Origin of the sequence: Arthrobacter sp. YD2, from assembly GCF_030410475.1 — a bacterium.
GTDB lineage: Bacteria > Actinomycetota > Actinomycetes > Actinomycetales > Micrococcaceae > Arthrobacter_B > Arthrobacter_B zhangbolii.
Window position 1 is genome coordinate 222,359 of sequence record NZ_JAUHHB010000001.1, and the last position, 57,671, is coordinate 280,029.

The 57,671-nt window shown below is 65.9% G+C and carries 53 protein-coding genes (2 of these 53 running past the window's edge); 43 read left to right on the forward strand and 10 right to left on the reverse strand.

Annotated features, from left to right (window positions below; translation table 11 throughout):
• From trxA to QWJ37_RS01175, 5 genes are all read right to left on the reverse strand, one after another.
• Positions 1 to 156, reverse strand: the start of a protein-coding gene (gene trxA / locus QWJ37_RS01155; protein WP_227903108.1) for a thioredoxin. It extends 171 nt beyond the left edge of the window; the window shows 156 of its 327 coding nt (coding positions 1–156); the start codon lies at positions 154 to 156; its stop codon lies off the left edge, out of view.
• Between the two features lie 25 nt (positions 157 to 181).
• Complete coding sequence (gene trxB / locus QWJ37_RS01160) at positions 182 to 1,222, reverse strand: thioredoxin-disulfide reductase (RefSeq protein ID WP_227903107.1); 1,041 nt, start codon at positions 1,220 to 1,222, stop codon at positions 182 to 184.
• 173 nt (positions 1,223 to 1,395) lie between these two features.
• Positions 1,396 to 2,898 carry an ABC transporter substrate-binding protein gene (locus QWJ37_RS01165; protein WP_227903106.1) on the reverse strand — a complete coding sequence of 501 codons (1,503 nt, stop codon included), beginning with the start codon at positions 2,896 to 2,898 and terminating at the stop codon, positions 1,396 to 1,398.
• Positions 2,899 to 3,063: 165 nt separating this feature from the next.
• Positions 3,064 to 4,725: a lipid II flippase MurJ gene (locus QWJ37_RS01170; protein WP_227903105.1), complete on the reverse strand. Its 1,662-nt coding sequence runs from the start codon at positions 4,723 to 4,725 to the stop codon at positions 3,064 to 3,066.
• 64 nt (positions 4,726 to 4,789) lie between these two features.
• Positions 4,790 to 5,269 carry an NUDIX hydrolase gene (locus QWJ37_RS01175; RefSeq protein WP_227903254.1) on the reverse strand — a complete coding sequence of 160 codons (480 nt, stop codon included), beginning with the start codon at positions 5,267 to 5,269 and terminating at the stop codon, positions 4,790 to 4,792.
• Between the two features lie 194 nt (positions 5,270 to 5,463).
• Here QWJ37_RS01175 and QWJ37_RS01180 point away from each other — a divergent pair, with 194 nt between their 5' ends.
• The 5 genes from QWJ37_RS01180 (at position 5,464) to QWJ37_RS01200 (ending at position 11,733) form a co-directional block, all read left to right on the forward strand.
• The gene (locus QWJ37_RS01180) at positions 5,464 to 6,984 is read left to right on the forward strand and encodes a CCA tRNA nucleotidyltransferase (RefSeq protein WP_227903104.1); all 1,521 of its coding nucleotides are present in this window, start codon (positions 5,464 to 5,466) and stop codon (positions 6,982 to 6,984) included.
• Complete coding sequence (locus tag QWJ37_RS01185) at positions 6,985 to 7,641, forward strand: histidine phosphatase family protein (RefSeq protein ID WP_227903103.1); 657 nt, start codon at positions 6,985 to 6,987, stop codon at positions 7,639 to 7,641. It abuts the gene before it with no gap.
• Positions 7,642 to 8,279: 638 nt separating this feature from the next.
• Positions 8,280 to 8,552, forward strand: a complete 273-nt coding sequence (locus QWJ37_RS01190; RefSeq protein ID WP_227928140.1) for a hypothetical protein — start codon at positions 8,280 to 8,282, stop codon at positions 8,550 to 8,552.
• Positions 8,553 to 8,704: 152 nt separating this feature from the next.
• Complete coding sequence (gene mshA / locus QWJ37_RS01195; RefSeq protein WP_290244816.1) at positions 8,705 to 9,949, forward strand: D-inositol-3-phosphate glycosyltransferase; 1,245 nt, start codon at positions 8,705 to 8,707, stop codon at positions 9,947 to 9,949.
• Positions 9,950 to 10,053: 104 nt separating this feature from the next.
• Entirely contained in the window at positions 10,054 to 11,733 is a 1,680-nt protein-coding gene (locus QWJ37_RS01200) for a formate--tetrahydrofolate ligase (RefSeq protein WP_290243462.1), read from the forward strand.
• A 75-nt stretch (positions 11,734 to 11,808) separates the two neighbouring features.
• On the opposite strand, the gene QWJ37_RS01205 is transcribed toward QWJ37_RS01200, so the two are convergent.
• The gene (locus tag QWJ37_RS01205; RefSeq protein ID WP_227903100.1) at positions 11,809 to 12,894 is read right to left on the reverse strand and encodes an inositol-3-phosphate synthase; all 1,086 of its coding nucleotides are present in this window, start codon (positions 12,892 to 12,894) and stop codon (positions 11,809 to 11,811) included.
• A gap of 210 nt (positions 12,895 to 13,104) precedes the next feature.
• Between QWJ37_RS01205 and QWJ37_RS01210 the strand changes: the two genes are divergently transcribed.
• The 6 genes from QWJ37_RS01210 to QWJ37_RS01235 all read left to right on the forward strand — a co-directional run bounded on the left by QWJ37_RS01210 (position 13,105) and on the right by QWJ37_RS01235 (position 20,254).
• Complete coding sequence (locus QWJ37_RS01210) at positions 13,105 to 14,472, forward strand: hypothetical protein (RefSeq protein WP_290243465.1); 1,368 nt, start codon at positions 13,105 to 13,107, stop codon at positions 14,470 to 14,472.
• An 87-nt stretch (positions 14,473 to 14,559) separates the two neighbouring features.
• Entirely contained in the window at positions 14,560 to 16,032 is a 1,473-nt protein-coding gene (locus QWJ37_RS01215) for a glycosyltransferase 87 family protein (RefSeq protein WP_290243467.1), read from the forward strand.
• Positions 16,029 to 17,123 (forward strand): peptidoglycan bridge formation glycyltransferase FemA/FemB family protein, encoded by a 1,095-nt coding sequence (locus tag QWJ37_RS01220; protein ID WP_290243469.1) that lies wholly within the window; start codon positions 16,029 to 16,031, stop codon positions 17,121 to 17,123. The genes QWJ37_RS01215 and QWJ37_RS01220 overlap by 4 nt, the downstream gene beginning before the upstream one ends.
• Positions 17,120 to 18,574 (forward strand): NAD(P)/FAD-dependent oxidoreductase, encoded by a 1,455-nt coding sequence (locus QWJ37_RS01225; RefSeq protein WP_290243471.1) that lies wholly within the window; start codon positions 17,120 to 17,122, stop codon positions 18,572 to 18,574. The genes QWJ37_RS01220 and QWJ37_RS01225 overlap by 4 nt, the downstream gene beginning before the upstream one ends.
• 89 nt (positions 18,575 to 18,663) lie before the next feature.
• Positions 18,664 to 19,923 carry a hypothetical protein gene (locus tag QWJ37_RS01230; protein ID WP_290243472.1) on the forward strand — a complete coding sequence of 420 codons (1,260 nt, stop codon included), beginning with the start codon at positions 18,664 to 18,666 and terminating at the stop codon, positions 19,921 to 19,923.
• Positions 19,924 to 19,984: 61 nt separating this feature from the next.
• Positions 19,985 to 20,254, forward strand: a complete 270-nt coding sequence (locus QWJ37_RS01235; protein WP_227903094.1) for a hypothetical protein — start codon at positions 19,985 to 19,987, stop codon at positions 20,252 to 20,254.
• Positions 20,255 to 20,256: 2 nt separating this feature from the next.
• Here the strand turns inward: QWJ37_RS01235 and QWJ37_RS01240 are convergent, their stop codons facing one another.
• The gene (locus tag QWJ37_RS01240) at positions 20,257 to 20,577 is read right to left on the reverse strand and encodes a putative quinol monooxygenase (RefSeq protein ID WP_290243474.1); all 321 of its coding nucleotides are present in this window, start codon (positions 20,575 to 20,577) and stop codon (positions 20,257 to 20,259) included.
• Between the two features lie 85 nt (positions 20,578 to 20,662).
• Here QWJ37_RS01240 and QWJ37_RS01245 point away from each other — a divergent pair, with 85 nt between their 5' ends.
• From QWJ37_RS01245 to QWJ37_RS01310, 14 genes are all read left to right on the forward strand, one after another.
• On the forward strand, positions 20,663 to 22,345 hold the full coding sequence (locus QWJ37_RS01245) for an ATP-binding cassette domain-containing protein (RefSeq protein ID WP_227903092.1): 1,683 nt from the start codon (positions 20,663 to 20,665) through the stop codon (positions 22,343 to 22,345).
• 29 nt (positions 22,346 to 22,374) lie between these two features.
• The gene (locus QWJ37_RS01250; RefSeq protein WP_290243477.1) at positions 22,375 to 23,577 is read left to right on the forward strand and encodes an MFS transporter; all 1,203 of its coding nucleotides are present in this window, start codon (positions 22,375 to 22,377) and stop codon (positions 23,575 to 23,577) included.
• 67 nt (positions 23,578 to 23,644) lie between these two features.
• Positions 23,645 to 24,712, forward strand: a complete 1,068-nt coding sequence (locus tag QWJ37_RS01255; protein ID WP_290243479.1) for an ATP-binding cassette domain-containing protein — start codon at positions 23,645 to 23,647, stop codon at positions 24,710 to 24,712.
• Positions 24,709 to 25,554 (forward strand): ABC transporter permease, encoded by an 846-nt coding sequence (locus QWJ37_RS01260; protein ID WP_227903089.1) that lies wholly within the window; start codon positions 24,709 to 24,711, stop codon positions 25,552 to 25,554. The genes QWJ37_RS01255 and QWJ37_RS01260 overlap by 4 nt, the downstream gene beginning before the upstream one ends.
• Before the next feature lie 15 nt (positions 25,555 to 25,569).
• Positions 25,570 to 26,559, forward strand: coding sequence for an ATP-binding cassette domain-containing protein (locus tag QWJ37_RS01265; protein WP_227903088.1), 990 nt, complete (start codon positions 25,570 to 25,572; stop codon positions 26,557 to 26,559).
• Between the two features lie 115 nt (positions 26,560 to 26,674).
• Positions 26,675 to 27,628: an ATP-binding cassette domain-containing protein gene (locus QWJ37_RS01270; RefSeq protein WP_227903087.1), complete on the forward strand. Its 954-nt coding sequence runs from the start codon at positions 26,675 to 26,677 to the stop codon at positions 27,626 to 27,628.
• A gap of 4 nt (positions 27,629 to 27,632) precedes the next feature.
• On the forward strand, positions 27,633 to 28,508 hold the full coding sequence (locus QWJ37_RS01275) for an ABC transporter permease subunit (RefSeq protein ID WP_290243483.1): 876 nt from the start codon (positions 27,633 to 27,635) through the stop codon (positions 28,506 to 28,508).
• Between the two features lie 157 nt (positions 28,509 to 28,665).
• Positions 28,666 to 29,946 (forward strand): M18 family aminopeptidase, encoded by a 1,281-nt coding sequence (locus QWJ37_RS01280; protein WP_290243484.1) that lies wholly within the window; start codon positions 28,666 to 28,668, stop codon positions 29,944 to 29,946.
• A gap of 201 nt (positions 29,947 to 30,147) precedes the next feature.
• On the forward strand, positions 30,148 to 30,498 hold the full coding sequence (gene rpsF / locus QWJ37_RS01285) for a 30S ribosomal protein S6 (protein ID WP_227903084.1): 351 nt from the start codon (positions 30,148 to 30,150) through the stop codon (positions 30,496 to 30,498).
• Between the two features lie 36 nt (positions 30,499 to 30,534).
• Positions 30,535 to 31,095, forward strand: coding sequence for a single-stranded DNA-binding protein (locus QWJ37_RS01290; protein ID WP_227903083.1), 561 nt, complete (start codon positions 30,535 to 30,537; stop codon positions 31,093 to 31,095).
• A 149-nt stretch (positions 31,096 to 31,244) separates the two neighbouring features.
• A complete protein-coding gene (rpsR, locus tag QWJ37_RS01295; protein WP_007269381.1) occupies positions 31,245 to 31,484 on the forward strand; it encodes a 30S ribosomal protein S18 in 240 nt (79 codons plus the stop codon).
• An 18-nt stretch (positions 31,485 to 31,502) separates the two neighbouring features.
• Positions 31,503 to 31,952, forward strand: coding sequence for a 50S ribosomal protein L9 (gene rplI / locus QWJ37_RS01300; RefSeq protein ID WP_227903082.1), 450 nt, complete (start codon positions 31,503 to 31,505; stop codon positions 31,950 to 31,952).
• Positions 31,953 to 32,560: 608 nt separating this feature from the next.
• On the forward strand, positions 32,561 to 33,943 hold the full coding sequence (gene dnaB, locus QWJ37_RS01305) for a replicative DNA helicase (protein WP_227903081.1): 1,383 nt from the start codon (positions 32,561 to 32,563) through the stop codon (positions 33,941 to 33,943).
• Between the two features lie 52 nt (positions 33,944 to 33,995).
• Positions 33,996 to 34,637 (forward strand): hypothetical protein, encoded by a 642-nt coding sequence (locus QWJ37_RS01310; protein ID WP_290243489.1) that lies wholly within the window; start codon positions 33,996 to 33,998, stop codon positions 34,635 to 34,637.
• 114 nt (positions 34,638 to 34,751) lie between these two features.
• Here the strand turns inward: QWJ37_RS01310 and QWJ37_RS01315 are convergent, their stop codons facing one another.
• On the reverse strand, positions 34,752 to 36,755 hold the full coding sequence (locus QWJ37_RS01315; RefSeq protein WP_227903079.1) for an APC family permease: 2,004 nt from the start codon (positions 36,753 to 36,755) through the stop codon (positions 34,752 to 34,754).
• A 201-nt stretch (positions 36,756 to 36,956) separates the two neighbouring features.
• On the opposite strand from QWJ37_RS01315, the gene QWJ37_RS01320 reads away from it, so the two are divergent.
• The 8 genes from QWJ37_RS01320 to QWJ37_RS01355 all read left to right on the forward strand — a co-directional run bounded on the left by QWJ37_RS01320 (position 36,957) and on the right by QWJ37_RS01355 (position 47,313).
• The gene (locus QWJ37_RS01320; protein WP_227903078.1) at positions 36,957 to 37,997 is read left to right on the forward strand and encodes a LacI family DNA-binding transcriptional regulator; all 1,041 of its coding nucleotides are present in this window, start codon (positions 36,957 to 36,959) and stop codon (positions 37,995 to 37,997) included.
• 157 nt (positions 37,998 to 38,154) lie between these two features.
• Positions 38,155 to 39,840 carry a ribulokinase gene (gene araB / locus QWJ37_RS01325; RefSeq protein ID WP_290243494.1) on the forward strand — a complete coding sequence of 562 codons (1,686 nt, stop codon included), beginning with the start codon at positions 38,155 to 38,157 and terminating at the stop codon, positions 39,838 to 39,840.
• Positions 39,837 to 40,562 (forward strand): L-ribulose-5-phosphate 4-epimerase, encoded by a 726-nt coding sequence (locus tag QWJ37_RS01330; RefSeq protein WP_290243496.1) that lies wholly within the window; start codon positions 39,837 to 39,839, stop codon positions 40,560 to 40,562. Before araB ends, QWJ37_RS01330 begins: the two co-directional genes overlap by 4 nt.
• 1 nt (position 40,563) lies before the next feature.
• A complete protein-coding gene (araA, locus tag QWJ37_RS01335; RefSeq protein WP_290243498.1) occupies positions 40,564 to 42,078 on the forward strand; it encodes an L-arabinose isomerase in 1,515 nt (504 codons plus the stop codon).
• A 41-nt stretch (positions 42,079 to 42,119) separates the two neighbouring features.
• Positions 42,120 to 43,241 carry a multiple monosaccharide ABC transporter substrate-binding protein gene (chvE, locus tag QWJ37_RS01340; protein WP_227903074.1) on the forward strand — a complete coding sequence of 374 codons (1,122 nt, stop codon included), beginning with the start codon at positions 42,120 to 42,122 and terminating at the stop codon, positions 43,239 to 43,241.
• Between the two features lie 73 nt (positions 43,242 to 43,314).
• The gene (mmsA, locus tag QWJ37_RS01345; protein WP_227903073.1) at positions 43,315 to 44,844 is read left to right on the forward strand and encodes a multiple monosaccharide ABC transporter ATP-binding protein; all 1,530 of its coding nucleotides are present in this window, start codon (positions 43,315 to 43,317) and stop codon (positions 44,842 to 44,844) included.
• Positions 44,845 to 44,846: 2 nt separating this feature from the next.
• Entirely contained in the window at positions 44,847 to 46,097 is a 1,251-nt protein-coding gene (gene mmsB / locus QWJ37_RS01350; RefSeq protein WP_227903072.1) for a multiple monosaccharide ABC transporter permease, read from the forward strand.
• A gap of 487 nt (positions 46,098 to 46,584) precedes the next feature.
• A complete protein-coding gene (locus QWJ37_RS01355; protein WP_227903071.1) occupies positions 46,585 to 47,313 on the forward strand; it encodes a transglycosylase family protein in 729 nt (242 codons plus the stop codon).
• A gap of 102 nt (positions 47,314 to 47,415) precedes the next feature.
• Here QWJ37_RS01355 and QWJ37_RS01360 read toward each other — a convergent pair whose 3' ends face one another.
• Together QWJ37_RS01360 and QWJ37_RS01365 are read right to left on the reverse strand one after the other, a co-directional pair.
• On the reverse strand, positions 47,416 to 47,823 hold the full coding sequence (locus QWJ37_RS01360) for a MoaD/ThiS family protein (RefSeq protein WP_290243501.1): 408 nt from the start codon (positions 47,821 to 47,823) through the stop codon (positions 47,416 to 47,418).
• Entirely contained in the window at positions 47,813 to 48,916 is a 1,104-nt protein-coding gene (locus QWJ37_RS01365) for a sialidase family protein (protein WP_227928170.1), read from the reverse strand. Before QWJ37_RS01365 ends, QWJ37_RS01360 begins: the two co-directional genes overlap by 11 nt.
• A gap of 178 nt (positions 48,917 to 49,094) precedes the next feature.
• On the opposite strand from QWJ37_RS01365, the gene QWJ37_RS01370 reads away from it, so the two are divergent.
• The 10 genes from QWJ37_RS01370 to QWJ37_RS01415 form a co-directional block, all read left to right on the forward strand.
• A complete protein-coding gene (locus QWJ37_RS01370; protein ID WP_290243505.1) occupies positions 49,095 to 50,039 on the forward strand; it encodes a DUF4031 domain-containing protein in 945 nt (314 codons plus the stop codon).
• A complete protein-coding gene (locus QWJ37_RS01375; RefSeq protein ID WP_290243507.1) occupies positions 50,036 to 51,298 on the forward strand; it encodes an MFS transporter in 1,263 nt (420 codons plus the stop codon). Before QWJ37_RS01370 ends, QWJ37_RS01375 begins: the two co-directional genes overlap by 4 nt.
• A 10-nt stretch (positions 51,299 to 51,308) precedes the next feature.
• Entirely contained in the window at positions 51,309 to 52,667 is a 1,359-nt protein-coding gene (locus tag QWJ37_RS01380) for an MATE family efflux transporter (protein ID WP_290243508.1), read from the forward strand.
• A 58-nt stretch (positions 52,668 to 52,725) separates the two neighbouring features.
• Positions 52,726 to 53,301: a DUF308 domain-containing protein gene (locus QWJ37_RS01385; RefSeq protein ID WP_227928173.1), complete on the forward strand. Its 576-nt coding sequence runs from the start codon at positions 52,726 to 52,728 to the stop codon at positions 53,299 to 53,301.
• 61 nt (positions 53,302 to 53,362) lie between these two features.
• Positions 53,363 to 53,734, forward strand: coding sequence for a hypothetical protein (locus QWJ37_RS01390; protein ID WP_290243513.1), 372 nt, complete (start codon positions 53,363 to 53,365; stop codon positions 53,732 to 53,734).
• Between the two features lie 131 nt (positions 53,735 to 53,865).
• Positions 53,866 to 54,939, forward strand: a complete 1,074-nt coding sequence (locus tag QWJ37_RS01395; protein ID WP_290243515.1) for an ABC transporter substrate-binding protein — start codon at positions 53,866 to 53,868, stop codon at positions 54,937 to 54,939.
• Positions 54,940 to 55,755 carry an ABC transporter ATP-binding protein gene (locus tag QWJ37_RS01400; protein ID WP_290243517.1) on the forward strand — a complete coding sequence of 272 codons (816 nt, stop codon included), beginning with the start codon at positions 54,940 to 54,942 and terminating at the stop codon, positions 55,753 to 55,755.
• The gene (locus tag QWJ37_RS01405; protein WP_227903061.1) at positions 55,752 to 56,570 is read left to right on the forward strand and encodes an ABC transporter permease subunit; all 819 of its coding nucleotides are present in this window, start codon (positions 55,752 to 55,754) and stop codon (positions 56,568 to 56,570) included. The genes QWJ37_RS01400 and QWJ37_RS01405 overlap by 4 nt, the downstream gene beginning before the upstream one ends.
• A complete protein-coding gene (locus tag QWJ37_RS01410; protein ID WP_290243520.1) occupies positions 56,570 to 57,352 on the forward strand; it encodes an ABC transporter permease subunit in 783 nt (260 codons plus the stop codon). Before QWJ37_RS01405 ends, QWJ37_RS01410 begins: the two co-directional genes overlap by 1 nt.
• Before the next feature lie 104 nt (positions 57,353 to 57,456).
• Positions 57,457 to 57,671, forward strand: partial view of a TetR family transcriptional regulator gene (locus QWJ37_RS01415; protein ID WP_244802801.1) — the start only. The gene runs 370 nt beyond the window's last position; only the first 215 of its 585 coding nucleotides appear in the window; the start codon lies at positions 57,457 to 57,459; its stop codon lies off the right edge, out of view.

Sequence of the window (57,671 nt, forward strand, 5' to 3'; positions counted from 1 at the left end):
CTTCTCGCTGTACTGGGCGGCAATGTCATCGAGGATGGGGGACAGCATGCGGCACGGACCGCACCATTCGGCCCAGAAGTCCACGATGACCGGCTTGTCCGCCTGCAGGACGTCGGTACCGAAAGAAGCGTCGGTTACTGCTTTTGCACTGCTCATTTTGCTCTCCTTACGAGGAACGGGACTAAAGGGCTGCGTGTTCGGAAACGGCCTCGGCCGGCGGGGTGGGAACCTCCGCAGCCGTGGGCACGGAGTCGCCGAGGTCGGCAAGGTAGTGTTCGACGTCGACGGCGGCCACGCAGCCGGAGCCGGAGGCGGTGATGGCCTGACGGTACGTGGGATCGATGACGTCGCCGGCGGCGAAGACGCCCGGCAGCGAGGTCTTGGACGTGCGGCCGAGGACGGCAATGGTGCCCTCTTCGGTGAGTTCAAGCTGGCCGCGGACGAGGTCCACGCGGGGATCGTTGCCGATGGCCACGAACACGCCGGTGACGTTCAGTTCGGACTCCGTGCCGTCCTTGGTGCTCCGCAGGGTCAGGCCGGTGACCTTGTCCTCGCCGTGGATGGCGGCCACTTCCGAATCCCAGGCGAACCGGATCTTTTCGTGCGCCAGGGCACGGTCCTGCATGATCTTGGAGGCACGCAGGCTGTCACGGCGGTGCACCACGGTCACCGACGCAGCGAACTTGGTGAGGAAGAGGGCTTCTTCGAGGGCTGAGTCGCCGCCGCCGATGACGGCGATGTCCTGTCCCTTGAAGAAGAAGCCGTCGCAGGTGGCACACCAGCTGACGCCGCGGCCGGAGAGCCGCTTCTCATCAGCCAGGCCCAGTTCGCGGTACGCGGAGCCGGTGGAGATGATGACGGCGCGCGCCTCGAAGGTCTCACCGGTACCGATGGTTACCCGCTTGATATCCCCCTCAAGCTCAACATTCGTGACGTCTTCAAAGAGGATTTCCGTACCGAAGCGGGCTGCCTGCTTCTCGAAATTGGCCATCAGGTCCGGGCCCATGATGCCCTCGGGGAAACCGGGGAAGTTCTCCACATCCGTGGTGTTCATCAGCTCGCCACCGGCGGTCACCGAACCCGCGATCACCAGCGGTTTGAGGTTGGCGCGGGCCGTGTAGATGGCAGCGGTGTAACCGGAGGGTCCGGAACCGACAATGATGACGTCCCGGACGTTGCCGGCAGCAGAGCCGTCAGTGGCGACGGAGTTTGCGGTGCTCACTGGGCGGTGAACCTCTTCCTTGTTGAACTTTGCGGACGGGGTCCCTTGCGGGACCGCTCCATATGGATCACCCGGCACAACCACTGCCGGGTCCAGCTTATTCCGGCAGTGGTGCCGGGGACATGCTCAGGCCCTGCTCCCGGACTGCCGGAGAGCAGGTTTGGCCATGCGGGTCAGGACACGCCGATTTCGGCGATCCGCAGGCCCCAGGGGTAGGCGGCCTGGACGCCGTTGAGCCGGGGCAGCTGAGTGAAGTTGACGATGACGTAGCGCGCCGTGGCGGCGGTTCCGTCAGCTTCAGGCACCGGGATGCTGGTGGTGGGACCGGTGAAGCCCGTCTGGGCTACCGTCCGCGCACCTTCGAGGTCCGGTGTGTCATTAAGCATCACCGAGAAGCTTCCGCCGGTGCCGTTGAGCTGGGTGATCTTCACCTCGTTCACCGCGGATTCAGTGCCCAGATCCACTACCAGTGCCAGGCTCGGGGCGAGCCCGCCGAAGGTATCGCTGGCGTAGACGTAGCTGGACCAGTAGGAGGACGGGTTGCCGTCAACGATCTGGGGCAGGGCACCGTCATTGGCCGAGTCCAGCAGCTCATTGCCGGGGACCAGCCGGGTGATGCCGGCGATCTCCGGGGCAGCGGCGGGCGCTGCCTCGCTTTCCGCCGGGGCAGGTGCCTCGGAAGGAGGTGCGGTGGTGGCGGATCCGGCTTCCGGAGTGGAGCTGAAGAGCTCACCCATTTTTCCGAGCTGGCTGACGGCCAGGACCACGGCCAGCACCAGGACCAGGCTCAGGATGGCGCCGATCAGCACGCGGCCGGACTTGCGGTTGTCCTTCCGGTCCTCGCTGCCGTCGCCGTCGTCGTCCGCATAGCCGGTATCGCCGTCGTCGGTGTCGGTTGAACCGTACTCATAATCGGAGTCGTAGTTGCCCGCGGCCAGGGCGGACTTCGGGAAGTTCGAGGCGGAACGGACGCCGGGCGCAGCGGCCGGAGCCTCTACGGGCTCCTCGTCCTCCCACTTGGTGACCTTGGGTGTGCGCGCCGTGTAAGCGCCCGGCCGGCTGGTGGGGGGAGGGGGAACATTTGCGCCGCCGGTGGCTGCCTCGGCAGGTGCGTCTTCGGCTTCGCCGAATTCGAGGTCACGCTGGGCGGCAGCGGATTCGGCACCCCCGAGAGCGCCCCCCGCTGCGCCGCTGCGGCCGAAGCGGGGCAGCTTGGGCATGTGCCCGCCGCTGATCAGGGGTTTACGGGGTGCCTTTTCCTCCACATAACGGTCATCCTCGACCGTCTCCGGTTCGCGGGAGCGGGGCATGCCAAAGATTTCCGAGCCCAGGGTGTCGGTAAAGAACGGTTCAACATAGGGGGCTTCGTTGCGCTCGATGACCAGGTCCAGCAGATCAGCGGCGTTGGCGTTGTTGGTGACGAGGTACGTGCGGCCGTCACTGACACCGAGATCCAGGACCTGGACATTGCCGTGGCGCTCACCCGTGGCAATTTCGCGGGCGCTGGCCGAGACCTGGCTGGCGTTAACGGGGGCAGCCACAAGGATGCTGACGGAACGGTTGAGGACCTGGTCCACACCATCGAGTACGAGGTCCTGCTCCGCTGAGGCCAGCACCTGCGCGGTCACTTTGTACCGTCCGCCCAGCACTGAACCGACGTCTACCGACTGTGGCACGTGTTCCTCCCATGAAAACGGCAATAAGACTGCGTCAGCCGAGCTGACAACTGCGTATATGGATGTTCGTTCACGGACACGGTACGCGGCAGTCTGCCGCAGCCCTGAACTGCCTGCTTTGTTCCCATGCTACCCGCGTCCGCGCCGAATGCCGGCGTCGGCACTTTAGGCAGTCCGCCGGATTTTGGCAAGGACCGGTTTGAGGAAAGCATCCAGTTCGGTGACCTTCAGCCAGCGCAGCATCAGGTAGTACGTTCCGGCCATCAGCACCCCGCAGACCAGCATGACCACAGTGGCCGCGCCCAGTGACTGCCACGCGAAACCGTCCACAGCATAACCGCCCATCATCCGCAGCGCCGCCGATCCGACGGCGGCGGCACCGAGGGCGGCGACGACCAGCCGGACGTGGACATCAAAGACCCGGGCCGCACCATAGTTGCCCAGGCGGCGGGTAAGGAAGATGTGGCTGACGACGACGGCGGCAATATTGCCCAGCGAGTACGCCACGGCGAGGGCGAAGATGATCGTGTCCGCGGGCAGGCTGGCAGCGGCCAGCGCGAGGGCCACACCGAACGCCGAGAGGATGACCTGCATGATCAGCGGGGTTTTTGCATCCTCATTGGCGTAGAACGCACGGTTCATCAGGAACGTCGCACTGAGGAAGGGGGCAGTGCAGGCCAGGAGGACGAGGACCTGTGCCTGCAGTGTTGCCGAAACATTCGAGCCGCCGCTGAACCAGATGCTGATGGGCCCGGCGAGGACTATCAGCACCGCGGAGCAGAAAACGGTGGCCACACCGATGGCCCGCAGGCCCTGCGAAAGGGTGGCCCGGACGCCGTCGTAGTCCTTCTCCGCGTAGGCATGGGACATGGTGTTGAACAGCACCGTCGCCAGCGAAAGGGTGATGACCGAATGCGGAATGATGTACAGCATTGAGGCCGTCTCGAGGTTCAGGTGCCCGGCAATCTCCTGTCCCATGGCCTGGTATTCAGGCCGGGCGGAGGAGGCGATGGTCGCCACCTTGGTGTAGACCAGATAGGCGCCGTTGCCGATCAGCATGGTGAGGATGGTCCACTTGGCCACCTTGCCGGTCTGGCGCAGCCCCACCCCGCGCAGGCCGAAGGACGGACGCAGCCCGAGCCGGAGCCGGCGCAGCGGGATCAGCAGTACTACGGCCTGCAGCACGATGCCCAGGGTGGTGCTTCCGGCCAGCAGGATGGTTGCCTGGCTGGTCCAGGTTTCCGGGGAGAAAGAGGAGGTCTCTTCGCGGCCGATGAAGGTAATGAAGATGAGCAGTCCGGCGATGGCAACAATGTTGTTTACGACGGGAGCCCACATATAGGCGCCGAACCGGCCGTTGGCATTGAGGATCTGTCCGATGACGGCGTAGGCGCCGTAGAAGAAGATCTGCGGGAAGAGCCAGTAGGCGAAGGTGGTGGCCAGCGGCAGCTGGGCCGGGTTCAGCGCCGTGACCAGGGGAAGGATCAGTGGCGCCGCCAGCGTGGCGAGGGCGGCAATGCAGCCCAGCACCAGCAGGCAGAGCGTGAGTATCCGGGATACGTACTCGGATCCGCGGTCCGGGCGTTTGCTGGCCCTGATGATCTGCGGAACCAGCACCGCGTTGAACACACCGCCGGCCACCATCAGGTAGATGAAGTTCGGCAGCACGTTCGCTGAACTGAAGATGTCGGTGACCAGCCCGGTATTGCCAATGGCGATTGCCAGCAGGGCAGTGCGGACCAGTCCCAGGACTCGGGATACCAGTGTCCCCGCAGCCATGACCGCGCTGGAACGCGCAGTACTGGGGGCTATATTCTTTTCGGCCATCGTGACCCTATGTTCTCACTTCCGGTCCGGATTGCCTTAACCGGCCCGCCCGAACCGGCGGGGTTCAGAGGTGGCGGGGCAGGATCTCCCGGGCGAGGTCCGCGATGCGGCGCTCATTGGGGAAGGAAAGCCTGCGGCCCAGTTCCGCCAGCGGAACCCAGGCAACGTCCACGGCTTCATGGTCCGGATCGTTTTCGATGGTCAGGTGTCCGCCGCAGGCCTCAAGGAGGTAGTGGTGCACGGTCTTGTGCACCCGGTGCCCGCTGACGGTGAACCAGTAGTCAATGCTGCCCAGTGCAGCAAGGATCCGGCCATCGATGCCGGTTTCCTCGGCGATTTCCCGGATGGCAGCCGCCGGGTTGTCCTCATCGTTTTCGGGATGTCCCTTGGGCAGGCACCACTCCAGCCGTCCGCCGCGGTTCAGCCGGGCAATGATGGCCACGGGCAGCTGTTCATCGGCGGTGTCCACCACGATGCCGCCGGCGGAGACCTCTTCGACCGTGGGCAGGGGAGCATGTACCGAATGCGCACCGAGGCCACCCATTGACGCAGTCAATGGGGTCCGCTTGGGGGCGCTCGGTACGGGATGGGCCATACTCCCACTGTAACGATCTTTCCCCGGGGATGATGACTGTTGGGCAGGCTGCCGGAGAGGAAGCGGGAACCCTCGGCGTGTCCGCCCGGGAACCCGGTGCCCTTGTCGGTCCCCGCCGTTTTATCTGGCACGCTTAAAGCACTATGGCGCACCTTTTTGATAGTTCTGCTTTAAAGTCCCCGCTGCCCGGCGTTATCCCGGAGCTGGGCACCCGTTTCGAGGACGCCGGCTATGAGCTTTCCCTCGTCGGCGGACCCGTGCGGGACCTGTTCCTGGGCCGGGTTTCCCCGGACCTGGATTTCACCACCAACGCCCGACCGGATGACATCATCCGGATTATCAGGGGCTGGGCTGACACATTCTGGGAAATCGGCCGCGAATTCGGCACCATCGGCATGCGCAAGGGCGGGTTCCAGGTGGAGATCACCACCTACCGGGCCGACGCCTATGATCCGTCCTCCCGCAAACCCGCCGTCGCGTTCGGCGACAAACTTGAAGACGATCTGTTCCGCCGGGATTTCACCATGAACGCCATGGCGCTGCGGCTGCCGTCCATGGAACTGGTGGACCCCTTCGGGGGAGCCCGGGACCTGCACGCCGGCATGGTCCGGACGCCGGGTGCGCCGTCGACGTCGTTCTCCGATGATCCGCTGCGGATGATGCGGGCGGCACGCTTTGCCTCGCAGCTGCAGGTACAGGTGGCACCGGAGGTATTTGAGGCCATGCGGGACATGGCCGGCCGGATTGGCATCATCTCCGCGGAACGGGTGCGCGACGAACTGACCAAACTGATCAACGGCAAGGCACCGTGGACCGGTGTGGACCTGCTGGTGGAGAGCGGCCTGGCCGAGCATGTGCTGCCCGAGGTGGCGGCATTGAAACTGGAGATCGATGAGCACCACCGGCACAAGGATGTCTACCAGCACTCCCTGACCGTCCTGCGCCAGGCCTGCGAACTGGAAACGGATGCCGACGGCGCAGTGCCCGGCCCGGACTTTGTGCTGCGCTTTGCCGCACTGATGCATGACGTGGGAAAGCCGTCCACGCGGCGCTTTGAACCGTCCGGTTCCGTGAGCTTCCTGCACCACGACGCCGTGGGCGCCAAGCTCACAGCCAAACGGATGAAGGCGCTGAGGTTCGACAACGACACCATTAAGTCGGTGGCCCGGCTGGTGGAACTGCACATGCGTTTCTACGGGTATGGCGACGCCGGCTGGACCGACTCCGCAGTGCGCCGATACGTCAACGACGCCGGGCCGCTGCTGGAGCGCCTGCACCGGTTGACCCGTTCCGACGTCACCACCCGGAACCGGCGCAAGGCCGAACGGCTGGCGTTCGCCTATGACGACCTTGAGCAGCGGATTGCCGCGCTCGCTGAACAGGAAGAACTTGCTGCCATCCGTCCGGACCTGGACGGGGAGGCCATCATGGCGCTGCTGAACGTGAGTCCCGGGCCCGTGGTGGGCCGCGCCTACCGGTTCCTTCTGGAGGAACGGATGGAAAACGGGCCGCGCAGTGAGGCGGAAGCCGCCGAGCTGCTCCGGACGTGGTGGTCCGCACAACCGGAGAGCTCAATGCAGGATACTGGCCTGTCACCTGATACAACGGAAAAAGAAAGCCTGCGGGGGCAGGATGGATCAGGTACAAACGCGAAGGACAAATAAATGAGCAACGGGGACAACTTCGGACCGGCAGTACCGGACCTGACCCCGTCCGGGACCCGGCTGCCCCGCCTATGGCTCCTGCGGCACGGAGAAACCGAGTGGAGCCGTGAGGGCAACTACACCGGACTGACGGATATTCCACTGACGCCCGAAGGCGAAGCCCAGGCCAGGGCTGCGCTGGAGAAGATCGGACCCGTGAGTTTTGACCGGGTCCTCACCTCACCTCTGATCCGCGCCCGACGGACCGCGGAACTGGTGGGCTACCCGGACGCGGAGATTGTTCCCCACGCCCACGAGTGGGATTACGGCGACAATGAGGGCCGCAACAGCCGGCAGGTGCGCGAAGAGAACCCGGGCTACCTGATCTGGAAGGACGGGGTGCCCAACGGCGAATCCCTGGCCCAGGTGGCCGAGCGCGCGGACCGCATCATTTCCGCCGTCCAGGCCGGCTCCGGAACCGAGATGGACCGGAATCCGGAGGCCACCCCGGTGGAAAAGGTCCTGTTGGTGGCACACGGGCACTTCCTGCGCATCCTGGCCGCCCGCTGGCTGGGACTGCCTCCGGAATTCGGCCGCCACTTTGCCCTCAGCACCGCTGCCGTCTGCACCCTCGGCTGGGACAAGCACACCCCTGCCGTAGTCGGCTGGAACCTCTGACCTGCAGGTTCTCCCGGCCCGCCCGCCCCGGTTTAAGAAATAATTCCAAAGAATTATTAAAAAGTACTTGGCAGGGCCGGGAAAACTGTTGTACCTTTCTTTTGCGGGCACTTTTGCAGCCCGCCCCAGGCAGAACCGTAAACCGTTAAGAGACCCGAAGTATCCAGGTCCCCGCGAACAGGAGGTGGAGAGTTATGAATATGAACATTAATGGCGGCTTCGGCGTTGCCGGTCATAACCTCCGGCCGCGGTTCCGGGCTCCGTGGGCACCGTCCTCGGTTCTTTCCGGACGGCTCTACGCCGCGCACCGGTCTATTGCTGGCCACTGGCCGGCTGTGTCCGCCTAAGCGCCGCCGCCTTACCCCTCACTGCACGGCCCGCACCGGATAGCTCCAGCTTCCGGCCACCCCCGCTTCCTGCCCTCCGGCTGCTCTGCACGGAGAAGCCAGGCACCGGGCGTCGCGGTCAATAGGCAGGCCTTTTCCTGAAGGCATCATCGCGTCCTGGTCGGGATGTATTCCCGCAAATCGCCCTGACGTAAATAGTCGATGCCTTTCCGGCTTTCTCCTGTCTCTTTTCCGACATTTCCTTTTCCTTATTTCCCCTGCCCATTTTGGGCTCCCCTTTTGGAGAATCCAGTGCCTGAATATCCCCTGCCCAGTACAGCCATGCCCGAAACCAGTTTCACGTCCACCTCGCATGCCGGCCTGCTGCCTGAACCACGGGCTGTGACCCTCCCGGCAGAACATCCGCCCGTCCGACATCACCCGCTGAAGGAGGTGTATTCAATGCTGAAGCGCCTGCACAGTTCCTACCTGCGTTCCAGCGCGGTCCACGACGCACGACTGGACGCGGCGCTGCGCGGGGAACAGGGGCACCTGCTGCTGCACTACTTCCACTCCGCGAAGTAGGAGGAGTGCATCGCCATCCGATCCGCTCGGGCACCGGCACCGCCGGGCACCTGCAGGTGCCCGGCGGACGTGTTTTAGCCGACAGGAAACAAAGCTGAAGCCCGCGGCGTTATAAAGTCGATAGAGAAGATTTCAGGATGGAAGGGAGCAAAGTGCCCCAGGTCAAACGTGTGGCCATGCTCTCCCTTCATACCTCCCCGCTGGAGCAGCCCGGCTCCGGCGATGCCGGGGGCATGAACGTCTACGTCCGTTCAGTGGCCCTTGAACTGGCCCGCTCGGGCACCGAAGTGGAGATTTTTACCCGCGCCACGGATCCGGAACAGCGCGCCGATGTGCAGCTGGCACCGGGTGTGAAGGTCCGGCACGTGCCTGCCGGCCCGGTTCGCAGGGTACCCAAGGAACAACTGCCCTTCCTGGACCTGGCCACTGCCGTTGCCGAGGCGCAGCCCTTCCTCCTGGAAGGGGGCTTCGACGTTGTCCATTCGCACTACTGGGTTTCCGGCACAGCCGGCCTGGCCGTGGCCCGGCAGTGGGACCTGCCGCTGGTGCACACCATGCACACCATGGCGCGGGTCAAGAATCTCCAGGCCCAGCCGGGGGAGTCCCCCGAGCCGCAGATCCGTATCGACGGCGAGCAGCAAATAGTCCGGGGTGCCACCCGGCTTATCGCCAACACAAGCACCGAAGCCGCCGAGCTGGAAACCCTGTACGGCGCGGATCCGCGGACCGTTGACGTAGTGGCACCGGGAGTGGACCTGAACGTGTTTTCGCCCCGCGGCAGGCCGGGCGTGCAGGCCGGCAGGGGATTCCTGCCCGGGGTGTTCCACGTGGTGTTTGCCGGCCGGATCCAGCGGATGAAGGGCCCGCAGGTCCTGGTGGAGGCTGCTGCCGAACTGCGGCGCCGGCGCCCGGACATTCCCCTGCGGGTGAGCATCCTGGGTGCAGGCAGCGGCTCGCAGGTCCTTGACCTGGCTCCGCTGATCCGCAGTCTCGGGCTCCAGGACACCGTCTCGCTGCGGCCCCCCGTGCAACCGCATCAGCTGGCGGACTGGTTCCGCTCCGCCGACGTGGTGGCGGTACCCTCCTTCAGCGAGTCCTTCGGCCTCGTGGCCCTGGAAGCCCAGGCCTGCGGCACGCCCGTGCTGGCCGCCAACGTGGGCGGCCTGCCCAAGGCGGTGCGGCACGGACGCAGCGGCGTGCTGGTCAACGGACACGCCCCCGGACGCTGGGCAGAGGAACTCGAGGCCCTCTACGACGGGACGGATCGCCGTCGTGCCCTCGGTGAAGGAGCGGCCGCACACGCGCAGGCCTTTGGCTGGCGCCGCACCGCGATGCTCACCGCAGAGAGCTACCGTGAGGCAGCTGACCAGTTCGCCAGCCGGTCGGTCCGGAAATAGCCGGTAAGGGAGCGTCACGCCTGCCCGGCTGATAGCTTGGCTTCCATCCAATGACCCGCCGCCAACGCGATCCGTTGCCGGCGCAGCGGAAGGAAACGCGGCATATGCGCACCAATGTTCCATCGGACCTGGAAATTTCCCGGTCGGCCCGGCTCCTGCCCGTTGCCGAGGTGGCCGCAGCGGCCGGCATTCCCGAGGACGCGTTGGAGCTCTTCGGCCGTTACAAGGCCAAGGTGGACCCGGCGCTGCTGCCGGGGAACCGGGTTCCGGGGCGGGTGGTGCTGGTGACGGCGATGAGCCCCACCCCGGCCGGGGAAGGGAAATCCACCGTCACTGTCGGCCTGGCCGACGCCCTGCAGCGCGCCGGCAAAAACGTCTTTATCGCCCTGCGGGAACCGTCCATGGGTCCGGTCCTCGGCATGAAGGGCGGAGCCACCGGCGGCGGATACTCCCAGGTGGTGCCCATGGAGGACATCAACCTGCACTTCACCGGTGACTTCCATGCCATCACCTCGGCCAACAATGCGCTGGCCGCCCTGGTGGACAACTCGATTTTCCAGGGCAATCCCCTGGGGCTGGACCCGCGGCGGATCACCATCAAACGCGTCCTGGACATGAATGACCGCGCCCTGCGGGAGATCGTCATTGGCCTGGGCGGCCCCGCGCAGGGAGTGCCGCGGCAGGACGGCTTCGACATCACGGTTGCCTCGGAGGTGATGGCCGTCTTCTGCCTGGCCCGTGACCTCACCGACCTCACCGAACGCCTGGCGCGGATCACCGTGGGTTACACCTATGACCGCCGGCCGGTGACGGTGGCGGACCTGGGCGCCGAGGGAGCCATGACGCTGCTGCTGCGTGACGCCCTGAAACCAAACCTTGTACAGACCCTGGCCGGGACGCCCGCGCTGGTCCATGGCGGACCCTTCGCCAATATCGCGCACGGCTGCAACTCCGTCATAGCCACCCGCACCGCCCGCAGGCTCGCCGACATTGTGGTGACCGAAGCGGGCTTTGGCGCGGACCTGGGGGCGGAGAAGTATTTGGATATCAAGTCCCGGGTGGCCGACGTCGCCCCGGATGCGGTGGTGGTGGTTGCCACCGTACGCGCACTGAAAATGCACGGAGGACTGCCGCGGGAACAATTGGCGGAGGAGAACCTGCCCGCGCTGGAGGCCGGCACGGCCAACCTGCGGCGGCATCTGGAAAACATCCGCCGGTTCGGCATTAATCCGGTGGTCGCAGTGAACCGCTTCGCCACCGATACTGAGGCGGAACTGCACTGGCTGCGAGAATGGTGCGCCACCGAAGGAGTGGGTGCCGCGGTCGCTGACGTCTGGGCGAACGGCGGCGGCGGGCCGGGCGGGGATGAGCTGGCCGCAACGGTACTGGAAGCCCTCGGCCGGCCCGTCGACTTCCGGTTCCTGTATCCGGACGAGCTGCCCGTAGCGGAGAAGATCCGCACAGTTGCCCGGGACATTTACTGTGCGGCGGACGTCGAATTTGCGCTGCCGGCCCGGCGCCGGCTGGATGAGATTGCCGCCCGCGGCCTGGAGCACCTTCCGGTGTGCATGGCCAAGACGCAGTACTCGTTCTCCGACGACGCAACGGCCCTCGGCGCACCGTCCGGTTTCACCATCCATGTCCGGGACCTGTCCATCAAAACCGGCGCCGGTTTTGTCGTGGCGCTGACCGGGGCGGTCATGACCATGCCCGGACTCCCGAAGGCACCGGCGGCCCTGAACATGAAGGTTGCCGCGGACGGCACACCCTCGGGCCTTATCTGAACCGCATCGCCGCGGACACAGCAACGCCCCCGGACCGGCAAGACCGGCACCCGGGGGCGTTCTGCGAAAGCGTATTTAGCGTTCGACCTCGCCGCGGATGAACTGCTCCACCTTTTCCTTGGCAATATCGTCGTTGTACTGCTCGGGCGGGGACTTCATGAAGTAGCTCGACGCCGAGAGGATCGGTCCGCCCACACCGCGGTCCAGGGCGATCTTCGCGGCACGGACGGCATCAATGATGACACCGGCGGAGTTGGGGGAATCCCAGACTTCGAGTTTGTATTCCAGCGAGACCGGGGCGTCGCCGAAGTTGCGGCCTTCGAGGCGCACGAAGGCCCACTTGCGGTCATCCAGCCAGGCGACGTAGTCCGACGGGCCGATGTGCACGTCATCCGCCTTGAGGTCCGCGGAGGTATTGGAGGTGACCGCCTGGGTCTTGGAGATCTTCTTCGATTCCAGCCGCTCGCGTTCCAGCATGTTCTTGAAGTCCATGTTGCCGCCGACGTTGAGCTGGTAGGTGCGGTCCAGCACGACGCCGCGGTCCTCGAACAGCTTGGCCATCACGCGGTGCGTGATGGTGGCGCCGATCTGGCTCTTGATGTCGTCACCGACAATGGGAACACCTGCAGCGGTGAACTTGTCCGCCCATTCCTTGGTACCGGCAATGAAGACGGGCAAGGCGTTGACGAAGGCCACGCCGGCGTCAATGGCGCACTGGGCGTAGAACTTGGCAGCCTGTTCCGATCCGACCGGAAGGTAGCAGACCATTACGTCAACGGCGTTGTCCTTCAGCGCGGCGACAATGTCCACCGGAGCGGCGTCGGACTCGACAATGGTCTCCCGGTAGTACTTCCCCAGCCCGTCAAGGGTGTGTCCGCGCTGCACCGTGATGCCGGTTTCCGGAACGTCGGCAATCTTGATGGTGTTGTTCTCGCTGGCGCCAATGGCATCGGCCAGATCCAGGCCGACCTTCTTGCTGTCGACGTCGAAAGCCGCCACGAACTGCACGTCATTGACGTGGTAGTCGCCGAACTTCACGTGCATCAGGCCAGGGACAATCTCGTTGGGGTCGGCGTTTCGGTAGTACTGGACACCCTGCACCAGCGAAGCTGCGCAGTTTCCAACACCGACAATTGCCACCCGGATGGGGTTCTCGGACACGGTTCTCCTTTGAAGAAATGTTGAACGCTGCGCGCCCGGCGCAGACAACCCCCATAGTCTACGTGCTGGCACTCACATCTTTGGCCCGATGCCGAACTCAATCGCATATGGGCCCCAGGGGGAGTACAGGGGCGGCCGCAAGCCTACACTGGAAACGCGAACGACACCCCGCCCCTGCCACGGGCACGCCCCCGACCAAGGGAGTCGAAGATGTCCGCTTTCCGGAAGGCAGTGTTTCCCCGCGGTATTCAGGTACGCGGCACCCGGGCACACAGGCCCCGACTGCCCATCCGCAGCCTTGTCGCCACGGCCCTGGCCGGGCTGCTGGCAACCGCGGGCTGCAGCTCGCCGTCCCCGGAGAACCAGGGCAGCGGCGGCCCGTCAGCCACCAGCCCCGCTGCGTCCGAATCCTCTGCCGGCGCCGGGTCGGCAGCCCAATGCCCGCCGCTCTCCGCAACCGTTCCCACCGATAATCCCGCGGGTGGAACCTTCACCGCCTCCGATCCTGATTCCTCCGCCCTGACGCGTGCCGACGGCGGAACCTCCGCCGTCGCCAACGCCACTGTCACCAAAAGCGGGGCATCCTCGAACGTGGATTCCTCCAGCTTTGACGGCCTCAATGCGGCAGTCCTGGTCTCCAACGGCAGCCGGCTTTCCCTGAACAATGCAACGGTGAACACCTCCGGAACGGGGGCCAACGCCGTCTTCAGCACCGGAACCGGATCCCTGATTGAACTGGCAAACACCACCGTGAACACCGACGGTTCCTTTGCCCACGCCGTCGAGGCAACGGCGGGCGGTGCCGTAACCGGATCGGACCTGACCCTGACCACCGCCAGGGACCACTCCAGCACCATTGCCACCGACCGCGGCGGCGGGGAGATCACCATCAACCGGGCCACGGCCACGGCGGCCGGGGACCTGTCCGCAGCGGTGTATTCCACCGGAGACATCTCCCTCTGCGGCGTGATCGGGACGTCCCGTGCCGCCGAGGGCGCCGTGGTGGAAGGCGCGAACACGCTGATCAGCACCGGCAGCGAACTCACCGGCGCCACCCACGGGGCCTACCTGTACAGCAGCACCCCCGGCGGGTCCGGCGGCGGTTCCCTGACCGTCTCGGGCGGAAGCCTGACCGGGCAGAATGGCAACGCCGTCCTGATTGAAGGCGTTCCCGGAACGGTAGCCATCAGTGACGGCGCGAAGCTCAGCGCCGGTTCGGAGGCGCTGATTGCGGCGACCAGCGGGGGTGCCGGGACGGTGAACGTGGCCGAAACGGAACTGGACGGCAACCTCACGGCGGACCCGGACAGCAGCCTGGTGGTTTCCCTTACCTCCAACAGCACCGTCTCCGGCGCCCTGAGCAACGTGGGGGTCAGCCTGGATACCACCTCCCGGGTGCTCCTGCAGGCGGACTCCACCGCCACCACAGTGGAAGGAGCGCTGATTGCCGGCAGGGAAATCAGCAATATCACCGGCAACGGCCACACACTGACCTACGATCCCTCTGCCGCGGAGAATGCCTACCTTGACGGTGGCACATACACCCTTGGCCAGGGCGGCAGCTTGGCACCGCAGTAGTTTCCGGAAAAGCCGCCGCCCCGACCGCCGCGGCGGCGCAGATGCCGGTGCTGACCGGAGGCCGGGGGTTGCTGGATACTGGGAGACATGGATCCGAGCCCCCGGCGCCGCCCCATGCGGATAGTGGCGCCCAGCCGAAATGACCCGTTCCTGCGCAAATTCAGCGAGGTCATCGGCGGGCCGCTGGGACGCTTCACGGCGCCGGGCATCGTCACCCCGGGGTTTTTTACGGTGGAGCGCGTGCTGATTCTGTTCACCACCATCTCCGCCCTGCTCGCCGTACTGGTCAAAATGCCCTGCCGCGCCGGGGGCTGGAGCACCCCCGACCACTTCTACCAGGCCTGCTATTCCGACTGGCCCGAACTGTTCCGCACCCGCGGTCTGGGGGAGGGGGTCTTCCCCTTCCTCACGGAGGGTGCCTTCTTTGAATACCCGGTTCTGCTGGGGCTGCTCGCGGGGGCCACCGCACTGCTGATTCCGGGGCAGGAGGACGGTGCCACCGCGCTGCGCTCGCTTCAGTATTTCGACGTTAATGCGCTGCTGGCCACCGGTGCCTGGATTGCCACAGTTGTGCTGACCATGCGGATGTCCGGCCGCCGGCCCTGGGACGCCGCCATGGTGGCCCTGGCGCCAACAGCCGTCCTTGCGGTCTTTATCAACTGGGACATCTGGGCAGTACTGCTGGCCACCGCGGGCATGCTGGCGTTCGCCCGGAACAAACCGGTGGCAGCAGGAATCCTGATTGGGCTGGGGACCGCCTTGAAGCTTTACCCCGTGCTGATCCTCGGCGCAGTGCTGGTCCTGGCGCTGCGGACCCTGCGCCTGCGGCCGGCCGTCCTCACCTTCGCCGCCGCCGGTGCTGCCTGGCTGGCCGTTAACCTGCCCTTCCTGCTGCGGGACTACGAGTCCTGGCGGTACTTCCTCAGCTTCACTTCCGACCGGCCGGCCGGCTATTCCTCCATTTGGTTTGGCTGGAACCTGACCGTGGAACGCTACGGCGGAGCCACGGTGGACGCCGCCTTCATCAATGTGTGGGCCTACCTGCTGTTCGCGCTGGCCTGCGCCGGCATAGCCGTGCTGGCACTGAGCGCTCAACGGCGACCGCGCCTGGCGCAGCTGGCCTTTTTGATCGTGGCCGCGTTCATCCTCACCAACAAGGTCTATTCGCCGCAGTTTGTCCTGTGGCTCCTGCCCCTGGTGGCGCTGGCGCGGCCACGCTGGCGGGACTTCCTCATCTGGCAGTTCTTCGAAGTGATGCACTGGTGGGCCATCTGGATGTACCTGGCCCGGGAAACCTCCGGCGGTGCGGCGCAGAACAACATCGATTCCCCCTACTACGTGCTGGCCGTCCTGGGCCACATGCTGGCCACGGTTTATCTCATGGGTGCAGTGGTGTCGGACATCCTCAATCCCGCCGGAGATCCGGTGCGGCGCAACGGTGTGGACGATCCGCAGGGAGGCCCGTTCAACGGCGCCCCCGATCGCTGGGTCCTCAGGCGCGCCAAGACCGTTCAGGTACCCTTGGAAGCGCACGCGGCCCCGTCGAAAGAAGCACAGTGACCCCCGTTCCATACCGTTCCGAGCAGCTTTCCCACGAGGAATTCGAGGCCCTTGCCGCCGCGCATCCCGATGTGGTGATCCCGCTGGAGCAGACCCCCTACTGGGCGGATTTTGAGCGGAAACTCGGCCGCACTCCCTACGGCATCTGGGCGTATTACGACGGCGGCACCCTGGTGGCCGTTGCCAGCTACCTGCGCTCGGACCGCCGGCTGCGTCCCTCCCTGGTGGTGGTCAACGGACCGACCTGGTTCACCACCCGCACGCACAACGCCGAAGCCCGCCTGGTGGCCACGGTGCAGGAACAGTTCCGTGCCGACCCGGCGGTGGATCCGCTCTACATCCGGATGCAGGTGGCCCACCCCCAGCCGCCGGTCACGGAACCGCTGGAACACGGCTGGTATGAACGGGAAATCGTGGTGGACCTGACCCCGGACACGGACGCCATCTTCGCCTCCTTCCGTTCCAACGCCCGCAACCTGATCCGCAAGGCGGAGAAGCTCGGCGTCGAAGTGCGGACCATCGAGCCGGAGCGCTGGGTGGAGGTCTTCCGCACGGAGCTGTTCCCGATCATGCAGGAAACCGCCGCCCGCGACGGATTCTCCAGCTTCGAGTCGACCTTCTACGAGACACTGCTGACCGAGCTCGGCCAGTACCTGCGGCTGATGGTGGCCTACGTGGACAACCGGCCCGTGTCCTGGCTGATCACTACCGAGTACCGCGGCTATTCGGTCTACTATTTCGCCGCCAGCTCGCACAGTGCCCGTAAGACCAACGCCCCGTATCTGCTGCTGTGGGAAGCCTTCAAAGTGCTCAAGGAGGCCGGCAACACGGCCTGCGGGCTCACCGGCATTGTCAGCGAGAACTATCCCGGGCTGATCAACGTCACCACGTTCAAACGGAATTTCTCCAAGACCGTGGTCACCATTCCCACCACTTATGACATTCCGCTGCACCCGCGCCGGTACGCTCTGGTAGCAGCGGCGCTCAGGCTCCGCCGGGAAGCACCGCAGAAACTGCGTGCGCTGCCGGCGTCGGTCAAGGCGCGTGCAGCCGCGATTACCGGACGGAAGGGCGGACAGGCACCTCAATGAGCGACGTCAGCGTGGTCGGAGCCGGTCCCAACGGACTGGCCGCAGCGGTGGTTCTGGCACGTGCCGGGCTGTCGGTCGAGGTTTTCGAGGCCGGCGAAACGGTGGGCGGCGGCAGCCGGACCAAAGAGCTGATGGAACCGGGCCACCTGCATGACATCTGCTCGGCGGTGCACCCGATGGCGCTCGCCTCCCCGTTTTTCCGCAGCTTCGGGCTCGGGCAGCGGATCGATCTGGTGGTGCCGGAGGTTTCCTACGCCTCACCGCTGGACGGCGGCCGCGCAGCACTGGCCTACAAGGACCTGGACCGGACGGTAGACGGACTGGGACGGGACGGGGAAGCCTACCGCCGGCTGCTGGAACCCCTGGTGGAACGCAGCGAGGCAGTCACGGAACTGCTGATGGGATCGCTGCTGAACATCCCGCGGGACCCCATCGCAATGGCCCGGTTTGGCCTGGCCGTCCTGGACCAGGGCACGCCGCTGTGGAACCGCCGGTTCGTGGAGGACGCCGCTCCGGCACTGCTCTCCGGTGTTGCGGCGCATCCGGTGGGGCGGATGCCCTCGCTGCCCTCGGCCGGCGGCGGACTGATGCTGGGCACGCTGGCCCACTCGGTCGGCTGGCCCATTCCCGTGGGAGGCTCGCAAGCCATTGCCGACGCGTTGGCCGAGGATATCCGGGCGCACGGCGGGCGTATTGTCACCGGCCACAGGGTCTCCTCCCTGGATGAAGTGGCCGGCTCGCAGGCAGTCATCCTGGACGTTTCTCCCTCGGTGCTGCTGGAACTGGGCGGTGACCGGTTGCCGGCCCGCTACGCCCGGGCGCTGGAGCAGTTCCGGTACGGCAACGCCGCCTGCAAAGTCGACTTCATCCTCTCCGCCCCGGTGCCCTGGTCCAACCCGGAACTCGCAGGGACCGGAACACTGCACCTGGGCGGTACCCGTGCCGAGCTGGCGGCTGCCGAGACCGATGTTGCGGCCGGGCGGCACCCGCGCCGGCCCTATGTGCTCGCGTCCCAGCCCAGCGGTTTTGATCCCACCCGCGCCCCTGCCGGACGCCATATCCTCTGGTCCTACTGCCATGTCCCCGCCGGGTCCACCGTGGATATGACCGAGGCCGTGACCGCACAGATTGAACGCTTCGCGCCCGGCTTCCGCGACGTCGTGGTGGATTCATCGGTGACGACGGCGGCGGATCTGGCCCGCTACAACGAAAACTATGTGGGTGGGGATTTCGGCGGCGGCGCCGTGACGCTGACCCAGATGCTGAGGCGCCCGGTGCTTTCCCCGTCTCCCTGGCGCACGGCCCTGCCCGGCGTGTACCTCAGCTCCGCCTCCACCCCGCCCGGCCCCGGGGTCCACGGCATGGGCGGTCTGCACGCGGCCCACCTGGCGTTGAAGGACGTTTTCGGCATGCCGGTCCCGGATCTGTCTCCCTCCGCGGGAGCGGTGTGACGCAGCTCGCCAAATAATTGTAGGTTTGTCTTTCCGGTGTACGCGCCGGAGAGATAAACCGGGGGAACACTAATGGGGGGACAACTACATTGAGCAACGAGAATTTCGGCGGAGCCGCGCCTGCAGGGCAGGGAGCGCAGCCGGGAGGCCAGGGAACGCCGACAGGACACGGCACGGGAACGGCCGCCTACCCGCAGTCGCCGCCGCCGGGCCCGCCGCAGTCGCCGCCGCCGGGCCCGCCGCAGTCGCCGGCCCCGCCGCCGCCCGGATCCAACGGGGGAGACTGGAACCCGCCGGGAAGCACCGCACCGCGCCCGCCGATGGATCCGAAGAAAAAGAAGAAGCTCACCCTGCTCGCCATCCTTGGCGGCGTGCTGGTGCTGCTGCTCGCCGCCGGAATTGCCACATATTCCTATCTGGCGAAGAACGTGTACGGTGCGGAAGGCGTGGTGGAGGAATACCTCGGCGCGCTGAAGGACGGCAATGCCGAAAAGGCGGTTGAACTGCTGCCTGCGGGTGACGGGCTGGACACGGTCCTGATCAACAACGAGGTGTACCAGGCGGCCGAGAACCGCATCTCCGAATACAGGATCACCGGGTTCGACGGCGCCAACGGCGGAGTTGTCACCGCGGATGTCACGCGGGCCGGATCCACCGCCGAGCACACCATCCGCGTGGTGAAGGACGGCCGGCAGAACCTCCTCTTCCCGAAGTGGAAGATCGAGGATGACCTGATGGACTGGTCAGTGACCCTGGATATTCCGGAGAATTCCTACCGGCCCCAGGAAATGACCGTCAACGGCGTGACCGTGGCACTGCCGGAGTTCAAGGATGACGGCGGACTGCAGACAGTTGATCTTGCCGTGCTTCCGGGTGACTACAGGATTGAGCCCATCGCGGGAAGCAAGTTCATCAACTACGGGGAGAACGAAACCGTGGAGGTGGAACTGGATTCCCCGCAGCAGATCATCAGCTACTGGCCTAAGCTCAGCGACGCCGCCGACGAGGCCCTGAAGACGGAGATGACGGCCTGGCTGGACAGCTGCCTGGCATCGACCAAGCTGGTGAACCCGGGCTGCCTGAACAATGTCCCCGACATGCAATACCCGGAGCGGTACCGCAACATCAAGTGGTCCCTGGCCTCCGGCCCGAGCATCGATCCGGTAGCCGGAACCACCGCCCTGGATGAGACCTTCGGCTTCCTCGCCACGGACATCAAGATCACGCTGAACTGCGAGGTCAACCGCGGCGGAAACGGCAAATGGGAACCGTTCGAGGAGAGCGACACCTTCACCGAGTTCGCCGAAGCGAAGATCGACGGCGACAAGCTGGAGCTTATTTTCGAGTAGGACGGCGTATGCCTTGCGCTCAGGTGCCGGTCATGGGGAACTAATAGCTAGGAGGTTCCCCATGACCGAGCATCTGAACAATCACCACCGGGACACGCTGGACAGGATCCTGCGGCATCCCTCAAGCGGCAACATCGAGTGGAAGGACGTGGTCTCCCTGCTGGAGACCGTGGCGGACACTACCCGGGAACACAACGGCAAGTACGAGGTGACCCTGGCCGGACAGACCGACTACCTGTCCGTCCCGCACGGCAAGGACATCAGCGAGCAGACCGTGGTTGACCTGCGCAAAATGCTGCGCCGTGCCGGCTACGAACCGGATCGAAAGTAGTCCTATTCGACGGTGAGTTCACCCATCCGGGACCACTCTTCGCCGTCGATGACCGTGTTGATGATCTTCGGCGTTTCCACCAGCGCCGGGACCATGTCCTTCATGGCCTGCTGGAAGTGGGCGCTGCCCACGTGGGCTTCCGCGGCGTCGTCCTTGAACGCTTCCACCAGCACGAATTCGTTCGGGTTATCCAGGCTGCGGGACCAGTCGAACCACAGGTTGCCCGGCTCCTGCCGGGTTGCGGCGGTGAAATCGGCGGTCAGCTCCGGCCAGCGTTCGGTCCATTCGGGCTTAACAAGGAATTTGACGGTAATAAAAATCATGGTTTTATCGTATGCCCCGCAGGCATGGCCCTGAACGGCGGCCGGTGCGCCCGGGCCGGGCAGGCGGAGATGCGAGTATGGAGACGTGGCGCATCTCGACGTATCCAACATTGACTACTTCCTCTCCGACGGCAGGCAGCTGCTCAACGGTGTCAGCTTCAAGGTGGGGGACGGCCAAAAGACCGCCCTCATCGGACCCAACGGCACCGGCAAGACCACCCTGCTGCGGATTATCTCCGGCGACCTCGCCCCGGATGAGGGGACCGTCTCCCGGTCCGGCAACATGGGCATCATGCGCCAGTTCGTCGGCCAGGTCCGCGACGACAGCACGGTGAGGGACCTGCTCGTTTCCGCCGCCCCGCCGGCCCTGGCAGCGGCGGCACGGGAGGTCGACGCCGCCGAAACAGCCATGATGGAGCACGACGACGAGCCCACCCAGATGCGCTACGCCACCGCCATTACCGACTGGGGCGACGCAGGCGGCTATGAGCAGGAGACCGTCTGGGACGAGGTAACCATGGCCGCACTGGGCCTGCCCTTCGACCGCGCCCAGTACCGCAAGGCCGCCTCCCTTTCCGGTGGCGAGCAGAAACGCCTGGTCCTGGAAGCCCTCTTCGCGGGCCCCGACGAGCTGCTGCTGCTCGATGAACCGGACAACTACCTGGACGTACCCGGCAAACGCTGGCTCGAGGCCAAGCTCGCGGAGTCCCGGAAATCAGTGCTGTTCGTCAGCCACGACCGGGAACTGCTGGACAACGCCGCCACCCGGATCGTGACCCTGGAGCCGGGCATCAACGGCGCCTCGGCCTGGATCCACGGCGGCGGATTCGGCAGCTACGTGACGGCCCGCGAGGACCGCAATGCCCGGTTCGAGGAGCTGCGGCGGCGCTGGGACGAGGAGCACCTCAAGCTCAAGGAACTCGTCAACATGTACAAGAACAAAGCCGCGTTCCGTTCCGATATGGCCAACCGGTACCAGGCGGCACAGACCCGCCTGGCGAAATTCCTCGAAGCCGGGCCGCCCGAAGCCCTGCCGATTGAACAGAACGTCAAGATGCGGCTGCGCGGCGGCCGGACCGCCAAGCGCGCCGTGGTGGCGGAGAAGCTGGAGCTGACCGGGCTGATGAAGCCGTTCAGCACCGAAATCTGGTTCGGCGACCGGGTGGGGGTGCTGGGCTCCAACGGGTCCGGCAAGTCCCACTTCCTGCGCCTGCTCGCCCTGGGCGGCACCGACCCGGACCGGGAACACGAACCCGTGTCCGAGGTGGAGATCGCCCCGGTTCCGCACGAAGGCACGGTGAAACTCGGTGCCCGCATCCGGCCCGGGTTCTTTGCCCAGACCATGATGCGCCCCGACCTGGCCGAGCGCACCCTGCTGGACATCCTGCACCGCGGCGACGAGCACCGTTCCGGGCTGGGCCGCGAAGCCGCTGCCGGTGCACTGGACCGATACGGCCTGGCCGCGTCCTCGGAACAAAAATACGAATCCCTGTCCGGCGGCCAGCAGGCCCGGCTGCAGATCCTCCTGCTGGAACTCTCCGGCGCCACCCTGCTGCTGCTGGACGAGCCCACCGACAACCTGGACCTGCACTCCGCCGAAGCGCTGGAAAAAGCGATTGACGCCTTCGAAGGCACCGTCCTGGCCGTCACCCACGACCGCTGGTTTGCCCGCAGCTTTGACCGTTTCCTGGTCTTCGGTTCCGACGGCAGGGTCTATGAATCCGAGACGCCGGTGTGGGACGAAAAACGGGTTGACCGGGTTCGATAGTAGGGAATTCGATAGTGGAGAATACTGCCGTGCGTGAAGTCAACGAATCATCCCTGAATAAAGCACTGATCGCGGTCTTCGTCTGTTTCGGGCTGAACGGGCTGGTTTTCGCGAGCTGGGCGGCCCGGATTCCGGCCGCGGCACAGGATCTGGGCATCGGCGCGGCCGGCGTCGGCCTGCTGCTGCTGTTCTCGGCCATCGGATCGGTGGCGGCGCTGCCGCTGGCCGGTTCCGTGGCGCAGCGGATCGGCACCGCAGGCACCGTGCGCGCCGGCGGCATTACGACGTCGGCGGCCTCCCTGGCGATCGCCGCCGGACTCTACCTGGGCTCCATCCCGCTCACCGGCGCCGGGCTGCTGGTGTTCGGTGTCGGCATCGCCGGGTGGGACGTGGCCATGAACCTCGAAGGCGCCGACGTTGAACGCCGGCTCGGACGCAACATCATGCCGCGTTTCCACGGTGCCTTCAGTGCCGGTTCGTTTACCGGGGCGATGATCGGCGCGCTGCTCTCCTTCGCCGGAGTGTCCCTGTCCCTGCACCTGCTGGCCATCCTGACGGTGGTCTGTGTGATCGTGCTGATTGTCCCCCGAAACTTCCTGCAGCTGCCGCACCAGCCTGAGGGAGCACCCGGCGGCGCTGCACCGGGCCCGGTCTCCCGGTTTGGAGCCTGGCGCGAGGGTCGGACCCTGCTGATCGGCGTCGTAGTGCTGGGCGCCGCCCTGACCGAGGGTGCGGCAAATGACTGGGTGGCCAAGGCCACCGTGGACGGACTGGGAACCACCGAGTCCGTCGGTGCCGTGATGTTTGCCGTCTTCGTGGCCGCCATGACCCTCACCCGCTGGTTCGGCGCCAAACTGATTGACCGCATGGGCCGTGTCCGGGCACTGCGGATCTGCATGAGCGCTTCCCTGGCCGGCCTGCTGCTTTTTGTGCTGGCACCGAACCTCTGGATGGCAGGAACCGGTGCCGTGCTGTGGGGGATTGGCGCGGCACTGGGCTTCCCGATGGGCATGTCCGCAGCAGGCGAGGACCCCGCCCACGCACCGGCGCGCATCTCCGTGGTGTCCACCATCGGCTACACCGCGTTCTTCCTCGGCCCGCCCGTGCTGGGCTTCCTGGGGGAACTCTGGGGAGTGCGGAACGCGCTGCTGGTGGTGGGGGTGGCCATGCTCGTCTCCATCGTTTTTGCCCCGGCGGCTGCTGAACGGAAGCCGGTCTCCGAAACAACCTGAGCACCGCGGACCGGAATTGTCCTCAAAGGGGCGGCGCCGGGGCACCCTCCGGTCCTACCCTCGACGCATGTCCCCTTCTCTGCAGCCTCCTTCCTCCGCAGACCGGGCTCCGCTGATCCAGGCGAACGGCGTCACCAAGGTCTACCAGTCCAAGAGCGGTCCCGTACATGCCCTGGACGGCCTGGACATAGCGGTTCCCGAAGGCACCGTGATGGCGCTGCTCGGTCCCAACGGTGCCGGTAAAACCACGGCGGTGAAGGTCCTCACCACCCTGATCAAACCCGACGCCGGCACGCTCCGGATTGACGGCATCGACGTGCTGGCAGATCCGAAGGCTGTCCGCCGGATCATCGGTGTCTCCGGGCAGTACGCTGCCGTTGATGAGAACCTCACCGGCCAGGAGAACCTGCGGATGGTTGGCCGGCTCTACCACCTGACGCCGAAACAGGCACGTACCCGCGCAGCGGAACTGATCGATATGTTCGAGCTGACGGACGCGGGCAACCGTCCCGTCAAGGGCTACTCCGGCGGCATGCGCCGGCGCCTGGACCTGGCCGGAGCGCTGGTGAACAGTCCCCGGGTGCTGTTCCTCGATGAACCCACCACCGGACTGGACCCGCGAAGCCGGCTGGCCCTGTGGCAGGTCATCAAGGACCTGGTTGCCGCCGGCACCACCCTGCTGCTCACCACCCAGTACCTGGAGGAAGCCGACCAGCTCGCTGACACGGTGGCGGTGATCGACCACGGGGTGGTGATCGCCGAAGGCACCTCGGACCAGCTGAAATCGCGCATCGGCGGGCACAGCGTTGCCGTGGCCCTGATTGACGGCAACGATGCCGGTGCCGCGCGGGCCATCCTCACCCTGCACGGCGCTGGATCCCCGCACACTTCCGATGACGGCAGGACCCTGGAGGTCGCCGTCCAGAACGGACCGGCGTCCCTGCAGCAGGTCCTCGCCGATTTGCAGGAACAGCACATCGGCCTGCACGACGCCGGTATCCGCCGGCCCACCCTGGACGACGTGTTCCTCCAGCTCACCGGCCGCCCGGCCGAGGAGGAACCTGCCCCGGAGGCCGCCGAAGCAGGAGCCGGCACCGGGAAAACGGCGAAAGCCGGGGAAGGGGTGCACCGATGAGCGCCACCGCCACCGGTCTTCCGGCGGCGACGGGCCGCGGACCGTCGTCGGCGCTTAACTGGGTCGACGACGGCTGGACCGTCACCAAGCGCAACCTGATCAAGATCAAGCGCTCCCCGGACATGATCGTCTTTGCCGTGCTGCAGCCGATCATGTTTGTGCTGCTGTTCAGCCAGGTCTACGGCGGATCCATCAGTGTGGCGGGCACGGACTACACCCAGTACCTGATGGCCGGGATTTTTGCCCAGACCGTGGTTTTTGGTTCCACGTTTTCCGGGGCGGCCATGGCCCAGGACTTGAAGGAAGGCATCATTGACCGCTTCCGGACCCTGCCCATGAGCCCCTCAGCCGTGCTGATCGGACGGACTAACTCCGACCTGGCGCTGAACGGAATTTCCATGCTCATCATGATGGGCACCGGGCTGCTCGTGGGCTGGCGGGTCAACACAAACTTCGCGTCCTTCCTGGCGGCCGTAGGCCTGCTGCTGCTCTTCTCCTACGCCTTCAGCTGGGTGATGGCCCTGCTGGGCATGAGCGTGCGGTCGCCGGAGACCATCAACAACGCGTCCTTCATCATCCTGTTTCCCATCACGTTCATTTCGAATGCCTTTGTGCAGAGTTCCACCCTGCCGACACCCCTGCGGATCTTTGCTGATTGGAACCCGGTGTCCGCGCTGGTCCAGGCGGCCCGTGAACTGTTTGGCAATCTGGGCACCGCTCCCGTCCCGGACACCTGGCCGATGCAGCACGCCATCCCTACCGTGGTGATTGGATCACTGGTGCTGCTGGTTGTTTTCGTTCCCCTGTCCGTGCGCAAATTCGCCTCGGTCAGCTCCCGGTAGCTGTGAAAGGACACCATGATTGAGGCAGCAGATCTCGCGAAGCGGTTCGGTGAGAAGACCGCCGTCGACGGCGTCACGTTCACGGTCCAGCCGGGGAAGGTCACCGGATTCCTCGGCCCCAACGGTGCCGGGAAGTCCACCACCATGCGCATGATCGTGGGGCTGGACCACCCCACCGCCGGCGCGGTGACCGTCAACGGCCGTCCCTACGCCAGCCACAAGGCACCCCTGCATGAAGTCGGCGCACTGCTGGAAGCCCGGGCGGTGCACCCCAAACGCACGGCGTACAACCATTTGCGGGCCATGGCGGCCACCCACGGCATATCGAACCGGCGGATCAACGAGGTTATCGACATCGCCGGCCTGGGGCCGGTGGCACGCAGGCGCGTAGGAAGCTTCTCCATGGGCATGGGGCAGCGGCTGGGCATCGCAGTGGCGCTGCTGGGGGATCCCCAGACCCTGATCTTCGACGAACCGGTCAACGGCCTGGACCCGGAAGGCGTGCTGTGGGTCCGGCACCTGGTCCGCGGCCTGGCCGCCGAGGGCCGCACCGTGTTCATCTCCTCGCACCTGATGAGCGAAATGGCAGTGACCGCTGACCACCTGATTGTGATCGGGCGGGGCCGGATCCTGGCGGACGCACCCATTCAGGAGGTGATCGGCGGCGGCCGGATACGCACACTGGTCCGCACCGACGACGCCGACGCCCTGGCGGCCGCACTCGGTTCCGCGGACGTGGAGGTCCGCCGGACCGCGCCGGGCCTGCTGGACGTCCTGGGCCTGCCGCCGCGGGCCATTGCCGAGACCGCCCTCGCCCGCAGGATCCTGGTCACCGAACTCACCCCGCAGCAGGAATCCCTGGAGGACGCCTACATGGAACTGACCCGGGGAGAAGTGGAATACGAGTCACAACGCCCCGGCCGGGACGCGGAACCCGCCCGATCCCCGCGGCGGGCGGCCGCCAATGCCCCCGATGACTCAGGGGAAACCCCGAGTCATCCCTAAGGGGGACTACTGATTTAGCCTGAATCATCCCTTGGAACGGTCCGGGACCCGCCGTGCTGGCCTAGTCTGGAGACAGCCCCCAGAACCTGCTTTCCGTTCCTACGTGAGGATCACCATGATCGAGGCACACGGCCTCTCGAAACGCTATGGCGCCAAATCCGCCGTCGACAATGTTTCCTTTACTGTCCAGCCGGGTAAAGTTACCGGCTTCCTGGGCCCGAACGGCGCAGGTAAGTCGACCACCATGCGGATGATTGTCGGCCTGGACCGGCCCACCTCCGGCAAGGTGCTGGTCAACGGCCAGCCGTATGCCCGGCATAAGGCACCGCTGCGCGAGGTGGGGGCCCTGCTGGACGCCAAGGCCGTGCATACCAAGCGCAGTGCCTACAACCACCTCCGTGCGATGGCGGCCACCCACGGTATTTCGGCCAAGCGGGTCAACGAGGTTATTGAGCTGACCGGTCTTGGTCCCGTAGCGAAAAAGCGGGTGGGCGGTTTCTCCCTCGGCATGGGCCAGCGCCTCGGCATCGCCGTGGCACTGCTGGGCGATCCGCATACCGTCATCCTGGATGAACCCGTCAACGGCCTGGACCCCGAGGGTGTCCTCTGGGTCCGCCACCTGGCCCGGGGCCTGGCCTCGGAGGGCCGCACCGTGTTCCTCTCCTCGCACCTCATGAGCGAAATGGCACAGACGGCCGATCACCTGATCGTCATCGGCCGCGGCAGGATCATTGCCGATGCCCCGATCACTGAGATCATCGCCGGCCAGGACAAGATCCGGACGCTGGTGCGCACGGACAACCCGCGCGATCTCCTTCTGGCACTGGACGCGCCCGGCGTTGCCGGCGTCGAGAAGGAAGGCGGCCTGCTGGAAATCACCGGTGCGGATCCGCGCAGTATCGCCGAAACGGCGCTGGAACGGCGGATCCTGGTGTACGAACTGACACCCCAGCAGGTGTCACTGGAGGACGCCTACATGGAACTGACACGAGACGACGTCGAATACCGGTCCCAGGACCTGGTGCAGGAACCTGTTCCTGCGGGAACCGCCTCCGGGAAGGGGAACTAGCAGCGTGAGTACCGCAACAACATCCAAAAACCACCGCGCCCCCGCTCCGGCCGGCACCGGCGTCAACTTCATGCGCGTCCTGAAGTCCGAATGGATCAAGGTCAACACGGTGCCCTCCACCGTCATCCTGCTGGCCATCACCGTAGTCGTGATGGTCGGGCTGGCAGCCCTCGCCGCCTGGCAGGTGGTGGTTGTGCTGGACATGATCAAGGGAGCAAGCACCCCCGAAGAGGCCATGACCTTCGGCGACCCGCAGATATACCAGGATCTTATCCCGGAAATCCCGGCCAGCGGCCTGTTCTTCGGCCAGCTGCTGATCGCTTCGCTGGCGGTAGTGCTGATTGCCTCGGAATGGGGCACCGGCATGATCCGCTCCACCTTCAGCGCCGTCCCGAAGCGGATTCCTGCGCTGCTGGCCAAGAACCTTGTCATCGCCGTCATCTCCTTCGTCATCGGCGCCGGCGCCGCGTTCATTTCCTATCTCGTAGCCCAGCCGATCCTGAACAGCGGTGACCTCAGCCTGTCGCTGGATGACCAGGGTGTCCTTGCCAGCATCCTGAACACCGGCACCTGCCTGGCACTGATTGCCGTGTTCTCCATGGCGATCGGTACGCTGCTGCGGAACACGGCAGGGGGAGTGGTGACCGCCATTGGCATCATCTTCGTGCTGCCCCTGGTGGTCAGCATTGTCGAGGGCATCGCCGACTGGATCCCCGACGCAGCCCGCTTCCTGCCGAGCAACGCCGGCACCCAGCTGGTAACCGCCGGGACCGTCGCCGACGGAGCACTCACCCAGCTCGAGGGCGGACTGGTGCTCGCAGCCTGGGCGCTGGTGCTGCTCATCATCTCCCTGGTCGTCACCAAGCGCCGCGACGTCTAGCCAAAAACTTCGGTGAGGGCGGTGGCGGAAGAACGGCCGCCGGCGTCTTCACCGGACATCTCCTCCACAATCCCCGGCAGCACCGCTGCCGGGGATTTTTGTGTCTACAGCCGGACGCCGGTTACGCCTGTCCGGACTCCTCTGATTGAATCGGAGCATGTCTGACGCATTGGCCCACGTAAAAGATCTCGGCGCGTTTGTCAGCGCCTCGCCCTCCAGCTTCCATGCCGTCCGGGAAAGCGCCCGCCGCCTTGCCGGGGCAGGTTTCTCCGAAGTCGCTGAAACGGAGGATTTCCCGCGGACAGCCGGCAAATACTTCGTGGTCCGCGACGGTGCGTTCATTGCGTGGGTGGCTCCCGAGGACGCCGGTCCCACCACCGGGTTCTCCATCTTCGGTACGCACACTGATTCGCCCACCTTCAAGCTCAAGCCCCGCCCCACCACCGGCCGCGACGGCTGGCTGCAGGCCGGCGTCGAAGTCTACGGCGGTCCGTTGCTGAACTCCTGGCTGGACCGTGAGCTCCAGCTGGCCGGCCGCATAGTGACCCTCGACGGCACGGAACACCTGGTGGAAACCGGTCCGCTGCTGCGTTTCCCGCAGCTGGCCATCCACCTGGACCGGGCCGTCAATGACGGCCTGAAACTGGACAAGCAGCAGCACATGAACCCCGTCTGGGGACAGGGGGACCCGTCCACCGCGGACCTGATGGAATTCCTGGCTGCCAAAGCCGGCCTGGCCGCGGAAGAGATCGGCGGCTACGACATTGTGGTCGCAGATACCCAGGAGGCGCAGGTCTTCGGCGCCGAGGGTGAGTTCTTCGCTTCCGGCAGGCTGGACAACCTCTCCTCGGTCCACGCCGGCGTAGCCGCCCTGATCGCCGCGGACGTTGCGCCCGGAGCACCCGTCGCCGTGCTGGCAGCCTTCGACCATGAAGAGGTAGGCAGCGGCAGCCGGTCCGGAGCCGCCGGACCATTCCTGGAAGACATTTTGCTGCGCATCGGCGACGGACTCGGCGCAACCACGGCGGAACGGGCCCGCGCCCTGGCCGCGTCCTTCTGCATCTCCGCCGACGTCGGGCACGCCGTCCACCCCAACTACGCCGAGCGGCACGACCCCGCCAACCACCCGGTACTCAACGGCGGCCCGCTGCTGAAGATCAATGCCAACCAGCGCTACACCACGGACGCCCCGGGAACCGCGAAGTGGGCACGCCTCTGCGCAGCGGCCGGTGTGCCCTACCAGGAGTTCGTCTCACATAACTCGGTGCCCTGCGGATCCACCATCGGCCCGCTCACCGCCACCCGGCTCGGCATCCGGACCATCGACGTCGGAATGCCCGTCCTGTCCATGCACTCGGCACGCGAAATGGCCGGCGTTCAGGACCCCCTGCGGCTGGCAACTGTCGCGGAACTGTTCTTCGCTGCCGGAGCTTCGTAGGGCAGTGCCCCGCCCGGCCGACACCGGCGTGGCATTTCCGCCTGCGGAAATCGGATAGGATAGGAAAGTCTGTGCTGTCGGCTTCGGCCGGCAGATTCCCCTTCGCTGCGGATCAGCCGCATGCGATGGGGAGACAACGCAAAAGAACCTCCTGTTACGGAAATACCGTGACCGTACAGCCCAAAGGAGGTGGGTTCACAAATGCGTGCTTATGAACTGATGGTAATCATCGACCCCGAGGTCGAAGAGCGTACCGTCGAGCCTTCGCTCGATAAGTTCCTCAATGTCGTCCGCAACGATGGTGGAACCATCGACAAGGTAGACATCTGGGGCCGTCGTCGCCTGGCCTACGAAATCCAGAAGAAGTCTGAAGGCATCTACGCGGTGGTTAACTTCACCGGTACGCCTGCAGCAGCAGCCGAGCTTGATCGCCAGCTGAGCCTGAACGAGACCATCATGCGCACCAAGATCATCCGCCCGGAAGAGCAGAAGATCTCGAAGAAGGATGCCAAGAAGGCCGCAAAGGACGCTGCAAAGGTTTCCGCAGAGTAATTTTCGGACAACCCGTACAGATATCAGGAGGCTTTCATGGCAGGCGAGACAACAATCACCGTCGTCGGTAACCTAACCAACGACCCGGAACTGCGGTTCACTCCGTCCGGTTCGGCAGTGGCGAACTTCACCATTGCTTCGACCCCGCGGACCTTCGACCGTCAGTCCAACGAGTGGAAGGACGGCGAAACGCTGTTCCTCCGCGCGTCTGTCTGGCGTGAAGCTGCTGAAAACGTCGCCGAGTCCCTCACCAAGGGAACCCGCGTAGTTTGCCAGGGCCGCCTGAAGTCGCGTTCGTACGAAACCAAAGAAGGCGAAAAGCGCACCGTAATGGAGCTTGAGGTCGACGAAATCGGCCCCTCGCTGCGTTATGCCTCTGCCAAGGTCACCCGCACCCAGCGCTCCGGCGGTGGCGGCGGATTCGGCGGCAACAGCGGCGGCGGTGGCGGCTTCGGCGGCAACTCCAACTCCGGTTGGGGCGGCGGCCAGCAGCAGCAGACGCAGTCCGCACCCGCTGACGATCCCTGGGGCGCCCCTGCGGGCGGCAACTCCGGCGGATGGGGCAACGGTCCGGATTCGAACGATCCGCCCTTCTAAACCTCTTCACCCGAAGAGCGGCTTCCCCTTCCGGGTGGCAGCGGCCCTTCACCCGGCGCCCTTGGGCGCCACCCTCAGACGGCAACCGCCGTCGAGCCCATCCCGTGGAAATGTATCCACGGGCTCCACCAGACATAAGGAGCTCCACGATGGCTAAGGCTGAACTTCGCAAGCCCAAACCAAAGTCCAATCCCTTGAAGGCCGCTGACATCACTGTCATCGACTACAAGGACGTAGCATTGCTGCGCAAGTTCATTTCCGACCGCGGAAAGATCCGCGCTCGTCGCGTAACTGGCGTTTCCGTGCAGGAACAGCGCAAGATCGCCCAGGCAATCAAGAATGCCCGCGAAGTTGCTCTCCTGCCGTACTCCGGCGCTGGCCGCGGCTAAAGGAAAGGAACCTAACTCATGGCAAAGCTCATTCTGACCCACGAAGTAACCGGTCTCGGCGCTGCCGGCGACGTCATCGAGGTTAAGGACGGTTACGCACGTAACTACCTCCTGCCCCGCGGCTTCGCTCTGACCTGGACCAAGGGTGGCGAGAAGCAGGTTGAATCCATCAAGGCTGCCCGCGCTGCCCGTGAGCACGCTTCCCTGGAAGATGCTCAGAAGCAGGCTGCAGCTCTCTCCGCCAAGCCGGTCAAGCTGACCGTCAAGGCCGGCGAGTCCGGACGCCTCTTCGGTACCGTCAAGCCCGCCGACGTTGCTGCTGCTGTCGAAGCTGCCGGTCTCGGCGCCATCGACAAGCGCAAGGTTGAACTGCCGACTCACATCAAGTCGGTTGGTTCCTTCCAGGCCAACGTGCGCCTGCACGACGACGTCGCAGCTGTCATCGACCTTCAGGTCGTTGCCGGCTAGCGTCTGACGCAGACGGATAAAACACCCCCCGGTCCTTGGACCGGGGGGTGTTTTTTATTGTCAGGACGGCGTGCCGGCGCCATCGGCCGGATGCTTTCACCCGGCCCAACAGAGCACAGATTAGAGGCAGGCAGCAGCGGATGTGCGTTGTCCACAGCTGAATACCTCCGTCTTGTGGATATCCAGCGCACCAAATGTGGATAGTGCAGCCCCTTATGCCTGTTTTTCCGAGCTGTCAACACGCGGCCGCTCACCGGGCGCGCCGGAAAAATAGTCTGTTTACACAGGTGTGGACAAGCATTTGTCCTAGTCAGAGCCATCTTTGGGTCAAAACTAATTATTTATCCACACCCTTATGCCCAGCCTGTGCACAAGACACGCCGCGTTATGCACAAACTATCCACAGGAGCTGTGGATAACTCGTTTGTCGAGCCGGTGCGGGTGGGCATAACGTTGCGGTGAATCCCTTCATCAGACGCATGCCCGCCGAATCCGGATCAATCAGTACAGCAGGCTCCCAACGGATGTCAGAGCCGGCTGATAGAGATAATCCAATGCTCCGGCAGGGCAGGGATCTAACGTCTTACGCAGGAACGGAAAGGGTCACAGTGTCGCTCACGCATACGGACTCCAAGGCATCATCATCAAGTCCGGATTTCGCGAGGACACCGCCCCAGGACCTGGTTGCCGAACAGTCGGTGCTTGGCGGCATGATGCTGTCCAAGGATGCCATCGCCGACTGTGTCGAGGTGCTCCGGGGCATCGACTTCTACCGTCCGGCCCACGAGGCCATCTACGAAGCCATCATTGACCTTTACGGCCGCGGTGAGCCGGCGGACGCCGTCACTGTATCGGATGAGCTCACCAAGCGCGGGGAAATCAGCCGCATTGGCGGACCGGCCTACCTGCACACGCTCATCCAGTCGGTTCCAACCGCAGCCAACGCCGGGTTCTACGCCGAGATTGTGCGCGAACGTGCCGTGCTGCGCAGGCTCGTGGATGCGGGCACCAAGATTGTCCAGCTGGGCTACTCCAATGACGGCATGGAAGTTGATGACATCGTCAACGCCGCCCAGGCGGAAGTCTACGCAGTGGCCGAACGCCGCACCGCTGAGGACTATGTCCCGCTGAAGGACATCATCGAAGGCACCGTGGACGAGATTGAGTCCGCCGGGCACCGCGGGGAGGGCATGACCGGGGTTCCCACCGGCTTCTATGAACTCGATGAGCTCACCCAGGGCCTGCACCCGGGCCAGATGATCGTCATCGCGGCCCGCCCCGCCGTTGGTAAATCCACCTTCGCGCTGGACTTCGCCCGTTCCGCGGCCATCAAGAACAACATGACCACGGTGTTCTTCTCGCTGGAAATGGGCCGAAACGAGATTGCCATGCGTCTGTTGTCTGCCGAGGCCACCATTGGCCTGCAGGATCTGCGCAAGGGCACCATCAAGGATGAGCAGTGGGGCAAGATTGCCACCACCATGGGCCGCATGAACGACGCGCCCCTGTTCATTGATGACAGCCCCAACATGTCACTGATGGAAATCCGCGCCAAGTGCCGGCGCCTGAAGCAGCGCCATGACCTCAAACTCGTGGTGCTGGACTACCTGCAGCTGATGTCCTCAGGCAAGCGCGTGGAATCCCGCCAGCAGGAAGTCTCCGAGTTCTCCCGTGCGCTGAAGCTCCTGGCCAAGGAACTCGAAGTCCCGGTCATCGCGCTGTCGCAGCTGAACCGCGGCTCCGAGCAGCGCACTGACAAAAAGCCGATGGTCTCGGACCTCCGTGAATCCGGCTCCATTGAGCAGGACGCCGACATGGTCATCCTGCTGCACCGCGAGGATATCTATGACAAGGAATCCCCGCGTGCCGGCGAGGCCGATGTGATTGTTGCCAAGCACCGTAACGGTCCCACGAAAACCATCGTTGTTGGTTTCCAGGGCCATTACTCCCGATTCTCGAATATGGCAGTGGAAGGCGGAAGCGGGTTCTAACCCCGGTTCCGCAGTTCCAGCCGCCTTCCCCCACAGCCCCAGGAGATCAGCCGTGCCCAAATCCAAGCCCCGCAAGAAGGCCGTCAGCAAGAAAAAGCAGGCCCGCCGGGCCGAGCACGAAGTCAATGCCATGCTTCGCGGGGAAACCGTGTACTTCAGCGACGAGGCAGAGGCGCTGCTGACCGCCCGCGGCTGGATCAGCGAACGGGACCAGCCCGGCGGCCCGGACCAGGGCGATGCCTGGTACTGGATGCCCTCGCAGCTGCCGGCCTACCTGGAGGAAGGGGAACCGGTCCCCACCTCCGTCTACCCGTCCTCCGAGACAACCTTCGTGGCGCAGCTTGCCACCCCGGATGGCTCCGTGCCGCCGGATGCCCAGACCGAGTACGCGACCCTGGCCGAGCTTGAAGCGGACCTGGAACGGCTCGAGGCCTTCCGGGTGCCCGAGGGCGCCTGGACGGTCCTGAACGGCGGCCCCTCCCAGGAGGAGACGCCGGCGGACCTGATCGATTCGGTCACGGAAGAATGGGAGCTCATTGCCGAGCTCATCCACTTCCCCTACGCAGAAGAAGGCCCGCGTTCCTTCGCTGCCGTGGAGCAGGCGGTACAGGACGGCAGGCTGACGGAATACGCCTACCGTTCCGTGCTGGCGGGCCGGAATACCGCCGGACCCGCAGGCACTGCCCTGGACTAACCACGGACGGCCCCAAAGTAGCCCTGGTCTCAAATAGCCCCGGCTGACCGCGGCGCCCGGCTGACCGCGGCGCCCGGCTGACCGCGGCGCCCGGCTAGCTCCGGCCGGCCCCGGCTAACCCCGGTTGCCGGGGCCCGCGCCGGGACCGCCGGCAGGCTCCCCTTGGGCGTCATGGCTGGAGGCGAGCTGCCACGGCACACTGGCGACCATGATCGAGGGTTCGAAGTGCAGCCGCGCTTTGATCCGCAGGGCGGTCTGGTTGTGCAACAGCTGCTCCCACCAGCGGCCCACCACATATTCAGGGATGTACACCACGAACAGCTCCCGCGGCGCGTTGCGGCGGGCCTCGCGCAGATACGCCAGCACGGGGGAGATGGTCTCTCGGTAGGGGGAGGACAGCACGGTCAGCGGCACGGGAATCTGCAGGCGGTCCCATTCAGCCATGGTCCGCCGGGTCTCTTCCGGATCAATATCCACGGTGATGGCATTCAGGCTGGACGGGCGCGAGGCGCGGGCATAGGCAATGGCCCGCAGTGCCGGCTTGTGGATCTGGGAAATCAGGATCACGGCGTTCACCCGGGACGGCAGGGCCAGTCCGTGCTCATCCTCCCGGAGCGTGAGTTCCCGGGCCACGGTGTCATAGTGGACGCGGATGCTGTACATGATCGCGTAGAGGACCGCCATGGCGAGCAGGGCAATCCACGCACCGTGGGTGAACTTGGTGATGATGACAATCAGCAGCACCAGGGCCGTCATCCCGAAACCGAGGGCATTGATGGCCCGCGAACGCTGCATCCGGCGTCGAACGTCCTTGTCCCGTTCCGTGCGCAGTTTCCCCGTCCAGTGCCGGATCATGCCCAGCTGGCTGGCGGTGAAGGAGACGAAAACTCCCACAATGTAGAGCTGGATCAGCCGGGTCACATCCGCGTCGAAGGCGACAATCAGCACCAGGGCGCCCAGTCCCAGGGAGATGATGCCGTTGCTGAACGCGAGGCGGTCCCCGCGGGTGCGCATCTGGCGGGGGAGATAGCCGTCCCTGGCCAGGATGGAGCCGAGGACCGGGAAACCGTTGAAAGCGGTATTGGAGGCGAACACCAGGATCAGCCCGGTGGCTGCCACCACAATGTAGAAGGGGATGCTGCCGCCCCCGAAAATGGTCTCCGCCAGCTGGCTGATCACCGGGTGCTGCACATACCCCTCGCCCACCGGTTCACCGTTGAGGGTGAGCTGTGTGGCCGGGTCCTGTGCCACATGAACCTTGGTGAGGTTGGCCATGGCCAGGATTCCCGCCAGCATGGCCGTGGCAATCACGCCCAGCAGCAGCAGTGTTGTGGCTGCATTGGTGCTCTTGGGTTTGCGGAAGGTGGGGACCCCGTTGCTGATGGCCTCCACCCCGGTCAGCGCTGCCGCGCCGGAGGAGAAGGCACGCAGCAGCAGGAAGGCACCGGCCAGGCCCACCAGGCCGCTGTCGAGTCCGGCCTCCGGCACGAGGTCAAGGGCCGCGGATGGCGCCTGTTCGAGGTTTCCGGAGAAGAACTGGACGGCACCCGTGACGCACATGCCCAGCACTGAGGCCATGAAGATGTAGGCCGGCAGCGCGAACACGGACCCTGCCTCCCGGATGCCGCGGAGGTTGATCAGTACCAGCAGGGCAACGCCGATCACCGCAATGGTTGCCTGGTTGCCGTGCAGGGCGGGAACCGCGGTAACCAGATAGGCCGCCGCCGAGGACATGGACACGGCCACGGTGAGCACATAGTCCACCAGTAGCGCGGAAGCGACGGTCAGGCCGGCGGACTTTCCAAGATTGGCGCTTGCAATTTCGTAGTCGCCGCCGCCGGACGGGTACGCGTGCACGTTCTGCCGGTAGGAGGCCACCACGGTGAGCAGGACCACCATTACCGCCAGTCCCACCCACGGTGAGACCGTTACGGCGGTGACGCCGGCGAGGGCCAGGGTCAGCAGAATTTCATCGGGTGCATAGGCAGCCGATGAAAGAGCGTCCGAGGCAAAAACAGGAAGCGCAATCCGTTTGGGAAGAAGGGTGTGCGCGAGGCGCTCGTTCCCGTACGGACGCCCGACCAAAATGCGCTTGAACGCATTGAAGAATGTGAGCACGAGGTCCAACGTTAGACCCGCGCTGCGGGCACTGTCCAGAAGTTCCCGCGCGGGCGCCCGCGGGCTCCGCCGGGGCGGAACGGGCGCCCCGGTTTCCAAGCGGATGATCCGTGGATCCGGCGGCGTGCCGGGGTGCGCCGGAGAACGCGGTCCTGCAGCGTTGGATGCCGCCCGGGCCGCCGGTGCAGTACGGTTCTGACTATGACCAATGAGGGCAGGACGGATTCCCTATCCCCTCGGCGTGCCTCCAATATCCGGGACGTGGCAGCAGCTGCCGGAGTCTCCTATCAGACCGTTTCACGGGTGATCAACGGACACCCGAGCCTGCGGGACTCGACGCGGCAACGGGTGCTGGAGGCGATGGAGCAGCTCCAGTTCCGGCCAAACCGTGCTGCGCGTGCCCTGGTCACCAGGGAATCACGCATTATCGGCGCACTGGTGGCTTCCGGGGCGGAGTACGGGCCCACGGCCACCCTGCAGGCGGTCCAGAATGCGGCGAATGAGGCCGGGTACGTGGTGGACGCCGTGCACATCGACAACGCAGACCGTTCCTCCATTGAGGAAGCGCTGGACCGGCTGATGAGCCATGCCGTCGAAGGGCTGGTGCTGCTTGCCCCGCAGTCCAGGACACTGGAAGTGATTGAACAGCTCTCCATCCGGATTCCGTTTGTCACCGTGCATTCGCTGCACAGCGAGGACCACCGTATGTCAGTGGACCAGCTCGCGGGGGCGCGGCTGGCCACCCGCGCTCTGCTGGAACTGGGGCACCGGAAGGTGGTCCATGTTCCCGGGCCGGAAGGATGGGTGGAAACCGAAGCCCGCCGCCAGGGGTACCTGGAGGAGATGACGGCATGGGGCCTCGCGCCCGCAGTTGTTTCGGCAGGGGAGTGGACCGCGGAGTCGGGGTACCGGGTAGGCGCCGAACTGCGCAATGGCCTGCAGTTCAGTGCGGTGTTCTCCGGGAATGACCACATTGCCCTGGGTCTGGTGCATGCCTTCGCTGAGGCCGGACTGCGGGTCCCCGAAGATGTGAGCGTGGTTGGTTTTGATGATGTGCCCGAGGCAGCGCACTTCCTTCCTCCGCTGACCACCGTCCGGCAGGACTTCCCCGAACTGGGCCGGCGCTGCGTTGCCGTCCTGCTGGGCGAGCTGCAGGGCCGGGATCCGGTAAAGACCGGTGATGTGGCGCCGAAGCTGGTGCGCCGCGGTTCCACTGCGGCGCCGCCGGCCTCTTTTGCCTAACTGCGGGCGTTACCAAACCGTTACCAACTTTTGTGGCCCCCGTCACGTTTTCGGGAGTAGCGTGACTGCAACAGCGAAATGTGACCGTTCACATTAACGGACCTCCACGGTTCCGGCCACGGTCACGGGTCTACCGGTCTACGACAATGAGGTCACCGTGCAGCAGAGGAATGATCCCGCCCATGTAGTGGGCATCGACTACGGCACCCTCTCCGGGCGGGCCGTCGTCGTACGGGTGGATGACGGCGCCGAACTCGGGTCCGCGGTGCACCCCTACCGGCACGGAGTGATGGACACGAACCTGGCTGCCACCGGTGCACCACTGCCGCCCGACTGGGCGCTGCAGGTCCCGGCGGACTACATAGAGGTCCTGCAGCACGCGGTACCGGCGGCCATCCGGGCTGCGGGCATCGATCCGGCATCAGTCATCGGGGTGGGTACCGACTTCACCGCGTGCACCATGGTTCCCGTCACCAAGGACGGCACCCCGCTGAATGAGCTTCACGGGCTCCAGGACCGTCCGCACGCCTACGTGAAGCTCTGGCGCCACCACGCGGCGCAGGCGCAGGCGGACCGGATTAACGAACTCGCCGGGCAGCGCAACGTTTCCTGGCTGCCGCGCTACGGCGGGCTGATCTCCAGCGAATGGGAATTTGCCAAGGGGCTGCAGCTGCTGGAAGAGGACCCCGAGCTGTACGAACGGATGGATCACTGGGTGGAAGCCGCGGACTGGATTGTCTGGCAGCTGACCGGTAACTATGTGCGAAACGCCTGCTCAGCGGGGTACAAAGGCATACTGCAGGACGGCGCATACCCGGACCGGGATTTCCTGGCGGCACTGAACCCGGACTTTTCCGGGTTTGTTTCCGGGAAGCTCGAACACCCGGTGGGCAGCCTGGGCTCAGCCGCCGGGACGCTCAGCGAGCAGGCAGCGGCCTGGACCGGCCTGCCGGGCGGAATTCCGGTGGCCGTCGGCAACGTGGACGCCCATGTGTGTGCACCGGCGGCCGGGGTGGCCGGCCCGGGCCGGATGGTCGCGATTATGGGCACCTCCACCTGCCACGTGATGAACGCCGAAATCCTGCGCGACGTGCCGGGAATGTGCGGTGTGGTGGACGGGGGCATTGTCGAGGGCCTCTACGGCTACGAGGCCGGCCAGTCAGGTGTCGGAGACATTTTCGGCTGGTTCACCGCACACTTCGTCCCCGCCGAACTGACCCGGGAGGCGGACGACCGCGGGATGAGCGTGCATGAACTGCTCACCGAACAGGCTGCCGGCCAGGAGGTAGGCGCCCACGGGCTCCTGGCCCTGGACTGGCAGTCCGGGAACCGCTCCGTCCTGGTGGACCATGAGCTTTCCGGCCTGCTCGTGGGACTGACCCTGGCAACCCGCCCGCACGAGGTGTACCGGGCGCTGCTGGAAGCCACGGCCTTCGGCACCCGCACCATTGTGGAGGCGTTCACCTCCTCGGGCATTCCGGTGACGGAGTTCGTCGCGGCGGGGGGACTCGTTCGGAACCGGTTCCTGATGCAGATCTACGCCGACGTCCTCGGCATGCCGATCTCCGTCATTGGCAGCGACCAGGGCCCGGCACTCGGCTCCGCCATCCACGCTGCCGTGGCCGCCGGTGCCTACCCGCACGTGCGGGACGCCGCGGCTGCCATGGGGAGGGTGCACCGCAACGAGTTCCTGCCGGATCCGGAGCGTTCGCAGGCCTATAACGCGCTGTACGCGGAATACACGGCGCTGCATGACTACTTCGGCCGGGGCGGCAACGACGTCATGCGGAAGCTGAAGGCCATACGCCGCTCAGCCCGCCTGGTCCGTGAGGTGAGCGCATGAGCATTCCAGGGAACGGTTTCGAGCAGGCAGTTGCACGCGTTCGCGCAGAGGTGGCAGCCCTGCACGGCGAACTGGTGCGGTACGGGCTGGTCGCGTGGACGGCCGGAAACGTTTCCGGCCGGATTCCCGGCACCGGATACTTCGTCATCAAGCCCAGCGGCGTCGGATATGCGGACCTCAGTCCGGAATCCCTGATCCTGTGCGACCCCGACGGGGGTCCCGTGGCCGGAAGCCAGGACGCAGGCCTGTCTCCGTCCAGCGATACGGCAGCGCATGCCTACGTGTACCGCAACATGCCCGGAACCGGGGGAGTAGTGCACACCCACTCTCCGTATGCCACGGCCTGGGCGGCGCGCGGTGAAACGATTCCCTGCGTGCTTACCGCCATGGCTGACGAGTTCGGCGGGGAGATCCCCGTGGGCCCCTTCGCCATCATCGGCGATGACTCGATTGGCCGCGGCATCGTTTCCACCCTTCAGGGCCACCGGTCCCGCGCGGTCCTGATGCGGAACCACGGTCCCTTCACCATCGGCCGGGACGCACGCGACGCCGTCAAGGCAGCTGTCATGCTCGAGGACGTTGCCCGCACGGTCCACTTCGCCCACCAGCTCGGGGAACCCCTGCCCATCGAACCGGCGCACATCGACGCCCTGTTCGAGCGCTACCAGAACGTGTACGGCCAGCAGCCGGCAGCAACCCCATCAAATTCAGGAGTGCACTGACGTGAGTCCCCTCAACACCACGCTCGAACCCTACGAGGTCTGGTTCCTCACCGGCAGCCAGGACCTCTACGGAGAAGACACGCTGCGCCAGGTAGCCGAACAGTCCAAGGCCATTGTCGGCATGCTCGACGACGCCGGCCTGCCGGTGCGCCCGGTCTGGAAACCGACACTCACGGACACAGGCTCCATCCATGCGGCAGCGCTCGCCGCCAATGCAGCGGAAAACGTCATAGGCGTGATTGCCTGGATGCACACCTTCAGCCCCGCGAAAATGTGGATCCGCGGGCTGGACGCGCTGCGCAAACCGCTTCTTCACCTGCACACGCAGATCAACGTGGAACTGCCGTGGGCGGAGATCGACTTCGATTTCATGAACCTGAACCAGGCTGCGCACGGGGACCGGGAATTCGGCTATATCTCCACCCGCCTGGACGTGCCCCGCAAGACCGTCGTCGGGCACGTTTCCGCCCCCGCCGTTATTGCCCAGATTGCCTCCTGGCAGCGTGCCTGTGCCGGCCGGGCAGCCATGCAGGGCATGCGGGTTGCCCGTTTCGGCGACAACATGCGCAACGTTGCCGTCACCGAAGGGGATAAGACCGAAGCCGAACTGCGCTTTGGCGTCTCCATCAACAGCTGGGGGGTCAATGACCTGGTGGAGGTGGTGGACGCGCAGTCCGAGGACAGCGTGGACAAACTGATCGCTGAGTATGAAGACATCTATGACGTTTCCCCGGAGCTGCGGCCCGGCGGAAGCCGGCACGAATCCCTGCGCTACGGGGCGCGGCAGGAACTTGGCCTGCTCCAGTTCCTTGAAGAAGGCGGTTTCGGCGCCTTCACCACCAATTTCGAGGATCTGGGCGGACTGCGGCAGCTGCCGGGACTCGCCGTCCAGCGGCTGATGTTCAGCGGCTACGGTTTCGGCGCCGAAGGGGACTGGAAAACCGCCATGCTGGTGCGGGCGGCCAAGGTAATGGGCGCCGGCCTGCCCGGCGGCGCCTCCCTGATGGAGGACTACACCTACCATCTGGTGCCCGGCGAGGAGAAAATCCTTGGCGCACACATGCTCGAGATCTGTCCCAGCCTCACCACGGACAAACCCAGCCTGGAAGTACACCCGCTGGGCATCGGCGGACGGGAAGACCCAGTCCGCCTGGTGTTCAACACAGACCCGGGCCCCGGCGTCGTCCTGGCCATGTCCGACATGCGCGACAGGTTCAGGCTGACCGCCAACACGGTGGACGTGGTTCCTCCGGACGCCCCGCTGCCGAACCTCCCCGTGGCCCGCGCCGTCTGGCAGCCGCATCCCGATCTCGCCACCTCCGCGGCCGCCTGGCTCACCGCCGGCGCCGCCCACCACACCGTGCTCAGCACCGCCCTCGGGGCGGACGTGCTCACCGACTTCGCGGAGATGTCCGGCGTGGAACTGCTGCTGATCGACAACACCACGGACCTGCGCGCCTTCCAGCGGGAAGTCCGCTGGAATGCGGCCTATTACCGGCTCGCCCAGAAACTCTGAACCCACCTCACCAAGGCACGGCAACCACGAAAGGCATAACCATGACACGCAAACCCACACTGAAGCGGGTACTTATCGGCGGAGTCTCGCTGAGCCTGGCCCTCAGCATGAGCGCCTGCGCCGGCAACCGCGGCGGCGGGGACGCCGGCGGGGACTCCAACGAGGGCGCCAAGATCGGCGTCGCCATGCCCACGCAGCAGTCCGAACGCTGGATCGCCGACGGTGAGAACGTCAAGTCCCAGCTTGAGGAACTTGGCTACGAGGTGGACCTGCAGTACGCCAACGATGACATCCCCACCCAGGTCTCCCAGATCGAGAACATGATCAACGGCGGCGCCGAGGCCCTGGTCATTGCCTCCATTGACGGCACCACGCTGACCGGTGTGCTGGATACCGCCGAAGCCCAGGACATCCCGGTGATCGCCTATGACCGGCTGATCAACGAATCCGACACCGTGGACTACTACACCACCTTCGACAACTACGAGGTGGGGGTGCAGCAGGGCACCTCACTGCTCACCGGTCTGGGCGTCCTGGACGACGCCGGGCAGCCGACCGGGGAAAAGGGTCCGTTCAACGTCGAACTGTTCGCGGGCAGCCCGGATGACAACAACGCCACGTTCTTCTGGGACGGCGCCATGGACACCCTGCAGCCCTACCTTGATGACGGAACCCTGAAGGTCCCCAGCGGGCAGACCGCCTTCGAGCAGGCTGCCATCCTGCGCTGGCTGCCGGATACCGCCCAGGACCGGATGGAGGACCTGCTGACCGTGGGCGGCGGTGCACAGATCGACGGCGTGCTCTCCCCGTATGACGGGCTGTCCATCGGCATCATCTCCGCCCTGCGCTCCGGCGGCTACTCCGGGGAGAACCTGCCCGTGATCACCGGCCAGGACGCGGAAGTGGGCTCGGTGCAGTCGATCATGAGCGACGAGCAGTACTCCACGATCTTCAAGGACGTCCGCGAGCTCGGCAAACGCGCCGTGCTGATGGTTGATGCCCTGATGAAGGACGAGGAACCGGAAACCAATGACGAGGAGACCTACGACAACGGCGCGAAGGTAGTGCCGGCGTACCTGCTCGAAAGCCAGATCGTCACCGTCGACAACTATGAGGAAGTCCTGGTGGACAGCGGTTACTACGAGGCCTCCGACCTTAAGTGACACCCGGCAGGTGGCGGCCCGGTACCGGCCGCCACCTGTACCACCATCGAAAGTCCAGGACAGGGAGGTCCGCGTGAGTGACTACATTCTCCAAATGACCGGGATCGGCAAGGCATTTCCCGGCGTCAAGGCGTTGCAGGACGTCACCCTTGCCGTGGCCCGCGGAGAGGTCCATGCCATCTGCGGCGAGAACGGGGCAGGCAAGTCCACCCTGATGAAAGTGCTGTCCGGTGTCTACCCGCACGGCAGCTACGACGGCGAGATCCTGCTGGACGGCCGGCCCGTTGCCTTCCGGGACATCAAGGACAGCGAACGCAGCGGCGTCGTCATCATCCACCAGGAACTGGCGCTTTCGCCGTACCTCTCCGTGGCCGAAAACATCTTCCTGGGCAATGAACGCTCGGCCCGCGGCTTCATTAACTGGAACGAAACCAATGTCCGCGCGGCAGAACTGATGCGCCGGGTCGGACTCGACCTGAACCCGGTTACCCGGGCCGGGGACATCGGCGTGGGAAAGCAACAGCTGGTGGAGATTGCCAAGGCGCTGTCCAAGGACGTGAAGCTGCTGATCCTGGATGAGCCCACGGCTGCGCTGAATGATGAGGACTCCGCCCACCTGCTGGGCCTGGTCCGCGGCCTGCGCGAGGACGGCATCACCTGCATCATCATCAGCCACAAACTCAACGAAATCCGGGCCATTGCCGACTCGGTCACCATCCTGCGGGACGGGCAGACCATCGAGACGCTCAGCCTCGATGACGGGTCCGTCACCGAGGAACGCATCATCAAGGGCATGGTGGGACGGGAACTGACCAGCCGTTACCCGGACCGCACCCCCGAGATTGGCGAGGAGGTGCTGCGGGTGGAGGACTGGACCGTGCACCACCCCGCGGAACACGCCCGTGTCGTGATCGACAGGGCGCACCTGTCCGTGCGCGCCGGGGAGATTGTCGGCATCGCCGGGCTGATGGGCGCCGGGCGTACCGAACTGGCCATGAGCATTTTCGGACGCAGTTACGGCACCGGCATCAGCGGCACGCTGTACAAGAACGGACGGGAAATCACCGCGCGCACCGTACAGGAGGCGATCCGGCACGGCATCGCCTATGCCACCGAAGACCGGAAGCGGTACGGCCTGAACCTGATCGAGGACATCAAGCGGAACGTCTCAGCCTCCGCCCTGACCAAGCTCGCCACCCGGGGGTGGGTGGACGGCGGCCGGGAAACCGTGGTGGCGCAGGACTACCAGCGCAGCATGAACATCAAGGCCCCGTCCGTCAGTGCGGTTGCGGGCAAGCTGTCCGGCGGCAACCAGCAGAAAGTGGTCCTCTCCAAATGGATGTTCGCGGATCCGGATGTCCTCATCCTTGACGAGCCCACCCGGGGGATCGATGTCGGAGCCAAATACGAGATCTACACGATCATCAACCGGCTCGCGGCACAGGGCAAGGCGGTGATTGTCATTTCCTCCGAACTTCCGGAGCTCCTTGGCATCTGTGACCGCATTTACACCCTTGCCCAGGGCCGCATCACCGCCGAGGTTCCGATTGCCGAGGCAACCCCCGAACGACTTATGCAGCACATGACACAGGAAAAGGAATAGCCATGGCTACCACTCTCGCCGGTGAGGATCCGGCACTCGGCACCAGGACCCCCAAACCGTCCCCGCTCGCCGACGCCGGACGGTTCCTGGCCGGCCGGCTGCGGCAGATCGGCATCTTCCTGGCCCTGCTGGTGATCGTCACCCTGTTCCAGGTCCTGACCGGCGGCGCCCTGCTGCAGCCGGACAACGTGGCCAACATCATTGTGCAGAACAGCTACATCCTGCTGCTGGCCATCGGTATGGTCATGATCATCGTGGCCGGCCACATTGACCTGTCCGTGGGATCCGTCGCGGCCTTTGTGGGTGCCATGTCCGGCATCATGATCCGCGACTGGGGAATGCCATGGTGGGCTGCGCTGGTGGCCTCCCTGGTGGTGGGTGCGCTGGTCGGCGCCTGGCAGGGATTCTGGGTGGCCTACGTAGGGATCCCCGCCTTCATCGTCACACTGGCCGGCATGCTCGTTTTCCGCGGCCTCACCCAGATCATCCTGGGGAACCAGCGGATCACCGGTTTCCCGGAGGAATACCGCCAGCTCGGCGGAGGGTCCCTGTTTCCCGGGCTGTTCCCGGCGGAAACCAACCTGCTGGACTGGACCACCGTGGGACTCGGCCTGCTGGCCACTATCCTGCTGGTCCTCAGCCAGCTCCGCGGACGGGCTGCCCGGATGAAGCTGAACCTGGATGACGAACCGAAGGCATGGTTCTTCACCCGCCTGCTGTTCAGCGTCGTCGTTGTCCTTGGACTGACCTACCTGCTTGCCAGCTCCAGGAGCGGAACACCCATAGTGCTCGTTGTCCTGGGGGTGCTGGTGGTGGCCTACAGTGCCGTGATGAACCGCTCGGTCTTTGGCCGCCATGTCTATGCGCGCGGCGGGAACCTGCAGGCGGCCCAGCTTTCGGGCGTCAACACCAAACGGGTGGACTTTCTGCTCTTCGTGAACATGGGCGTGCTGGCCGCACTTGCCGGACTGATCTTCACCGGACGACTGAACTCGGCGGGCCCGGGTGCCGGAAACCTCTTCGAGCTTGACGCGATTGCCGCGGCATTCATCGGCGGCGCCGCTGTCACCGGCGGAGTGGGGACCATTGTCGGCGCGATCACCGGAGGCCTGATCATGGGCGTCCTGAACAACGGAATGTCCCTGATGGGCGTGGGGATCGACTATCAGCAGTTCATCAAGGGCCTGGTCCTGCTGCTTGCGGTCGGTTTCGACGTCTTCAACAAGCGCAAGGCCTCCAATGCCTTGAAATGAACCACGCATAAAACAGGCGGCGGGTTCCCGGGAGGGGGCCCGCCACCGTTCGTTAAGGGCTGCCGAATCCGGTTGTGAGCGTCGACGCAGAAAGCAAGATAGAACGCAAATTGACGTGTGTCCAGCGTTACCCGGAACTGATTGTGATGAACCCTACAAGACCCGCCTCGATCGGCTTATTGGCGCGGATCGCGGCCGGTAACGATTAGGTTTCGATTAGGTAGCGATTTGATCTCGACAAATGACTGTCTTAGGTTGTTTATGAGCCCGGATCGAGGGCTGGACTGCCGGCCGTTTCGAAGGCCGGCGCGGTCGGCACCCAAAGCTGGTGCGGCCGATGCATGAATCGCACTAAGTACCACGCGTCCACTGTACGTCGCCGCTGCGTGGTACCGAAAAAGACCTCTATCAGTCGGGGTAGGCGACGGCGCGCGGAAGCCCGGGGACGGGTTGAGCGCAGGTGGAACCCTTGGGAGCACAAGAACCGATGAAGAACCAGAAGATCCGTCGTATCGTACGTCGTGGACTGGCCACCGCTGCCCTCACCGGTGTCGGCGCTGCCGGCCTCGCAGGCCTTGCGGCACCAGCCAACGCCAGCTCAATGGACTGGGACGCGCTTGCACAGTGCGAAAGCGGTGGAAACTGGGCTACCAACACCGGTAACGGTTTCTCCGGCGGCCTGCAGTTCACCCCCAGCACCTGGGCCGCCTTCGGCGGAACCGGTGACCCGGCCAACGCCAGCCGCGAGCAGCAGATTGCCGTAGCTGAGCGGGTCCTGGCCGAACAGGGTCCCGGCGCATGGCCTGCCTGCACTGCCAAGCTGGGCCTGACCGGTGCCACTGCCAACCCGCAGGCCGCCACCCCGGCCCCCGCGACCACCCCGGTGGAAACCCAGGCGCCGGCACAGACCTACGCCCCGGTTGAAACCGCTCCGGTTGAAGCCGCTCCGGCACCGACCTATGTTGAGCCGCAGGCCCTTCCGGAGCAGCTGCCGGCCCCGACCAACGTTGAGGTCCAGGCTGTTGCACCGGTGCAGGCTCCTGCCCCGGCCCTGTCCGGCGAGACCTACGTCATCCAGGCCGGCGACACGCTGTCCACCATTGCCGAGAAGCTGGGCATTGAGGGCGGCTGGCAGGCGCTGTACAACGCCAACGCCGACACCGTGATTCACCAGGACCTGATCTTCACCGGTCAGACCCTGCAGCTGCCGGCCTAACCACCGGAGTACACAGCTTCGGCACCGGACCGACGACGGCCGGCTGCCGACGCATCGGGCGCCCCGCTACCAAGCGGGGCGCCCGCACGCGTTTAACCGCGGTTAGCCGCCGGCAATCGACTGCAGCACCAGCACCACGGCACCGGGGCCCAGCACAGTTGAGGGACCGGCCAGGTCCCGGATGTCATCACCGTCCACATACAGGTTCACGTGCCGGCGGATGTCTCCCGCGTCGTCCACAATGCGCCGGTACACCCCGGGATGCCGGTCCCGCAGCAGTTCCAAAAGCACGCCGATGGTCGGGGCCCGGTCACCGCCAGCACCCACACCGCCAGCGCCCGCACCGGTAGCGCCCGCACCGGCAGCGCCCGCACCGCCAGCGGTCCCGGCAGAATGGCCCGGGGAGCCGGGACGGAACATCAGGCTGCGGCTGCCGCCGGCAGCCTCAGCCAGCGCCGCCGGCAGCAGAAGCTCGACGGCGGAGGCGGCGCCCTGCGCGTCAGAGGGCAAGCGCCCGGACACAGAGCACATCCGGAAGGTTGGCGGTGAGCAGGCTGAAGCTTTCCCCTTCATCGGAGCTGGCGTACACCTCGCCGCCGCGCGTGCCGAAGTAGATGCCCGCCGGATCTGCCCGGTCCACATCCGCGGCATCGCGCAGCACCGCGTTAAAGTCATAGGCGGGAAGGCCGGCGTCGTGCCGCTCCCAGCTGCTGCCGGCGTCGGTGCTGCGGTACACCGCCGGATGCCCCTGCGGAGGATTGCGCTCACCGGCGGAACCCAGCGGGATGGTCCAGATGGTGTCCGGACGGGTGGGGTGGGCGAGCATCACAAAACCGAAATCCGCAGGCAGCCCGTCCGCAATGGACACCCACTGCCCGCCGGCGTCGTCGCTGCGGTAGACCCCGCCGTGGTTCTGCGCATAGAGCCGCTGCGGATTGCCGGCATCACGGGCCACCTTGTGCACACACTGTCCGAATTCGGGGTAATGCTCCGGCATGAAATCGGCAATGATCCCGGTGTTGAAGGCATCCCAGCTCTCGCCGCGGTCATCGGAGCGGTATACGCCGCCGCTGCTGATGGCCACATGGACGGAATCATCCGCGGGGCTCGGCAGTACGGTGTGCGCCGCCGGACCGCCGTACCCTGCACCCCACCGGGTCCGGTGCGGATGGTCCCACAGTCCGCGGACCAGCTCGAAGTGCTTCCCGCCGTCCGCGGAACGAAACACGGAAATGGGCTCGCAGCCGGCCCAGACCACTCCGGGGCGGTCTTCGGTGTCCGGCCTTAGCTGCCAGATCCGCTCCAGTGTGGCCCCGGTGTCCGCGGGGAAGGCGATGGCCGGGGCCTCGGGTTCCTGCCAGGTCTTGCCGAGATCATCCGAGACGGCAACGTTGGTGCCCCACCACTCCGACCGCACCCCGGCCAGCAGCCGCGGAGTGTCCGTGCGGGTATCGAAGGCCAGGGAGGGAACCTCGGCCATCGCGAATTCCGGCCCGCTCAGCGTCCAGTTCCGGCGGTCGCTGCTGGTGGCAAGCCAGAGGCCCTTCCGGGTTCCTATGGCAACCACTGCGGGCACGGGGTGACCGGCTGTGACCTCATCCATGCCGTTATTGCAGCATTGCGGGACAGGCAGAACAAGGGGGTTCCTGAAGTTTCCCGTACCCGGACCGGCGTCCTGCCCGGTATGCCGGGGCACCCCGTCCAGCTCCCACATGGAAATGGGGGCCGCGCGTGCGATACACATAAACGATGCAGTTGTTGCCACTGAACGCCATGGACCCATGATCTACATCGATCCGCCGATGTGGCCGGCACACAACACCCTTTTCTCCCACCTCATTTCCGATGCCGGGCTGGGCGAGCTGCACGCATTTGCCCGGGCCGCCGGTATCTCGCCGCGTGCGTTCGACGGCGACCATTACGACGTCCCGCAGCAGCGCTACGACGCGTTGGTCCGGCGCGGCGCGGTGCCCGTCACCGGCGGGAACCTGGTGCGCATCCTGATTGCCAGCGGACTCCGGATTCCGGCACGGGACCGGCCCTCAGCGCTCGCCCGGCCCCTGATGCACCGCTGGAACCGGCTGCTGCCCGGCGCCCCGGACCTGGGGGAGCGCCTGCTGGAGCACTGGAATGAACCGCACCGCCGCTACCATGACCGCCGCCACCTCCTGCAGGTGCTGGAGGCCCTGGACCTGCTTGCCGGTTCCGGGGTTCCGGTCCCGGTGGCCCTTGCCGCCTGGTTCCATGACGCCGTCTATTCCGGGGCTCCGGGTAAGGATGAGGAAGCCTCTGCCCGGCTCGCTGAGGCCCTGCTGCCTGCTGCGGGCGTGACCGCGGCAGATACCGCCGAATGTGCCCGCCTGGTCCGCCTCACGGCGGGGCATGATCCCCGGCCCGGGGACCGGCACGGCGAGCTCCTGGCCGACGCCGACCTCTCGGTGCTGGCCCGTCAGCCGGACCGGTACCGCGCCTACGTAACGGAGGTCCGCGCCGAGTATGCCCACCTCTCGGATCAGGAATTCGCCGCGGGCCGTGAGCGGGTGATACGGCAGTTCATGGCTGCGGATCCGTTGTTCCGCACGGCCTCCGGCCGAAAGCTTTGGCAAGAGCAGGCACGCCGAAACCTCAGCGCGGAACTCACCGGGATGCTGGAGGGAACCGCTCCCGCCGGCCAGGGAAATGAAGGTGGGCCGGGCCCCGGCGCACCCCGCCGGGACCGGCCATGAGCGTGCCGGCCGGGCCCGCCGGTTTCACCGGGCACGCCAAAGGGACCCGCGGCTACCGGGGGGTGCTGGTGGGCCTGGCCGCGGCCGGCGTGGCCACCTTCGCCCAGCTGTATTCCCTGCAGGGCGTCCTGCCGGAGCTTGCGGCCGGGATGGGAATTTCCGCGTCGTCGGCCGCCCTCACCGTTTCCGCCGCCACGCTCGGCCTCGCGGTGACGGTGATTCCGTGGTCCGCAGCGGCGGATCGTTTCGGCCGACTGCCGGTGATGCGGGTGGCGATCCTGGCTGCGGTGGTGCTGGGACTGGCGGTGCCGCTGAGCCCCACCCTTCCGGTCCTGCTGGTGCTGCGCTTCCTTGAGGGCGCCGCCCTGGGCGGCATTCCCGCCGTGGCCCTGGCCTACCTCAGCGAAGAGGTGAGCCGCCTCCACGCTGCGGTGGCCGCGGGTACCTACGTCTCCGGCACTACCCTCGGCGGCCTTGCCGGCCGGATCCTGGCGGCCCCCGTGGCCGAACTGATCAACTGGCGGGCCGGTGTGGCTGCCGTAAGTATTCTCGCCGCGTGCGCCGCCGTCGTTTTTATGCTGACCGCGCCACGCCAGCACGGGTTTGTTCCGGAACGGGCTGCCGCTCCCGGCCGCGAGCTGGCGGCCCGGCTGGGCACAAATCTCCGCAACCCCCGCCTGCTGGCCCTCTATCTGCAGGGTTTCCTGCTGATGGGCGGCTTTGTTGCGGTCTACAACTACCTCGGCTTCCGGCTGGGCGGCCCGCCCTTCGGGCTGCCGCAGTCCCTGGCAAGCGCCCTGTTCCTGGCCTACCTCGCCGGCACCTGGTCCTCCCGGGCAGCCGGCACCCTGGCGGCCCGGCTGGCAGGCCGCGGCGGGCGCAAGCTGGTGCTGCTGCTCTCCACGGGCGCCATGGGGGCAGGCCTGGCCCTGACGCTTGCCGATCATCTGGCGGCCATCGTGGCTGGTCTGCTGGTCTTCACCGCAGGGTTTTTCGGTGCCCACGCGATTGCCTCGGGCTGGACGCCGCTGCTGGCCCCGGTGGGCCGCGCCCAGGCATCCTCGCTGTACAACCTCTTTTATTACACCGGTTCCAGCGTGCTGGGCTGGGCCGGCGGCTACTGCTTCCAACACAACGGCTGGCCGGCCCTGGTGCTGTTTGTGGGTGCGCTGCTGCTGGCGGCGGCACTGGTGGCCGGTCTGGTCCTGCGCGCCGACGACGGCGGTGGAAAGGCCGCGGCCGGGCCGGTGAAAACGTAGGCTGGATGCTGTGAATACCCCAGCCGACCTTTCCTCCCGGCGGCTCAGCCGGCGGATCCTGGCCCTGGCCCTGCCGGCGCTGGGCGCGCTGATTGCGGAGCCGCTTTTCCTGCTCGCCGATTCGGCGATTGTCGGCCATCTGGGCGTGAACCAGCTGGCCGGCGTCGGCCTCGCCTCCACCGTGCTGCAGACCGCCGTCGGGCTTATGGTTTTCCTCGCCTACTCCACCACCGGTACCGTTGCCCGCTACCTCGGCGGCAACCGGCACGCGGACGCGCTCGCCGCCGGCCGGGACGGAATAGCCCTGGCCCTGGGGCTGGGCGCGGTGCTCTCCACGGCCGGCTACATCTTCGCGCCGCAACTGTGCACCGTTATGGGAGCCACCGGGGACGTGCACCGGTATGCCGTGGACTACCTGCGCTTTTCCATGCCGGGACTCACCGCCATGCTGGTGGTCCTCGCCGCTACGGGTGTGCTCCGCGGACTGCAGGACACCCGGACACCGCTGGTGGTTGCCACCGTGGGCTTCGCCGCAAACATTGGGCTGAACTATCTTCTGGTGTACGGCTTCTCCCTCTCGGTGGCGGGTTCCGCACTGGGCACCAGCATCGCCCAGTGGGGCATGGCCGTTTTCTACCTTGCGGCAGTGGCCCGGATGTCCCGTGCCCGGGGCGTGCCGCTGCGGCCAACGGCGGCGGGGATCCGCAACACCGCGCACGTGGGGTCATGGCTGATGCTGCGCACCCTCAGCCTGCGGGCAGCCGTGCTGGCCACGGTGCTGGTTGCCACGGCGCAGGGCCCGGAATCCCTGGCGGCCCACCAGCTGGTAATGACCGTGTTTACGTTCCTGGCCTTTGCCCTGGATGCCCTGGCCATTGCCGCGCAGGCCATGATCGGCAAGGAACTGGGGGCCGGGGACACCGCGCTGGCCCGTGCCCTGACACGCCGGATGGTGGTGTGGGGCGTGGGCTTCGGCGTCATTACCGGCGGCCTGCTGGCGATTGCCGCCCCGGTGGCCGGCGTGCTTTTCACCGGCGACGCCGGCGTGCAGCAGGCCATGACGGCCGGCCTGTGGGTCCTGGCCGTGTCCCAGCCGATCTGCGGGCTGGTGTTTGTCCTGGACGGTGTGCTGATCGGGGCGGGGGACGCCCGCTACCTGGCGCTGACCGGACTGATAAACCTGGCGGTCTACCTGCCGCTGCTGATCTGGGTGCATGCCTCGCAGCTTGCAGGTTCCGTCGGCATCGCCTGGTTGTGGGCTGCCTTCGCCCTGGGTTACATGTGTGCCCGGGCAGCCACGCTCTCCTGGCGCGTACGGCAGGATGCCTGGATGGTTACCGGTGCGGCATCGGGAACAGCCAGCGACTAAGCTGGACGGTGGCCAACCGGCTACTCCATGACGGCGAAATGAAAGCGGAGGCTCTGCAGTGGGCGCATCCAACACCGGAGCACCATGGGTACCCATGCTGCTGCGTTCAGCGGTAGCGGCGGTCTACGGCGTGCTGACGATCTTCTGGCAGGAACCCGATGATTCCGTCCTGGCCTATGCCGGCGGTGCTTATCTGCTGCTGACCGGTGCCGCGCTCCTGCTCCTGGCCGGCACGGCCCGCGGCCACGGCAGCACCAAAACCTTCCTGTCGGCCGAGGCCGTACTCTACGTGCTGGCAGGTGCGCTCACCGTGGTTCCGGCTGCGGCCGGAACCATGCAGGCCTTCCCGGCGGCGGCGTCCACCGCCCTGATAGTCGGCGGCGCCATTGAACTGTTCCTGTGGTTCAGGGACCGGAAGACCTTCCTGCCGGTCCGTGACGGGCTCATCACCGGCGCAGCGGCCGCTGGTGCGGGTGTGCTGGTGCTGGTGTTCCAGGACCTGGGCCCCCGCGCCCTGCTCGGGGTTACCGGCGGATCCGCAATCATCATTGCCGTGATCCTGGCGCTTTCGGCCCTGGGGGCCCGGCATGATGCCCGCAGCGCCCAGGGGGATCCCGCAAAGGCCGTAAACTAGAGACGCGGCAGTGCATTCTGCACCAACCCGCGCAACCCCCAACCCAGCAGGAGGATCTAACGTGGCGAAGAGCTCAACCGGCGGCCCGCAGAGGCGGAACTCCGTGAAGGCACCGCTGATCTTCTCCGCTGTGCTGGCGGTGGTCGCCGGTGTCTGCACCATGATCTTCGCCACCGGCGGAGCCGAGAAGGAACTCCGGGTTGATCTGGGCCTGACGGCCATGGGAATCGCCTTCATCGCGTCCCTGCTGATCTCCTCCCTGCTGCTGATGACGGAAAAGCCCAACCCGGACTACCTCAGTGAGGGTTCGGGTATCCACCGCAGCTCGGCCAAGATCCCCGGGGGAGCAGGCAGCGTCGGCAAGCCGGCGCCGTCGCCCGCCCCGCGCGATGAGGATCCGGGCACGTCCCGCCCGGCCGATCCCACGAACTGAGCCGCACCACAAGCCGGACCGCGGGTCCGGTTCCCGGATTTACCGCACCGTAACAACCGGTGCCGCCGATAGAAACAATGCCTTTTTAGGCTCTGGGTATTCACCCGTTTCTATTGAAAGCGCTGGTCCCCATGAGCCTTAGCACCCGCCTCAGGGCACGTTCGACGTCGGCACGGATCCTCGCGGGAACCCTGGCTCTTTCCGGGGTCCTGCTGGTCACAGCGTGCGGAGGATCCACCGAGGCTGACACCGGCGGCGGCACCGCTGACTACGGCACCCTGGACCTGAACCTGTCCTGGATCAAAAACGCGGAGTTTGCCGGCGAGTATTTTGCGGATGCCTCCGGCTACTACAAGGAAGCCGGGTTCTCCGACGTCAACCTGATTGCGGGCGGCCCGGGCGGCACCTCCACCGAGACCATGGTCCTCTCCGGCGGCGCACTGGTAGGCACCTCCAGCCCCATGGGGGTTGCACCGGTCATCGCGGAGGAAGACGCGCCGCTGAAGATCATCGGCACCACCTATCAAAAGAACCCGTTCGTCATCATTTCCCTGGACGGTAATCGCATCACCACGCCCGCGGAGCTGGCCGGCCAGCGGATCGGTGTACAGGCCGGCGTGAACGAAACACTCTTCGACGCGCTGCTGGAGGTCAACGGCATTGATCCGGGGTCCGTGGAGAAGGTTCCGGTGCAATACGATCCGCAGCCGCTGGTCAACGGTGACGTGGACGGTTTCTTCGGTTACCTGACCAATGAGGTGCTGACCCTGGAGCAGGCCGGGCATGCCACCGCGGTGCTGCCGTTCGCCGATAACGGACTGCCGTTTATTGCCGAGAGCTTTGTCACCACCGATGAGGCCATTGAGACCCGCCGCGAAGAACTGAAGGCCTTCCTGCGGGCCACCCTGCGGGGCTGGCAGGACGCAGTGGCGGATCCCGAGGAATCCGCCCGGCTGGCCGTGGAGGTTTACGGCTCGGACCTGAACCTGGACATGGCCAAGGAAATCCGCCAGGCGGAGGAACAGAACACCAAGCTGGTGGTCTCCGCGGAGACGGACGCCAACGGGCTTTTCACGGTCAGCGATGAGCTGATTCAGGAGAACCTGTCCATCCTGAAGCTGGCCGGATATGACCTGGGCGAGGAAGACGTTTTTGACATGAGCCTGCTGGCGGAGGTCTACGAGGAAAACCCGGAGCTGAAATAGATGCCGCGCACCGGAAGCGGGATCAGCCTGCAGAACCTCGGCAAAACCTACGCTGCCGGCCGCAGCCCGGTAGTGGCCCTGGAAGCGGCCAACCTGAGTACTGACCGCGGCTCCTTCCTGTCCCTGCTGGGCCCCTCGGGGTGCGGTAAGTCCACGGTGCTGCGCATCCTGGCCGGGTTGGAGAACCCCACAACCGGAGACGTGCTGGTGGATGGGAAGACCCCGCAGGACCTGCGCCGCGGCCATGAACTGGGCATTGCCTTCCAGGACTCGGCCCTGCTGCCCTGGCGCAGTGTCTACGCGAACATCCGGCTGCCGCTGGAGGTATCCGGACTGCCCGCCGATGATGCATACATCCGCGAACTCATTGCGCTGGTGGGGCTGGAGGGCTTCGAAAAGGCCCGTCCGGCGCAGCTCTCCGGCGGCATGCGCCAGCGTGTGTCCATTGCGCGGGCACTGGTGCTCAAACCCTCGGTGCTGCTGCTGGACGAGCCGTTTGGGGCACTGGATGACATGACCCGGCAGCGCCTGAACCTGGAGCTGCTGCGGATCTGGACAGAGAAACCGGCCACCACGCTGATGGTCACGCACGGGATTTCCGAGGCGATCTTTCTTTCCGACACCGTGGCGGTGATGAGCCCGCGGCCCGGCCGGATCAAGGAAGTCATTACCGTGGACCTGCCCCGCCCTCGCACCCCGGACATGATGCGCAGCCCCGAGTTCCACGCCCTGCATGACCACGCATCCGAACTGCTGTTCGCCGGGCCGGAGAGTCCGCGCCAGGCTGCCGCACCAGCCGGGCTGGAGGCACGGTGAACGGGCGCAGGGTGCCGCCCTGGGCCGTAGGAGCAGCGGGCACGGCGGCGGTGCTGGCCCTGTGGTGGATCGGCGCCGCCACGTTCCTGCGCGGAATCGGTGCACCGCCCGGCGGCGGGCCCGGAGCCATCCCCACCCCGTGGCAGGTGCTCAGCCAGATGGGGGCGGACGGCGCCGGCTTTTACTGGCGCAATGCCGCCGTGACGCTGGCGGAAGCCGGAGCCGGATATGCCTGGGGTAATGCCCTGGCCCTGATCCTGGCGTTTGTGGTGCTGCTGCTGCCGGGCCTGGAACGCCTTGCCACCCAGCTGGCGGTGATTACCTACTGCCTGCCGGTAGTGGCGGTGGGTCCGGTCATCTTTATTGTGCTGGGGCCGCCGCGTTCCGGGGAATCTTCGGGCACCGCCGTCGCCCTGGCCGCGCTGTCCGTTTTCTTCACCACCATGGTCAGCGCCCTGGCCGGGCTGAAGGCTGCCGACCGGGCCTGCCTGGACATTGTGACGGTGTTCGGGGGACGGCGGATCCACCAGCTGGTCAAGGTGCGGCTGATTGCCGCGCTGCCGGCCGTCCTGGCGGCGCTGAAGATCGCCGCTCCGGCAGCCCTGCTGGGCGCGATCCTGGGTGAATACGTGGGTGGGGTGGACCGCGGCCTCGGCCCGGCCATGGTCAACGCCCAGCAGACACTGGAAGTGGCCCGGGTGTGGGGTGTGGCGTTTGCCTGCGCCCTCCTGGCGGGTGCGGCTTACGCGGTGCTGGGACTGGTGTCCCGGATCGCCGCGCCCTGGGCATCCGGCGTCCGGGCGGGGAGCCTCTGATGGGGGCGGCACTGCAGTCCGCCGCGCGGACGCTGCTCGGGCTGGCACTCTCCCTGGCCGTCGTCGGGGTGCTGTGGGTGGGCCTGCTTCAGGTCTTTAACGTCTCCTCCTACATTGGCAAGGGCCCCCTGGACGTGTGGAGTTACCTGGTACGGGACCCGGAGGCCGCCGCCCACCGCGACCTGGTGCTGGGACAGCTGGGGCAGACCCTGCTCGACGCCGGCATGGGGTTCTCCGCCGGCATGGCGGCCGCGCTCGCCGCGGCCTGTCTCTTCACCCTCTTTAGGGGCGTGGAACATGCCCTGATGCCGGTGGCGATGCTGCTGCGGTCCGTGCCGCTGGTGGCCCTGGCCCCGATGATCATCCTGGTCTTTGGACGCCAGGAAGCGGCAGTGGCGGCCATGGGCGGGATTGTCGTGTTTTTTCCGGCCCTGGTAACCATCGTTTTCGGGCTGCGCTCGGCCTCGCCGGCCATGCTGGAGGTGGTGCAGGTTTACGGCGGCAGCCGGCTGGACGCCTTCCGCAAGGTGGCCATGCCCTCTGCGGCACCGGCGCTGTTCACCGCGATGCGGGTCTCCATCCCCGGGGCACTCACCGGCGCGCTGCTGGCCGAATGGCTGGCCACCGGGCAGGGCATCGGCTACGGAATTGTCTCCGCCGTGTCCCGGGCCCGGTATGACCAGGTGTGGGCCGGCGTCGTGGTGGTGACCCTGGCCTCGATCCTGCTCTACGCAGCAGTCTCGGCCGTGGAGGCAGCGGTGAAGCGGCGGACGGGGACGTAGGTGGCGCGCGGCTGCGGATAAGGTCAGGGTATGGACATCTGCACTGCCGCCCCTTCGCTTTCCGCCGCCGCGGGCAGCGCCTCCTGCCGCGCGGCGGTCCGGCAATGAATCTTCGCGAGCAGCAGCGCAGCGAGACACGGCAGCGCTTTATTGACACCGCCATGCGCCTGTTCCTGGATAACGGGTTTTCGGCCACCAGCATGAACCAGATTGCCGCGGCTGCCGGGGGCAGCCGCGCCAACCTGTACCTGCATTTCCGCAACAAGCCCGAACTGGTCATGGCGAAAATGCGCGACATCGAAGATGAAATTGCTGCCGG

Bases quoted from the DNA above. Each gene is read 5' to 3' on its own strand.
- QWJ37_RS01170 (WP_227903105.1), bottom strand. From the start codon at position 4,725: ATGGCCGAAAAGAATATAGCCCCCAGTACTGCGCGTTCCAGCGCGGTC.
- QWJ37_RS01175 (WP_227903254.1), bottom strand. From the start codon at position 5,269: ATGGGTGGCCTCGGTGCGCATTCGGTACATGCTCCCCTGCCCACGGTC.
- QWJ37_RS01180 (WP_227903104.1), top strand. From the start codon at position 5,464: ATGGCGCACCTTTTTGATAGTTCTGCTTTAAAGTCCCCGCTGCCCGGC.
- QWJ37_RS01185 (WP_227903103.1), top strand. From the start codon at position 6,985: ATGAGCAACGGGGACAACTTCGGACCGGCAGTACCGGACCTGACCCCG.
- QWJ37_RS01200 (WP_290243462.1), top strand. From the start codon at position 10,054: ATGCGCACCAATGTTCCATCGGACCTGGAAATTTCCCGGTCGGCCCGG.
- QWJ37_RS01210 (WP_290243465.1), top strand. From the start codon at position 13,105: ATGTCCGCTTTCCGGAAGGCAGTGTTTCCCCGCGGTATTCAGGTACGC.
- QWJ37_RS01215 (WP_290243467.1), top strand. From the start codon at position 14,560: ATGGATCCGAGCCCCCGGCGCCGCCCCATGCGGATAGTGGCGCCCAGC.
- QWJ37_RS01225 (WP_290243471.1), top strand. From the start codon at position 17,120: ATGAGCGACGTCAGCGTGGTCGGAGCCGGTCCCAACGGACTGGCCGCA.
- QWJ37_RS01235 (WP_227903094.1), top strand. From the start codon at position 19,985: ATGACCGAGCATCTGAACAATCACCACCGGGACACGCTGGACAGGATC.
- QWJ37_RS01240 (WP_290243474.1), bottom strand. From the start codon at position 20,577: ATGATTTTTATTACCGTCAAATTCCTTGTTAAGCCCGAATGGACCGAA.
- QWJ37_RS01255 (WP_290243479.1), top strand. From the start codon at position 23,645: ATGTCCCCTTCTCTGCAGCCTCCTTCCTCCGCAGACCGGGCTCCGCTG.
- QWJ37_RS01260 (WP_227903089.1), top strand. From the start codon at position 24,709: ATGAGCGCCACCGCCACCGGTCTTCCGGCGGCGACGGGCCGCGGACCG.
- QWJ37_RS01265 (WP_227903088.1), top strand. From the start codon at position 25,570: ATGATTGAGGCAGCAGATCTCGCGAAGCGGTTCGGTGAGAAGACCGCC.
- QWJ37_RS01270 (WP_227903087.1), top strand. From the start codon at position 26,675: ATGATCGAGGCACACGGCCTCTCGAAACGCTATGGCGCCAAATCCGCC.
- QWJ37_RS01280 (WP_290243484.1), top strand. From the start codon at position 28,666: ATGTCTGACGCATTGGCCCACGTAAAAGATCTCGGCGCGTTTGTCAGC.
- rpsF (WP_227903084.1), top strand. From the start codon at position 30,148: ATGCGTGCTTATGAACTGATGGTAATCATCGACCCCGAGGTCGAAGAG.
- QWJ37_RS01290 (WP_227903083.1), top strand. From the start codon at position 30,535: ATGGCAGGCGAGACAACAATCACCGTCGTCGGTAACCTAACCAACGAC.
- rpsR (WP_007269381.1), top strand. From the start codon at position 31,245: ATGGCTAAGGCTGAACTTCGCAAGCCCAAACCAAAGTCCAATCCCTTG.
- rplI (WP_227903082.1), top strand. From the start codon at position 31,503: ATGGCAAAGCTCATTCTGACCCACGAAGTAACCGGTCTCGGCGCTGCC.
- QWJ37_RS01320 (WP_227903078.1), top strand. From the start codon at position 36,957: ATGACCAATGAGGGCAGGACGGATTCCCTATCCCCTCGGCGTGCCTCC.
- QWJ37_RS01330 (WP_290243496.1), top strand. From the start codon at position 39,837: ATGAGCATTCCAGGGAACGGTTTCGAGCAGGCAGTTGCACGCGTTCGC.
- chvE (WP_227903074.1), top strand. From the start codon at position 42,120: ATGACACGCAAACCCACACTGAAGCGGGTACTTATCGGCGGAGTCTCG.
- mmsB (WP_227903072.1), top strand. From the start codon at position 44,847: ATGGCTACCACTCTCGCCGGTGAGGATCCGGCACTCGGCACCAGGACC.
- QWJ37_RS01355 (WP_227903071.1), top strand. From the start codon at position 46,585: ATGAAGAACCAGAAGATCCGTCGTATCGTACGTCGTGGACTGGCCACC.
- QWJ37_RS01365 (WP_227928170.1), bottom strand. From the start codon at position 48,916: ATGGATGAGGTCACAGCCGGTCACCCCGTGCCCGCAGTGGTTGCCATA.
- QWJ37_RS01370 (WP_290243505.1), top strand. From the start codon at position 49,095: ATGATCTACATCGATCCGCCGATGTGGCCGGCACACAACACCCTTTTC.
- QWJ37_RS01375 (WP_290243507.1), top strand. From the start codon at position 50,036: ATGAGCGTGCCGGCCGGGCCCGCCGGTTTCACCGGGCACGCCAAAGGG.
- QWJ37_RS01395 (WP_290243515.1), top strand. From the start codon at position 53,866: ATGAGCCTTAGCACCCGCCTCAGGGCACGTTCGACGTCGGCACGGATC.
- QWJ37_RS01400 (WP_290243517.1), top strand. From the start codon at position 54,940: ATGCCGCGCACCGGAAGCGGGATCAGCCTGCAGAACCTCGGCAAAACC.
- QWJ37_RS01410 (WP_290243520.1), top strand. From the start codon at position 56,570: ATGGGGGCGGCACTGCAGTCCGCCGCGCGGACGCTGCTCGGGCTGGCA.